A 57,671-nucleotide genomic window follows, 5' to 3' on the forward strand; every position below is an offset into this window, starting at 1 on the left:
CATAAGGGAGGTCATTCCAGTTGGTAAACCTTATTGCTGGTAGGTTGCTCCTCAGCAGAGCCTACTTCCTCTTCAGATTTACATTCCCAATTTAATACAATATTTGGATAAAAATCACCAACTATTTTTGGCATCATTACCTAATAGGCCTAAAATTAAAAAACCTCACTAAAATCAATTCTAGTGAGGTTTAATTAACAAGGATTTCTAATTACTATTAATTTCCAATAATGTAATAAACCCCAAAGGTTGGAGTAAATGAACTAAATGCAAACGAAATATCATTCGCGACATTAGTTGTTGTAGGATCATTAGTTTCATCTGTGAATGAAAATCTATTATAAGATATTAAGCTGAATTTAAGGTCAAAACCGATTTTTTCAGTTGGAGCATAAAAAATTCCTGGGCTTAGTCCTAAGCTAAACGTTCCATTGCTGCTGATGTCAGCTCTGTTATTTCCGTTTATCCCTGTAGAACTACCAAATCCGATACCTAATGAACCTTCACCATACAAAAACACCTTTTCTCCTAATTCAGCGTAATATCTAACTGCAGGAGTAATAGAGAAGTTAGTGTTTCTGGTGTAAATATCAGCACCTGGGTTGTTTCTAGAAGATGAAAATCCAAAAATACCTCCAAACGAAATATTGTCTGAGATAAAATAATGTACTGCAGGTTGCAATGATATTGTACTTCTATTGGTCGTTTCGCTAGACGAAATACCGAAGCCACCTCCTACAAATAGAGTTCCAGTTCCTATTTGAGAAAACCCTTGTTGAGCAACAATAAGAAAGGTTAAAATTAATAATTTACTTTTCATAATATTTTTAAGTTTAGTTGAACTACAATATTAACAGATATTCTTCAAAATTATATGTGTATGTAATTTTTTATTATAAACAATAAAAAAGCGCAGACCAATTCAATAGTCTGCGCTATAAAATAATTGATAGGTGGAAATAAGTTATCGGACATTAATTCCCAATCCTACCGAAAGAGTATTATATTTTTGAATTGTATAATCAACATTTAGAGCTAATACCCAAAGGATTTTTAAACGAGCACCTACCGTAAATCGGGGGCCACCACTTCCGTCAAAAGCAATGTTAATTGGATCAGTCACTTCATATGTAGTACCAGGCTCTCCTTCAAATTCATAAGTTCCTTTCATAGCGAAGTTGGAGTTTACAATATTAACTCCTAAGCCTGCATAGGGGGTAAAGAACAATAGTTTTTTGGAAATGATCGCTTGAATAGTTGTAGCACTTGCTCCGAATTTTGCAAACTGTCCTGCATTTTCATCAATTTGATAGGTTGAAGAAATTCTATTAAATCCTACTAAACCCGATAAGTCAAAGGGTAAGAGTTTCATTCCGGGAATCCACTGTTTGAAATCATGTTTCACACCAAAACCAAAAGATTGAAAACTTAAATCACCAACATTAATTTGTGGTGTATATCGAATTATTAAGTCAGTATTTTTTACAATTCCAATACCAAGTTGTACCGTTGGAGTAGGTACAGCTATTGGGCCAGGCAATTCTTTTAAACCAAATCCATCTGGAGCCTCTATGGTTTCTTCATATTGAACTGTTTGGCCAGCAGCAATCTCTCTCTCACCACTAATAACAAGTCCTTGGGATGTTTCACCTCCCGTAAATGTTGGCAGCATCGTATTTGATGGGTCTCTCAAAGTAATATTCTCATATTCACTTTGAATGAATTCGAACTGGCTTTCAGAATCAGGAATTATCGCAAAATTTGAAGTTACCGTTAAATCGAATCCGAATGTTTTATGAGGCTTTGCGGTATTGTACCAACCGTTTGCTAATCCATTACCTAAGGATGCTCCAAAAGGATTCATGTAATTTTTAAGGTACGTATTTGCATCTGATAATCCAGAATTCACTACTGCTTCAAAATCACTATTTTGACTTTTTGCATTTTCTAATCCTATTAAAAATAAAAATAATGTCGAACTAATTACTGTAAATATTCTTTTCATATTCTTTAGTTTTAGGGGTACGTGTATAAAAGTATTGAAATTTATTTGAAAAATTAAAATTAAGTTTACTGAAATAAACTGATGAACGTTTTTTTGTTAGTGTTTACAGAATAAAAGTTTTTCACATAATTTTGTCCACTTATACCAAACGTTTGTCTAAGTTCAGCATCATTTAGAAGTTTAATTATTGCTTCCTTCCATTCTTTATCTGTGTTCGCTTCAAAGCCTGCTTCACTTTCTTTCAATAATTTTTTATTCACCCCTACAGATGAAGCAACTATTGGTTTTTTAATCGCCATGTATTGCAATAATTTAAACCCGCATTTTCCTTTGCTCCAAATGTCATTCGTGAGAGGCATGATTCCAAAATCCATTTGGTTTAAATCTTCTATTTCAGATTCTTTATTCCATTTTAAAAAGCGCATATAATTGACATCAAAATTGGGCTTTTGGTTGGAAATTAATAAGAGCTCAAATTCGTATTCTTTTCTTAGTTGATCTAAAACTGGCATCAAAATCTTTAAATAGGGTAGGGTAGAATGAGTTCCTGTCCAGCCAATAACTATTTTATCAGAATTTGAAACCTTTATTTCTTTATGGTATTGCATATCAATAGTGGTGGGATTGATTACAACTTGCTTATTAAGGTTTTGTGCAAATTGAGCTAAATATTCATTTCCACAACTCACTTTATAGCTCCATTTACATATGCTTTTCACTTTAGATTTCCATTTGAACCTGGCTTTCAAACTTCCTTTTTCCGTAGGATCTTCCAGCCAAATGGCATCATCAAAATCATATATTATTCTTTTTCGCCAAATGGAGTGTATTGCCCATTCAAATAAAGGAGGGCCAATCGGTGCAGCTTCTCTATGAATAAAAATAAAACCATAAGGGGCTAGTTTAAATAACAGAAAAAAGCGATTAATGAATGATAGAATCAGCCAAAAGAGCTTTTTAATGCTATTACCAGGTTGGTATAAAATTTTCCAGGCCTTTAAGTTTAGGAAAGGAGCTAATTTAAATTCATATCCTTCTTTTTCTAAGATGGAAAGGTACTGTTCAAATCTGAATCGTTGACTTGGCGCTTCATCAAAAGGGTAGGGGCAAATAAAAAGGATTTTCTTTTTATTCATTTATTCTGGTATCCTGATTTCTCCATTTCCCATAGTCACGCATGAGCCACCTATCATCACGCCAGAAATTTTTCCGCTTTCTTGAATAATCCTCATTTTAACTTGACTTGGTCGACCCATTTCGTACCCTTGTTTTCCAATTGATAATTCACTCAAATCAGCCATATTATAATTGTGTAAATAGCATGCTAAAGGACCATGTGCACTGCCAGTTGCTGGGTCTTCAGGAACGCCAATATGAGGAGCAAACATTCGGCTATGCGATATATATTCTTGGTCTTCAGTTTCTAATGTGAAAGCCATTACTCCTGTTATAAAAATCTCATCCAGTATTTCACCAAATAGCTCACTATTTAATTTAAGCTTTTGAACTGATTCTAAACTTTTAACTGGAACTATCAGAAACGGATTTCCACAATTTACTATTCTGCAAGGAAAATCTTCTTCAATTTCATCTTCTTCAATTGAAAGAAGGGAAGCCACTAATTTTTTATCTTTAAAAGTTTGCTCAAATTTAGGGAGTGGTTGCTCCATTAGTATTTTGGAAATCTCCCCTTCTTGATTTTCGTAATGTACATTGATATTTCCAATGTTTTGTTCTAATAGTAATTCTCCGTCCTTTTTTGGCTTAATCCCTTTTTCTTTCAAAAGGTAATAAGCTGTTCCAACCGTAGGATGACCTGCTGTAGGTAATTCCATTCCTGGCGTGAAAATTCTCATTTTTACATCAGCATCATTACTCGCTTTATTTAAAAATACTGATTCTGATAGGTTTAATTCTTTGGCAATTTTTTGCATCTGTTCTGCAGTCAGTCCATCAGCATTATCAAAAATGGCTAGTGGATTTCCACCAAAAGGCTCAGAAGTAAAAACATCCATTAACTGGAATTTTATTGTATTTCCCATGCCCGAAAATAAGAAAAAAGATTGAAGAAATGTAAATGAGGTGAATTTAGAATGGTATTGAATTCAAAAAAAATGGCTCCACTTCTTTAAAAGAGGAGCCATTTTGTAAAGTTTATGATTTGATTTTATTTGTCATCATTTTTCTTCCCACCACTTGATTTTTTTCCTGAGCTTGTTCCTTTGTCATTTCCTGAAATAGACTCTCTCATATCTGTGTCTGCTTGAATATTTTGCATTCTGTAGTAATCCATAATTCCTAAATTACCATTTTTGAATGATTCAGCAATTGCCTGAGGAACTTGTGCTTCCGCTTCAATTACTTTAGCTCTAGCCTCTTGTGCTTTTGCTCTCATCTCTTGTTCTTCTGCAACAGCCATTGCTCTTCTTTCTTCAGCTTTTGCTTCCGCCACTTTCAAGTCGGCAGATGCTTGGTCAGTTTGAAGTTTTGCTCCAATGTTGGCTCCAACATCCACATCAGCAATATCAATGGAAAGGATTTCAAATGCAGTTCCTGCATCTAATCCTCTTTGCAATACTAATTTTGAAATCTTATCTGGATTTTCCAATACATTTTTATGTGATGCTGCTGAACCGATGGAAGTTACAATACCTTCACCAACCCTTGCTAAAATAGTGTCTTCTCCAGCACCACCTACTAATTGTTGGATGTTGGCTCTTACCGTTACTCTAGCGACTGCAATTAATTGAATTCCATCAGCAGCTACTGCAGCTACTTTAGGAGTGGTAATCACTTTTGGATTTACCGAAATCTGAACTGCTTCGAAAACATCCCTACCAGCCAAATCAATAGCTGTAGCTTGTTTAAAACCCAAAGTGATATTGGCTTTATCTGCCGAAATTAATGCTTTAATTACATTAGGTACATTACCACCAGCCAAATAGTGGGTTTCCAATTCATTGGTGGTGACTTCCAAACCTGCTTTCGTGGCTGTAATCATCGATTCCACAATAATTCTGGGTGGAACCTTTCTGATTCGCATAAAAACCAGCTCGAACAAGCCTACTTTTACACCTGAGAAAATGGCGGTAATCCACAGGTTGATTGGTACAAAATACAGGAATACGAAAAATAAGACTATTCCTGCTATTACAATAAAAATTATCGATGTATCCATATTATTTAATTGGTTCTACAAATATTTTTTTAGAATCTATTCTAGTTATTTTGACTTCTTGTCCTACACCTATCCATTCTCCTTTGCTTCTGACCTCGTAAATCTTGCCAAAAATTTCGGCTTTTCCAATAGGTTTTAAATCAGAAACTGTTTTTCCTTTTTCGCCTACTTGAAAAGTGAAAATATCGTCATCATTTACCTTACTTTGAATACTGGATTTCAGAGAAAATCTATCCCATGAATTTGATTTAAAGCTGTAAATTACTCCAATAATAGTTACGGCAACGGTTCCAGCTGTAGTCCAATAACCTGCTATATTTCCGTAATCATCAAAAACCATAAAAATGCCAACAATAGTTAATAAAAGACCAATAACACCCACAAAAGTAGTTCCTGGTACAAAAATTAGCTCTGCAATAATGAGCAATAAGCCCACGAGTATAAGAAATATAATACCTACCATAAATTGAAATTTAGACTAAAAATAGTTAAAATCAGTAAGCTTTTGCAAAAAGGACTCTTTTATTTGACGGTTTGCCAGAATAAATACATTTGCCGTTTTCCTCCTTTGCATCTAAAGGAATGCATCGAATAGTTGCCTTGGTTTCCTCTTTGATTTTTTCTTCTGTTTCTGCAGTACCGTCCCAGTGAGCACTTATAAATCCACCTGTTTTCTCAAGCTGAGCTTTGAAATCTTCATAATTATCCACTTTGAAGGTGTTTTCTGTTCTGAAATCTTTAGCTTTTTTATAAATATTATCTTGAATTAATTCCAGCGTATCTTCAATTACCGTTTCAATGCTCTCAATATTCACAGTTTGCTTTTCCTTTGTATCTCTTCTCGCCAATTCCACGGTACCGTTTTCCAAATCTCTTGGACCAATAGCAATCCTCAATGGAACACCTTTCAATTCCCATTCCGCAAATTTGAAACCTGGTTTATGAGTATCCCTGTCATCAAATTTGACTGTTATCTTTTTCTTTTTTAAAGATTTTTTAAGATTTTCTGCTACTTCTGCAATTTTGCTTTGTTCTTCATCCGTTTTATAAATTGGAACAATCACTACTTGAATAGGTGCTAATCGTGGAGGTAATACCAATCCTTCATCATCAGAATGAGCCATAACCAAAGCGCCCATCAATCTGGTACTTACTCCCCATGAAGTACCCCAAACGAATTCCTGTTTCCCTTCTTTGGTAGCAAATTTCACATCAAATGCTTTTGCGAAGTTCTGACCTAAAAAATGAGAAGTACCTGCTTGCAATGCTTTTCCATCTTGCATTAAACCTTCAATGCAGTAGGTTTCTAATGCTCCTGCAAATCTCTCGCTTTCTGATTTAAGCCCTTTTATAACAGGTAAAGCCATAAATTCTTCGGCAAATTCAGCATAAACGTTAATCATTCGTTCGGTTTCTTCTTTGGCTTCTTGCTTGGTTGCGTGAGCGGTATGACCTTCTTGCCATAAGAATTCCGCTGTTCTTAAGAATAAACGGGTTCTCATTTCCCATCTGACTACATTGGCCCACTGATTGACCAATAAAGGAAGGTCACGGTAAGATTGCACCCAATTTTTATAAGTATTCCAAATAATTGTTTCCGATGTGGGTCTTACAATAAGTTCTTCTTCCAATTTTGCATCAGGGTCCACCACTATTCCTTTGCCGTTTTCATCGTTTTTTAAACGGTAATGCGTAACTACTGCACATTCTTTAGCAAAACCTTCGACATGGTCAGCCTCTTTACTTAAATAAGATTTTGGGATGAATAATGGGAAATAAGCGTTCTGATGTCCTGTTTCTTTAAACATATCATCTAATTCCCTTTGCATTTTCTCCCATATGGAATAACCATAGGGTTTAATAATCATACAACCTCTAACTGCAGAGTTTTCAGCTAAATCTGCTTTCTTTACTAATTCGTTGTACCATAGTGAGTAATCTTCACTTCTTTTTGGTAATACTTTTGCCATTTTATAAATTTTGGTATGAATTTTGTATCTTTATTTACAGATTATTATTCTAATAAATAATGAAATCAATTTACAATAATAATCGTTGTAAAATTAGAAACTATAAATAAGGTAGCCATGAAAAGTTTAAGCTTTATATTATTATCAAGCATTTTTCTTTTACCAAGTGTTGGATTTTCTCAATCTGATATTCAGGTAGAGAAAGATGATTTATACTTTACTTCAAATGATAGAGAAGTATTGAATAAGAAAATTGCTCTTGAAGAAAAGAGGAGAGCTGAGGAATTGAAAAACGCTGGATATTCATATAATGAATTTGAGAATTCTAATAATTTCGATGATTTTCAGAAAAATGAAAACAAACAAAACGCTCAGTTGAATCAAGCACCCCCTAAGTTAGAAGAGGATTCTGACGAAGGATGGTATTATGATGAAAATGCTGCACAAAGAGGATTGGATCCGAGAACTGGAAATCAGAATGGACAGACACAGATATTTAACTACTATGGTGGTATAAATCCTATGATGTACGGAGGAATGAATCCAATGTATTATGGCGGAATTGATCCTTGGATGTATAGAGGATTTAATGACCCATTTTTATATCGTCCTAGATTTAACGTAGGATTTGGGTTTAATTCTTGGGCAGGTTCTTACTGGTCCATTGGATATGGGAGTGGATTTTACGATCCGTTTTTTGACCCTTATTGGGGAGGTTCATGGGCATATAGAAATGCATGGAGAAGTCCATTTATAGGTTCAAGTTACGCTTGGGGTTTTAACAATGGATATAGAAATGGCTTTTATGACGGATATTATTCTGGATTATATCACAATAATTTTTACGGAAATGAGAGTTATAGAAGAGTAAGATCATATTCCAACAGCCCTAGGATTAGTAGATCTAGTACAAATGCGAGAATTGCAAGTAGTAATTCAAGAAATTCAAATTATAATGTAAGTAGAAATGTTGGAACTGTAAGAAGTAGAAATGCGGTAGCAACATTCGCTGATAATAGGTCATCCAGAACAGCAAGTGTCTCTAATAGAGCTAATAGTAGCAGAACTGCTAGAGTTAGTAATGACAACAACTCCATTTACAGTAGGTCTTCAAGAACTGCGCAGTATGCTCGTGCAGCTTCTGATAATAATGTTAGAAGAGCCTCATATGATGGAAGTCGTTCTAGTTCTGTAGCGAATACTTCTTCAAGATTAAATAGAACAAATTCTACTGACTTAAACAGTGGTAGGTATTATAATAGTGCAAGAACGAATAGGTCTAGTTATTCATCTGGTAGAAGCTCTAGCGACAATAGAAGCGCAACATTTGGAACTAGTTCTAGTAGAAGTGGCTCATATGGAAGGTCTTCAAATTCAAGCAGAAGTAATTCTTATTTTGGCAATTCATCTAGCACCAGTAGAAGCTCCTCTTATGGCAGGTCATCTTCAGGCTCAAGAAGTAGTTCTGTAGGAAGATCATCTTCTTCAAGCAGTAGGTCTTCAGGAGGCACCAGAAGTAGTGGTTCTTCAAGAAGTAGCGGCTCCTCGAGGGGCGGTAGAGGTGGAAATTAAAATTAAAAGCACCTAGTTTAGGTGCTTTTTTTCTGTTCAAAACTTTATTTTTAATTACTTAAGATTAGTAAACTTAAGTCAATTAGTCAGTACTATTAACTTATAACCAATGAAAAAGCTTATATATTTCTTTACAATAATAGGTGCATTTTACTCATTCAATTCATTCTCTCAAGTACCACTTTATACTGCCGATGCGGTCAGATTTAGTCAAACAGATGGGGGTGGAACCGCAAGATTTGTTGGTTTAGGTGGAGCCAACGTCTCTTTAGGAGGAGATATTAGTAGCATTTCTGGTAATCCTGCTGGTTTGGGTTTTTATAATCGCTCGACATGGGCTATATCTCCAGTGTTGAGGATTGGTGAGTTTAGTGCTCAGTATGAGGGTGAGAATTCTCGCAATATGGGAGGAAACTTTCAGATCCCAAATATGGGAATGGTATTTCATAATCGTTTTGAAGAATATGCTGGCTCAAAATGGATATCTGGAACTTTTGGAGTGGCTATCAATCAAAAGCAGAGTTTTTATAATAATATTAATTATAGTGGTACTATAGATCTTAATGCAGATGGTTTTCCATATGATTTCGTAGAGTACATGGCATCTCCATTTTTAATTACGGATGACCAAGGTAATGTTTTCAATAAGCGATATGCAACTGAAGAAGAAATTGAACCTGATTTTTTATCTAACCCTTACAGTAATTTAGCAAGTTTCGTTGGACTTTTAAATATTATTGAAATTGTTGATGAAAATGATAATGTAATTGGATACGAAGTAGATAGATATGATATTAACCAATTATCTCCTGCCCGTCAGCAAGAAAATATTACAACATATAGTGGTTTAACCACTTTGGATTTATCTTATGGTGCTAACTATAATGATGTTTTATTCTTAGGAGCTGCTTTGAATATTAATTTCTTGAATTATCGTCAAGAAAGACAATTTAGAGAAACACCGAATAATGGAATTTTAAATTATATGGAATTGAATGAAGAAACCACCATTTCAGGTGCTGGAGCAGCATTTACCTTCGGAGCGATTTATAAACCTATCAACATATTAAATATTGGTTTTTCATATACTAGCCCAACTTTTATTTCAATTACAGAAACTCAGGAAATTGATATGACTGCAATTTTTCTAGATGGGTCTGGTGGCAATGAAGGTTTAATAAATGAAGTGGATCCTTACAGTATTATGATTCCTCAGAAAGTCTCGGTAGGTGCTACTGCATTTTTATCGAAATATGGCTTCTTAACCGCTGATTTAGAATATGTTGATTATGCTTCTACTCGATATAGTAGTTCAAATGGTGCTTTCGGAGGAGAAATCCCAGATGTTGGAGGAGATTTAGAAAGCACATTTAATTTGAAAGTGGGAGCTGAAGGGAGATGGAATATTTTGAGAGCAAGAGTTGGCTATACTTATTTTGATAATCCATATAACTTAAATTTGGGTACAAATTCAAGTAATTTTAATCAAGACCGACAGTCAATTTCAGGAGGAATTGGGATAATGAGAAAAAATGGGTTCTTCGCTGATGTAACATATAAACTAAGTAGTTTTAATAATCCAGATTTCACAGCCTATCCGGGAAGTGATATTATTAAATCTCAATCGAATATTTCAAGTTTGAGACTAACAATTGGAAAAAGCTTTTAATCTAAGCTTTTTCCATGTTCTTTATTGAAAATTCATCGCAGTTTTGAAGTTGATATTTAGCCTGTGCGTAATATTTTATTCTTTTATTATTTAATTCCTCCAAAGTAATTAAAACTTCATTTTGATTTTTACAATGGCTAAACATAGGTCGCTTATTTCCTTTTGGCTTCCATAATCTTCTAACAATTGTTTCGATAGGAGGATTTAAATGAATTGTTTGTCCTAAATTATTCATCAAATCCATATTATTATTAAAGCAAGGTGTTCCTCCACCTGTAGATAGCATTAAAGCTTTATAGTTGTCAACTAATTTAGTCAGGTAAAATGTTTCCAAATTTCGGAAATATTCTTCTCCTTCTTTTTTGAAAATATCTTTTATGCTTTCCCCTTCATTATTTTCGATAATTTCATCTAAATCAAAGTAGGGTGATTTAGTCTTTTCTGACCAAATTTTACCCCAGTGACTTTTACCACTGCCAGGTAGGCCAACCAAAAAATAACGCATTAATTTAGTTTTTCTGTAATATTATAAGGCTCAGGAACATCATTATAATGCCATTTACCCTTCACTGTACCATTTTCCACTAAAACGAGCCCAGGATTTGACCGAATTATAGTTTTTAAAACAGTGGCATCTGCATAATAAAAATCAGTTTTTATACCTCTTTCAGCTTTTATTCTTAATACTTCCTCAGCAGATGATGAAGTCAAAATTATCGGTTTTATATCTGGGTTGAGCCTGGTGAGTAACTCATTTATATCTATTAATCCGATTGTGTTTGCATTTGAAATATCATAAGCCACAATCCATAGCTTTTTCCCCGTCAAAACTGTTTGAGTTTTATCTCCAGATTCGTTCCAAGTTGCAAAATCAGTGATTTTTGGCGTTGAGGCATCAGGGTTGGTTATTTCATGACCTACTAATTTGTATCCCTCATCTTCTGGCTTGTATTCATATGTTTTAATTTCTTTGCCATCTTTTTCGAAAGTGTATTGAAATTTTGGGTTTTCCTTCGCTTTCATGGCTTCAGGAATGTTAGTGCCTATTTTGTAAGCTCTAAAATCAATAAATGGCAAATGTCTTATAGAATAAATACAAAGTAGAAGACTTATGGCAGTTGTGCATATTACAATTACATTTTTCGGACCAAAGGTACTTTCTTTTATTTTTTTGATATTTAGGTAAAGAAAACCTATCAATATTACTAAAATGATATCTTTAGTAAATGATTGCCAAGGAGTCAACGTAATAGCGTCACCAAAACATCCACAATCGGTAACTTTATTGAAATAAGCAGTATAGAAAGTTAGGAATGTGAAAAACACAATCATAATACTAAGAAGATTCAAAGTGTATCTTACTCTCCACCTTATAATTAAAGCCACTCCTAAAGTCACTTCCAATACATTAAGAATAATTCCGATTACTAAGGCATAGGGCTCAAATACGGAGAAAAAAGGAGCAATGTCACCAGCGAATACAGAGAAATATTCTTCTAACTTGATGGCAGTTCCTACTGGGTCTACTACTTTCACTAAACCACTAAAAATGAATAATCCGCCAACGATGTAACGGACGATATCTATAATTATCTTCATATTAAATTTTTATAGGTTCACTAATTTAATTTCAATATATTCTTGTTATCTATCAAATTTTACTGAAATCCTTCAGTTAGTTTATTTTAGGCATCTTTTAGTTTAATCAAACAAAAAACAGCATAATTAATCATATCTTGATAATTTGCTTTTATTGGCTCAGATATGATGGTTTTACCTAGGTTATCCTCTATTTGTTTCACTCTATACAATTTCATTAAAATAATATCCGTAATAGAGCTTACCCGCATATCTCGCCAAGCTTCACCGTAATCATGATTTTTGTTTAATAATAATTGTAAAGTATCTTCTGCAACTTCTTCATATTTTGGCATTAAATCTTTTCCAGCAATTTCAAGTGGAGCATTTGATGGAAGCGATTCCTGTATTATAGCTATAATTGAATAATTAATGATTCCAATAAATTCATTTTTAATATCTTCCTCAACTTTTTGAGCTCCTTTTTCTTGTATTGATCTAATTCGTTGAGCTTTTATGAATAATTGATCAGTAATGGAAGGTAATCTCAAGATTCTCCAAGCTGTACCATAATCTTTCGTTTTCTTTTCGAAAACATCTTTACACAGCGCAATAACTTGCTTATATTCGCTTTCGGTTTGCGTCATGAACTGTAGGTTTTTATAAAAATTCTAGTTATTAATATATTTGGAAGCGAAAGATAAAGCATTTTCACTTAAAAAAACACTTCTCTTGAAAGGGAACTTGATAGACTTATCTATTCCTAAAGTAATGGGGATTATTAATGCTACTCCAGACTCTTTTTATGATGGAGGAAAAAACATTGACATAGAAAAGGCTGTGCTGGGGGTAGAAAAAATGCTGGAGCAAAATGCGGACTTCATCGATATTGGAGGATATTCAACAAAACCCAATGCTAAAGAGGTTTCAATTGATGAAGAAAGACGAAGAGTAATACCGCTAATCAAAACTTTAATCCGAAAATTTCCGGAAATCGTAATTTCTATAGATACTTTTAGATCTGAAATTGCATATGAAGCCATCGAAGAGGGTGCATCTATTATTAATGATGTTTCTGGAGGAATTTTGGACGAGAAAATGTTCGAAACGGTTGCAAAGCTTAAGGTGCCTTATATTTTAATGCATATGCGTGGAACTCCAACAAGCATGCAAGGTTTAACACAATATGAGCACCTGATTAAGGATGTTATTTTTGAACTTAGTAGGAAAGTTGAAAGGTTGCGATCACTACAGGTGAATGATATTATTATTGATCCTGGATTTGGATTTGCAAAAACCTTGGAGCAGAATTATGAATTGCTTAATAATTTATCCTATTTTGAAGAATTGGAGTGTCCATTGTTAATAGGTATCTCAAGAAAATCCATGATTTATAAAATTTTAGGCAGTGACGCAGCAAATGCACTAAATGGAACAACGGCATTAAATATGGCTGCATTGTTGAGGGGAGCTAATATTTTGAGAGTTCATGATGTAAAAGAAGCAGTAGATACTGTTAAATTGTTTAACCAACTGAAAAATTGATTTTAGGTTTTAACATAGGATTTTTAGAAGTTAGTATAGTAGATATACTAGATATTGGACTTGTTAGTTTTTTACTATTTCAAGTGTATAATCTGATGCGTGGTAGTGTTGCCGTACGGATTTTTGTAGGTTTTTTGTCCCTATACTTAATTTATTTGGTGGTTCGAGCCGCTGAAATGGAATTGCTTTCAGCCATTTTAGGTCAATTTATGGGGGTTGGAGTGATAGCTGTACTTATATTATTTCAACAAGAAATCCGTAAATTTTTATTGCTTTTAGGGAAAACTACTTCCTTTAATTCTGACAATGGATTTTTATCCAACTTGCCTTGGAAAAAGCGCAACAAAAGTGATGAATTTAACATTACTCCTCTAATTGAAGCATCAAAATCATTAGGCGGTACAAATACAGGAGCATTAATTGTCTTGTCAAAAGGATCAGAATTAAAGTTTTATTCTGAATCAGGTGATTTAATTGATGCTATTGTTTCAAAAAGGTTATTGATCTCAATTTTTAATAAAACTAGCCCTTTGCATGACGGAGCGGTAATCATTCATAGAGGTCGAATTACAGCTGCTAGATGCGTTTTACCAGTAACGGAGAAAGATGTGCCTGCCCAATTTGGATTACGTCATAAAGCTGCCATCGGAATGTCAGAAGCAACAGATACCATCATTTTAATTGTTTCAGAAGAAACTGGACAATTATCTGTTGCAAGAAATGGCACCATCTTCCATAATTTATCTAATCAAGAAATTCGATCTAAAATAAATGATTACTTGACTGAGGATAAAAAGAAGAAACCAAAGGATGGTAGAAAAGAAGCTACAGAACAGGAAACTGTTAAATAAAATCAGTTAAGATTTTTTTTTCAAATTTATTTATTGAATTAAATATTTGGTAATCAATTGGTTAAGAGTATTTTACTAAATAATTAAAAATCTTTTTTATATCAGGGGTTACTTTTTTCTGAGTTGTAGTATATACTATTACAAACACAAATTTTATTCATACACCTGTTTAACACGAAAAGCCTTCTTTGAAAAAAGAAGGTTTTTCTTTTTTATACCCTCCTGCTTTTTCATATTTACAATATGGAATTCATAAAAGTAAACACACAATATAAAAAGCATATTGCACTCATTAATTTAAACAGACCCAAGGAACTGAATGCCTTGAATTTGCAATTAATGTCTGAATTAAAAAGTACGCTACAAACGCTGGATGAAGATGAAGATGTTAGAGTTATCATTTTAACAGGAAATGAAAAAGCATTTGCTGCAGGAGCAGATATCAAACAAATGGCTGGAAAAACTGCAATTGACATGCTCAACGTGGATCAGTTTAGCACCTGGGACCAAATCAAGAAAACGAAGAAGCCGCTAATTGCAGCAGTTTCCGGTTTTGCTTTGGGTGGTGGTTGCGAACTGGCCATGACTTGTGACATGATTGTAGCGTCTGAATCTGCTAAATTTGGTCAGCCAGAAATTAAAATAGGAGTGATGCCGGGTGCAGGTGGAACTCAAAGATTAACCAGAGCAATTGGTAAAGCAAAAGCAATGGAATTGGTTTTGACAGGTAATTTTATAAGTGCTGAAGAAGCTTTACATTATGGATTGGTTAATAAAGTGGTTCCAACAGAAATGTATCTGGAAGCAGCAGCTGAATTAGCAGAACAAATAGCTCAAATGTCACCAGTTGCAGCTAAGCTTGCCAAAGAATCTGTAAATAGAGCTTTTGAAACGCACCTTGATGAAGGCTTACATTTCGAACGAAAAAATTTCTACTTAACTTTTGCTTCAGAAGATCAAAAAGAAGGAATGAAAGCATTTGTGGAGAAAAGAAAACCAGAGTTTACCGGTAAGTAGTCTCTATGCGTTATAATTTCTACCCTGGTCCATCTAAAATTTACCCACAAGTTGCTGGGTATTTTGAGCAAGCTATGGAATCAGGAATTTTAGAACGAAATCACAGATCGAGTGCATTTCAGGATTTATTTTCTGAGACAAGAACGCTACTAAAATCTAAATTAAATATCCCTTTAAACTACGCGATTGCAATGGTTTCCTCAGCAACAGAATGCTGGGAAATCATTGCGCAATCTTTCATAGAACGTAAATCTTATCATTTTTTTAATGGTGCTTTTGGTGAGAAATGGTGGAGTTATACCCAAAAAATCCGTCTTCAATCAGAAGCAATATCATTTGGTATAGATGAATTACCAAAACTTCCAACAATTGTAAAGAATGCAGAATTATTAGCATTCACGCACAACGAGACTTCAAACGGCACTTCAATTGATGAAAATTTCCAAAAAGAGGTTCGTACACAATTCCCCAACAGTCTTATATCGTATGATGCCACATCTTCCATGGCTGGTTATGAATTTGATTGGGATTTGGGAGATATCTGGTATGCTTCTGTGCAAAAATGTTTTGGGCTTCCTGCGGGGATGGCTTTGATGGTGGTGAGTCCAAAAGCAATAGAGCGAGCTGTAGAAATTAATGAAAGCAATCATTACAATTCCTTCCATTTTATATTACAAAATGTCCGGAATAATCAAACGCATTATACCCCAAACGTAGCCAATATCTATTTGCTGAACCGATTGATGCAAAGCGTTGAAAATATATCCGCTATTCATCGAAATCTGAAAGAAAGGAAAGCTCTATTTTTTGCTCAACTTGAGAAATTACAAAATTTAAGTTCATTAGTACATTCCACAAAATTTCAGTCCGATACGGTATTTTGTCTTGCGGGAGAGCAAGAATTTATTCAGAAACTTAAACGAGAAGCAGAGAGGGAAGGAATCATCTTAGGGAACGGATATGGTCAATGGAAAGAAAATACAATTCGGATAGCTAATTTCCCTGCTATTCCTAATCAACACTATATAGATTTAATTAAATTCCTAAGTCATTTCTGAAAAAGAGATTGAAAGCTGATTTTCTTATTGTACTTTTGCGCAAATTTTAACGATATGCTTAATTTTAAAGAAATAATTTCTGTTTCGCTCATCTTATTTTCAGTAATTGATATTTTAGGTTCTGTACCTATTGTGATTGATTTGAGAAAGAAACTCGGTCATGTACAATCAGGAAAAGCAACCATAGTTGCAGGTATAATTATGATTGTATTCCTGTTTTTAGGAGAATCCATTTTAAAACTTTTTGGAATAGATGTAGCCTCTTTTGCCATTGCAGGTGCGATAGTAATGTTTTTAATTGGGATGGAAATGGTGTTGGGGATTGTCTTATTTAAACATGAAGAAGCTTCTGCTAGCAGTGCTTCTATTATGCCGATAGCTTTTCCACTTATTGCAGGTGCTGGAACCATGACTACTTTAATTTCTTTAAAAGCCGAATATCAAACATGGAATATAATTATTGGAGTAGTCATTAATCTTATTTTGGTTTTTATAGTCCTTAAAACCTGCGGTTGGTTGGAGAGAAAAATAGGGCAGGCAGGATTTAGTATATTGCGAAAAGTATTTGGAATTATTTTATTGGCGATTTCTATCAAACTATTTAAAAATTTCTTTTAAACGCTATTTAATGCAGATAAATGGATTTTGATGGTTTTGATACGTTTGTTGTAAAATTCCAACCTTAAATTTTTGTGTAACTTAATTCTAAAATCAACTAATGATTACCATTTATACAGACGGCTCAGCATTAGGAAACCCTGGTCCTGGTGGCTACGGAATAGTGTTGCGATTTGGAGATAAAGTGAAAGAAATTTCTGGCGGATTTCGTAATACTACAAATAATCGAATGGAGTTATTGGCCATTGTAGAGGCATTAAAAAGCTTGAAAACCAAAAAATATCCTATTCATATTTATAGTGATTCAAAATATGTAATAGATTCTATCACCAAAGGTTGGCTTTCCGGTTGGGTAAAAAAAGGCTTTAAAGGCAAGAAAAATGTAGACCTATGGAAACAATATTTACAGGTGTCGAAAGGTTATGACTTAAATTTTCATTGGGTAAAAGGCCATGCAGGGAATCCTGATAATGAACGATGTGATAGACTTGCGGTAGCTAAAGCTGAAAATGGTCCGCACCTAATTGATGAGGGATTCGAAAATAGGACATCGGATTCTGATTTATTTCGTTAAAAAACTGAGTCACTAAAAATTAAAATTCATGAAAAGATTAAAGTTATTCATTTTACTATTTGGATTAGTAGGTATCTCTTCAGCTTTTAGTCAAGATTACAAATCAGCTATAGGTGTAAGAGGTGGATTCCCGACAGCTATTACAGGGAAACATTTTATTAATAAAACAGATGCCTTGGAAGGTCTTTTGTCTGGATATGGTGGAGGTTTTGAATTTACAGGACTTTACGAAAAACATGCTAATGCATTTGATATTCCCTATTTGAATTGGTACTACGGAGCTGGTTTTCACATAGGATTCTTTGATGACACTATAAATCGTCCAAACTATTATCTTGAAAACAGAGGAACTGGTTTTACGGTTGGTGCAGACGGTATTTTAGGATTAGAATATACTTTGACAGAAATCCCATTTGTAATAGGAATCGATTTTAAACCTGCCATAGACTTAGCACCTGAACCTAGATTATTTTATGGTGGTGGTGTATCTTTTAGGTTTTACTTTTAGAAAATAGAAATTGTCTGTTTTTAGATTTAAACAGTTTTCAGTAGAGCAGAAGCAAAGTCCTGCTAAAATCACCACAGATGCTACAGTTTTTGCCTCTGCTCTACAAGTTTCACCTTCAGCTCGCCATGCTTTGGAAATTGGAACGGGCACTGGTGTTCTTTCCTTAATGCTTGCCCAACGATTCCCAGATATTAAAATTGATGCTTTAGAAATTAATCCAGAAGCATACAAGGAAGCAAATTATAATTTTAATAATTCCAAGTGGAAGCACAGATTAACAGTAGATTTGAAGGATTTCAACCACTTTGTTTCTGAAAAAAAGTATGATTTGATTTTCTCAAATCCACCATTTTTTCAAAATAATCTACAATCTGAACTAAATCACGGAAGAAATATTGCCTATCATACCAATACACTTTCTTTTGAAGCGCTAGCTAAAGGAATTGAAATGAATTTAGTGAGTGATGGTGAGGCGCAAATAATGCTTCCCGTTTATGAAATGTCATTATTGGAAAATGAGATGAAGAAGCTAGGATTTAATACGGTTAAAAACACTGAATTAAGACATCAAATCGATAGTAAAGTAATACGGCTTTTTTATGGGTTTGAAAAGGGAGAAGTTAACAGGGAAACAAAAATTGAAAAGATATATATAAGGGATGAAAATAATGATTTCCATCCCTCTTACATAAATTTAATGAAAGATTTCTTGACAATATTTTAGTTTTTAAAATAGAACCTGTCAGTCTTTTTAATCTTCCAGTAATGCATATTTTAAAAAAATAAATCAGTCCTTAAGTTCTTCAGTATTTTCATTAAAATGTATTCCAAGGCTATTCAGTTCCTTTAAAATAGGCTCATAAATTTCTTTTTTGATTGGGATTTGAACTCCTCGCAATTTGATCGTATCATTTAGAATGTTTTTAACCGCGATACCTAAAGGCCACCCCACAGTTTTAGACATTGCTGTTTCCATTTGGTCATCTCCTTTGGAAACAATTGAAGAATCTAATCTATACTTTTTATCACCTAGTTCATATTCAAATTGATGTTGCATGACAATCATATCTTTATCTCCCAAATCTAGACTCATTTTTTCTTCCATAATGGCTTGCATTACTTCAGCTGGGCTTCCTTTAGTGATTGGAACCTTTTTATCTTCAAAAATTCCAAGCCATTCTATTTTTTTGAATGTCTCAGAATCTCTTTTGATTTTGAGATTGAAACATAATTTATCCTCAACTGCTTCAGTTTTATTATAAGGTAAAAAAGCATTAATAAAATCTCTTTTACTCATGTTGGACAAGCCTTCCATTTTATAGGAGTCATCAGTTACGCCTAGTTGTACAAAAACGTTCCAAGCATCACAAAAACCCGCTTTTCTGAAAGTTCCTCTAATTAAAGTAGGGATTTCTTCAATACCGTAAATGCTTCTGTATTGTAAAGAATTTCGATTCGGATATCCTTCAAAATCTCCCAATCCATTCACTTCAATGGTTTCATATCTGGTGAATAATTTATGGTATGGAATGTATTTGTATTTCCCATTTCTGATGAATTGAGCCGTTCCTTGTCCTGCCAATACTACATTTCTTGGATTCCAGGTGAATTTATAATGCCAAGGATTATTATCGCTTTCTGGTGCAACCAATCCACCCGTATAAGATTTAAAGGAAGTCAGTTTACCCCCTTTTTCTCGGATATTGTCCATAGCTTCCATTGCGGTCATATGGTCAATTCCAGGGTCTAATCCACATTCCATCAGAATGATTATGTTTTTACTTTTGGCTATATCTGACAAATCTTCTACATCAGGACTATTATAAGAGGCCGTGACCATATGTTTACCTAAATCCACACAGGCGGATGCTACTTTTGGATGAAATCGAGCGGGAAGCATCGAAATAACTAAATCAGCTTTTGCGATTTCATCTTTAGTTTGAATTTCATTTAAAATGTCAAATTGGACGAAAGAGGTGTTAGGGTGATTTCCAGCTTTATCTTGAGCAAGTCTAAGATCAAAATCTCCTATTTTAATATGCCAATTTTCTGCTTCAGCATGGTTTTTAAGATAGGTTATAAGTGAGCTAGCTGACCTTCCTGCGCCTAATAATAAAATATTTTGCATGTTTTTTTAAGTTTCCAGTTTGGACAAAGTTATAAATATCAATTCCGTAAAAAACTGAGAGATAAAAAAATTAGTCGAAAAACATGAAATGTCTAACAATTTATAAGAACAGGTCTTTATTATTGCAGTTATAATTTATTAATCTTAATATTAAAGACAATTAAAAAATCTTCAATTCTTTCTTTAACTAGGCTGATGGATTTTAGAAACTTTTAGATAAAACATACATGCAGCATGTTTTTCCATTTGATTTTTATTAATTGAAAGATTAAAATGATTTTAAGTAGAATTGATGCATAACCCACATGAATAGACAGGATATAGAAATATCGGATTTGAGGCGCATAACGGAATTGGTAAAGGAGCAATATAAATATGACTTTACGAATTATGCGATGTCCTCTTTTCGAAGAAGGATACTTCGAATTATGGAGCTCTATAAATTCGGGTCTGCTGATTTATTAATCAAAAGGTTAAAAGATGATAAGTCTTTTTTTGATGAATTTATAGCAGAAATCACTGTGAATGTAACAGAAATGTTTCGTGACCCTCCGTTTTGGCGAGAGTTACGAGACAACGTCATTCCAAATATTTTATTAAATCATAATACCATCAGTATATGGCATGCTGGATGTTCTTCTGGAGAGGAAGTATTTTCAATGACGATTTTACTCAAAGAAATGGGCATTCTGGACAAAGCCAAAATAATTGCGACTGATATTGATAAAGTCATTTTAGATAAAGCCAAGAAAGGGCATTACTCCATGAAAAATATGGAGCTAAATGAGAAGAACTACATCCGATTTGAGGGTAAGAATAATTTTAAGGACTACTTTAAAGAGGAAAATGGAAAAGCAGTAATGGATAAAGGGCTGGTTCAGAATGTGTCATTTCGTGAGCATGACCTGGTTCAAGGAGTAGTCTTCAACAAATTTGATTTAATCTTGTGCAGAAACGTGATGATTTACTTCAATCAAAACCTACAAAATGAGGTATTAAAGAAACATCACGAAAGCCTCTTCAAATATGGATATTTGGTAATTGGGTCGAAAGAATCTTTAATATGGTGCGAAATTGCCAATAAATTCATCGTAGTAAATAATGAGGAAAAAATTTACAAAAAAATTAAAGACTGAGGTCTGTACAAAATAGTACTCAATGGCTCGATTTAATCTTGATAATAAATATAAAGCGATAGTAATCGGAGGATCTGCAGGAAGTTTCCAGGGAATAACACAAATTCTTTCTTCTATTCCAGCCGATTTCAGCTTACCTATTATCCTTTGTTTGCATAGACTAAAACACGTTCGAAATGGGTTTGTGGAGGCATTGTCTATAAAGAGTATTAAGCCAGTTGTAGAGCCCTTTGATAAAGAAAATATTAAAAGGGGGAAAGTTTATCTTGCTCCAGCAAACTATCACTTATCTATTGAGTTAGGCAACTCTATTGCACTTTCAACTGAGGAAATGTTTAATAACTCAAGACCATCAATTGATATTACTTTAGAAACAGCAGCTTATAATTATCGGGATAAATTAATTGGTATTTTATTATCTGGAGCCAATAAAGATGGTGCACTCGGGATGAAGCGAATAAAAGATAGAAAAGGGTTGACAATTATCCAAGATCCAGAAGAATGTATGATAGATACTATGCCAACAGCAGCAAGAAATATAACAGAGATTGACTACACTTTAAAAGTACAAGAGATTGTTCAGTTCCTCAACGAATTGGATAAATTATACAAATGATTTTTAATTTATTGCCTGAAAAGCAATACAATTATATATATTTGATGATGTTTGCATTATGATGTAAATGTTCTTTTTAAAATAAAAGCGATTGAAAATTGGAATGAAAATGTTAATTAAATTTGCTTACATTTTGTAGGCTAAGTCAATACTGATTGAGCACATTTATTCCACGGAAGTATTCATTTATGAAAGCACTATACAAAAATTTAGCACTTATCACTTCTTTGCTTTTTACCTTAAGTATCATAGGGTTAGCGTATTATCTTTTCATATTCCCTGAAAGAATTGCTAATGAAACACACCTCATTAGTCTTTCCGAAGTTTCTGAATTGAAACCAGTGTTGGATGAACTGTATATTTTTAGTGGGGTATCTATTCTTTTAGGGTTTGTTTCTATCTTATTACATCTTTTTAATAGAAATAATGAGGATGAAAATAATGTCGTTTATATTGAAAAATTCAAAGAGAAAAAAGATTCTAGTGACTCACAAAACAAAAAAGAAGGGGATGCAAATATAGATGCTGAACTGACCGATATTAATACTAAGATTAAAAAGGAGTCTTCTAGTAAAGTCAAAGCTGAAAAATTGCTTTCATATCTAGCAAATCAGCTTGAGGCTAGCCAAGCGGCAATTTATGTAACAGAACGGGAAGATAATAAAAACATCATTTCATTATTTGCTTCATATGCCTTTGTATTACCTGAAAGCCAAACAATTTCATATGAATTTGGAGAAGGCTTAGCGGGACAAGTAGCCAAAGAAAAGAAACTAATAAATATCTCAGATATACCAAAAGGCTACATTAAAATATTATCAGGGCTAGGGGAGTCTGACCCAGCGCATCTATTACTATGCCCTATTATGAAGGATGAAAAAATATTAGGAGTAGCAGAGATTGCATCTTTTAAGGCTTTTAACAAATCTCATGAAGTTTTAGTGGAAAAATCATTGACATTGTTAGCTAATGATTTGGATAAAAAACAACAAAAAGAAACAGAGAATAAATAATTCATTTTTTCGTATCAAAGAATTCAATATGTTTAAAAACATAAAAATCGGGACTAAAATTACGGCAATTCTACTTTTTGTAGTATTGGTAAGTGTTATAACCGTAAGTTTTATTACCTATAACATGAATCGAGATTCAATTGAAAAGTTGAATTTTGATAAATTGATGTCGCATACCTCTAAAAAAGCAGATAAAATTGATGACCTGTTTCAAGGGATTCAGAATAATGCGAATCACATTTCCGGTCTATTATCCATTCAATCAGGTATTAGGAAATATCAAGCAGAAGATACTACCATCAATTTAGATAGCTTAAAAACTGCAACCTTATATATAATGGAAGCAGATTTAAGATCTTTTGTTGAGAACTATCCTATTGATGCAATTTTATTGACTAGTTTGAATGGAGAGATAATTTTTAATTCGAATAAAGCAATTGAAGACCTTGCAGTTGGAGAAAATCTAAAGGATATAGATGAGGATTTTTATAACTTATCTATTACCTCTGCGCATTTTAGTAAGCCTGAACAGTTTGGTGAAAGTGAATTAATGTTATTCGGCATGCCTCTTATTGATGACTACAATAGCTTATCAGGCTTACTAGTTTTAGTAAAGAACATGGAGTCTGTTTATGAAATTGTAAATTCAAATCCAACTGATTTCAAGTCTTTCGAAAGTATTTTAACTGCCCAAGAAGACAATAAAGCTTTATTTCTATCTTCACTCAAGCAAGTAGAAGATAGTTTAGCACCCGCATCTGTTACCATAAAGGAGAATTCATCTGTAGGCGTACAAAAGGCAGCATTAGGTGAAACAGGCTATGCTAAAGATGTAAATTATAATAATATAGAGGTTTTATCTGCTTGGAGTGCCATACCAACAGTAGGCTGGGGAATTGCATCAAATGTTAACGAATCAGAAGTAAAAGAGCAATTAGGTGGACTTGTTAAAAAGTTTATTTATACTGGCATGATTATTTTAATTCTGTCCCTAATTATTTCAATTATTTTCTCCAAAGTACTGTTGAATCCAATACTTTCATTAAAAGAGACATTGAAATTATTAGGGAAAGGAATTTTACCTAATAATGTCCCTAAAAAGTCAGACGATGAAATTGGTGAAATGGCTTTAATTCTTGATGGTTATGTATCATCTCTAAAGAATACAGCCAATTTTGCAAAACAAATAGGAGAGGGAGATTTCAAGGCTGATTTCAAGCCCATTTCTAATGAGGATACCTTAGGTAACTCTTTAATAAACATGAGGAATTCTATTCAGCAAGCTGAAAAAAGAGATAAAGAGCGAAATTGGATTGTAACTGGTGTTGCTGAAATAGGAGAAATTTTAAGAAGCAATGATGATTTAGAGCAGTTAGGTGATGAAATATTAATGTATGTCACCAAGAAAATTGATGCTATTCAAGGCGCATTTTATGTGCTGAATGATGATGATTCAGATAATTACTATTTGGAAATGAAATCAAGTTATGCATACAATAAAAAGAAATATTTAAAAGCACAATTTAAATTCGCTGAAGGATTAGTTGGACAATCTGCCATAGAGCAAGACACTTTATTAAGAACAGAAATTCCTTATGATTATGTGAGTGTAACCTCTGGATTATTAGGAGACCAAAGACCTAGTTCTATTTTGATTGTTCCATTAATTACAGATGAAAAAGTTTATGGAGTATTAGAATTTGCAGGTTTCCATAAGTTTGATTCAAGTCAGGTTAAATTTGTGGAAGAAATCAGCTTAATTATTGCCAGAACGGTCTTCAATATAAAAGTAAATGAGAGAACGCGTAAGCTTTTGGCAGAATCTCAAACGATGAGTCAGGAGCTGCAAGAACAGCAGGAGGTTTTAAGACAGAATGCAGAGGAGATGGAAGCAACTCAGGAAGAGTTGAAACGAACCAATCAGCGTTTAGAAGATCAGATAGAAGAAGTAAATCGTACCCAGAAACGTATGCAGTTATTACTAGAAAATGCTTCTGAGGTAATCACCATTTATGAGAAAGATGGGATAGTTCGATATATTTCTCCTTCAGTAGAAAAGATTTTAGGATACAGACAAGAAGATATCATAGATACTACTGAGCTGGATAAAGTGCATCCAGATTCTCGGGATGAAGTGCATAAGCAATTCTTGCATTTGGTAGATCATCCTGAAGAGTCGATTACCATGCAGCATCAATATTTGAATAGTAATAATGAATATGTGTGGGTTGAGGTTACGGGTTCAAACCAATTGGAAGATCCAGCAATTCAAGGAATTATCTTTAATACCAGAGATATTACAGAAAGAAGACGTGCCGAACAAGAGGAGCGCATGAGAAGTAAAATGCAAGCTTTATCTGAGAACTCTATCGATTTAATTACACGAATTGATAACGAAGGTAAGTTCTTTTATGTAAACCCAATGATTGAACGATATACGGGTAAACGACCTGATCAGGTAATTCAAAAAGGATTACATGAGGCAGATATTGAACCAAAAATTGTGCAGGCATGGGCTCAATTATTAGATAAAGTAAGAGAAAAGAATGAAAAGGTCACCGAAGAAGTAGATTTTCCTTCAGAAATGGGTGACCGCGTAATGCAGGTAAATGCTATTCCTGAATATGATGAAGAAAAAGTATTAGAATCTATTTTAGTAGTTTCTCATGATATCACGGATAGAAAGTTAATTGAACTAGAGATTGCGAGTAAGAATAAGAAAATTACCGAGTCAATTAATTATGCGAAACGTATTCAAGGTGCAATTCTTCCTAATAACCAAGTAATTAGACAGCAATTACCTGATTCATTTATTCTTTACAAAGCGAAAGATGTGGTGAGTGGTGATTTCCCATGGTATATTGAAGTGGATGATGCTATCTACATCGCTGCGGTTGATTGTACAGGTCATGGTGTGCCGGGTGCATTAATTTCATTAATAGGTTACTTCTTGCTGAATGATATTGTAAGGTCGCAGAAAATTAGTGATCCAGGTTTGATTTTAGATATGTTAGATGCCGGAGTTACCTCAACGCTCAGACAAGATCAGGATGACTCTACTACTAAGGACGGAATGGATATTGCTTTCTGTAAAATAGATAAGAAAAAGAATCAAATTGAATATTCAGGAGCTCATCGTCCATTGTATTATTTACATGCAAATGGAGAATTGGATGAGATTAAAGGTAATAAGTTTCCAATTGGAGGCGGTATATACCGAAATCAAACGAATTTCGATAATCATAAAATTAAGTACAAAGCGGGAGATTCAGTATTCTTCTGTTCAGATGGTTTCCCTGATCAATTTGGAGGACCACAAAACAGAAAATTTGGACCTAAGCGCTTAAGAGAGATAATAGTCGATAACCATGGTAAATCTATGGATGAAATGCATCTTATATTTGATGAAGCTTGGGAAACCTGGAAAGCAGATTACAAACAAACTGATGATGTTTTACTAATCGGGATTAGATTTTAACTGGGAAAAGTTTAATTATAAATAAAATTATTTAATTTAAGGCTTGAATTGAATTGGGCTATAATTTGAAACGGCTTATTAACCTAATAACAACATGAAGTATATTTACGACCTACATAAAACCATGCTGTCCAGAAACCTAATATTGGTTTATGAGGGGGAATTTACCCAAGAAATCACTAAATCAGTTTTAGCGATGGCAGAAAGAAACATGGATTCTATGGGTGAAGAGTCAAGCATAAAGCGAAAAGTATTTAACGTAATGGTTGAGTGCTTACAAAACATTGTTAAACATTCGGATGATTTTAATCCCCTTTCAGCTAAAAGAAATGCGGCAATTTTTATAATTGGAAAAGAGGACGATCGCTATATTGTAACTAGCGGGAATCCTGTAGATACTGAAGCTGCAGAAGCTTTGAAGAAAAGAATAGACGAAATTAATACACTTGATAAAGATGGTTTAAAGTCTATGTATAAAGACATTATTAAATCAAACAGTCTTTCTAACAAAGGTGGCGCAGGTCTGGGTTTTGTAGATATGGCAAGAAAATCAGGTCAAAAATTAGAGTATGATTTTGAAGAAATGGGTGAAGGATTTCACTTCTTTTCTTTAACCACTACTATTTTAAGATTTTAAAATCTAAATTTTAGTTTAACTTATAAATTTAAAACATAAAATTAAATATGGAAATCATTAACCTTGAAGGAACAGAGGATACCCCAAAAATATTATTAGATAAAGGAAATGGCATATTTGAAATTTCTGGACGTTCATTACCAGAAGACTCAGCCGAGTTTTATCAGCCAATATTAGATTGGATTTCTGCCTACGGTGAGGATCCCAATCCAAAAACTTTGTTTACGTTCAAATTAGAGTATTTTAACACGGCTTCATCTAAATTGATTCTTGATGTTTTGTCCTCATTAGAGGATATTGATGGGGTATCAATAGATTGGTATTTCCATGAAGATGATGAAGATATGGAAGAGGCTGGAGAGGAATTTTCTGAATTAGTTGAAATTCCATTTGAATTTAAAACTTATTAATCCTGTCATTTTTTTTAAGGTCATGTTTTTAGCTTGGCCTTTTATTTTACCTAAAAGCCATAACCTTCTTTTTATATGAGTGAAGAGATACTCAAAGCCTTAACTCAATTATTTGGAATTATAACCAAACAAGATGGAGGAGCCACAGAAAAAGAAAGAAATTTCGTTATTGGTTTCTTTCAGCAAGAGCTTGACCAAGATTCTATTAAAGAATACTTGGAGTTATATGACAAATTAGTTGGATGGGGAGAAGAGCCAGAGGAAGAAGAAGAGGATGGGAAAGCCAAGAAAAAGAAACTTACCTCTGTTAGGGATTCCGTAAGAACTCTTGCAATTTGTAAGAAAATCAATAAAACCCTTACTCAAAAGCAAAAAGTAGTAGTACTTATTAAGCTTTTGGAAATGGTATCAGCCGATAAAAACTTTACTCCACAAAGAATGGAGATTATCGATACCGTTTCTAATGTGTTTAATATTGTAAAAGACGAGTTTAAATTAATTGAGAGTTTTGTCATAAAGCAAGAATCTGATGAATTAGATAAATTCGATGATATTCTAATTGTAAATGACGAAACTTCACAAGAAGATAATTTGCACGTTCATGCAGATATCAAAGGGGAAATACTTTTCTTAAATGTCCGAAGTGTCGATATGTATTTTGTTAAATACACCGGACATGAAGAAATTAACTTAAATGGTTTTATTATGAAAACAGATAGTGTTTATCTGTTTTCTCATGGTAGTACAATTAAAACTCCCAAAGGAGCTGCTTTATATTATTCTGAATTAATCAGGAAATTCCTTTCTGATGGAGAGCAAGTAAATCTATCTTTCAATGCCGAAGATATAGTATTACAGTTTCCAAATGGTGAACTGGGATTACGAAACGTGAACGTTTTTGAGGGACCCGGAGAACTTGTTGGGATCATGGGAGCTTCTGGTGCTGGAAAAACAACCTTGCTGAATGTCCTTGCGGGTATTCAGGCGCCAACAGAAGGATCTATCAAAATTAATGGACTAGATTTACATCAGGATAATGAACAGCTACAAGGAGTGATTGGATATGTTTCTCAAGATGATTTATTGATTGAGGAATTAACAGTTTATCAAAACTTATACTATAACGCCAAGCTTTGTTTTGCGAAAATGACTGAGGAAGAAATTCATAAAAGAGTTATGGATACCTTAGAAAATTTAGGATTGGAGGCACGGAAAGATTTAAGAGTAGGAGGCGTATTAGACAAAACCATTTCCGGAGGACAACGAAAGCGATTAAATATTGCCTTAGAATTAATCAGGGAACCAGCCGTGATGTTTGTTGATGAACCAACTTCTGGCTTATCTTCCAGAGACTCTGAAAATGTTATTGATCTATTAAAAGAATTAACCTTAAAAGGGAAATTAATATTTGTAGTGATTCATCAGCCGTCATCGGACATCTATAAAATGTTCGATAAGATGATTATAATGGATACTGGAGGGTTCCAAATTTTTTATGGTCATCCAATTGAAGCGGTTACTTATTTTAAGAAAACGACCAATCAGGTTGATGCCGATAGAGGAGTTTGCCCGACTTGTGGTAATGTCAATCCAGAACAGATATTCAATATAATTGAAGCAAAAGTTGTTGATGAATATGGCCAATTAACCAATAAACGAAAAATAAATCCAAGTCAGTGGAGAGATTTTTATCATGAAAGTTTCGACCATAAGCGAGTTACGGATGAAGAAGAAGCACCTCCTTCCACCTTATCCATTCCTAATAAACTTAAGCAAACTGTAATATTTACAATCAGAGATACGCTTTCAAAGTTAAGTAATAAGCAATATTTATTGATTAATTTATTAGAAGCGCCTTTCTTAGCCTTACTTTTAGCTTTTATTATAAAGTATAAAAGTGCTCCTACTGGGAATGAATATTTATTTAGGTTCAATGATAATTTGCCAGCATTTTTATTAATGAGCATAATTGTAGCACTTTTTATGGGGCTAACAGTAAGTGCTGAGGAAATCATTAGAGATAGAAAAATACTTAAAAGGGAGTCTTTTCTTGACCTTAGTTGGAATAGTTATCTGCTTTCTAAAATCACAATTTTATTTACATTGTCGGCCATACAAACCTTGACTTATGTGATTATAGGAGTTTTGGTCTTGGAAATTAAGGATGCAACATTAAGTATGTGGGCTATTTTATTTACTACTTCATGTTTTGCTAATGTGCTGGGATTAAATGTGAGCTCTGCCTTTAAGTCTGCTGTTACAGTTTATATTTTAATACCGCTATTGCTTATTCCTCAAATGATTTTGAGTGGACTTTTATTTAGTTTTGATAAGTTAAATGATTTTATCAGCACTAAAGGCAAAGTACCAGTGGTAGCGGATTTAATGACTTCCAGATGGGCTTATGAAGCTTTAGCAGTTGATATGTTTAAGAATAACAGTTATCAGGAATATTTCTATGATATTGAATCAGTTGAAAAAACAGCAGATTTTAAATCCTCTTTTTTAACTAAAAAGATTAGGGAGAAATTAAGAGTTATTGAAAATAATTTAGAATCAAATGATCCTAAAGCACTAGAAGAAATTGAATATTCAACAACTATTATTTATAATGCATTAGAGAAGGAGCCATTCAAAGGTAGCTTAGAACATACCGATTTAAAAGAATTATTGAATCCAGAAACGATTAATCAAGAGAAAATCAATAGAATTTCTACTTATGTCGATCAGTTGAGAGATCATTATATTAATGAATTTAATCTTGCTGTAAAAAAGAAAGAAACATTACAGTTTCATTTAGAAAATGATTCATCTTATCAATTTAATTTAAATGATGCCAAAGATAAATATTTTAATGAAAGTCTGTCTGATTTAGTTCGAAACCTTACGGTAGAAGATCGGGTGATTGAATTTAAAGGTCAATTAATTCAACAAATTGACCCAGTATTTAACAAACCAGAGGTACCAGATAATCCATTGAATTATAGGACTCATTTTTTTGCACCAGAAAAGTATTTTGCAGGAACATATATTGATACATTTTATTTTAATATAATTGTAATATGGTTCATGTCCTTAATTTTATACATCACCTTGTATTTTGAACTATTTGGAAAACTCATTAGGGTTTTCGGTAATATTAAATTCGGCAAAAAGGAATCGTAAGTAATTAAGATTGTCTTTAATTTTCGAAAAAAACGAACAGATTAGAAATTGAAAAATTGAAGATTTAAAAAATGAGAATTTGTATTAACTAAGGGAATTTCTATTTTTGTTATGATAAAAAATATTTTTATGAAAAACATACTTTTGGGATTGAGCATTTTATTGACAGTCCTAGCCTGTGAATCAAAGAAAAAACCTTCAGCAGATGAAATTTCTGGTATTTTGGACTCGGTAAAGATCGAAGAACCTTCCATTTCTGAAGATGTAATTTCTGATATTATCCAGCAGATCCCTTCACCATTAGAGATTTCTACCCTATTGAAGGAATCTGAAACTAAATATGATAAGGGTTACTTAAATGACCCTGAAAAAATTTCTGATTATAATAGTAATTATAAAAAGGCTTTAGCTTTAGGTGTTTATGGTACAGATTTAGGCTATTCTAATATTTATGAGCAAAATCAGGATGCCTTATTTTATTTGAATTCTATTAAATCTTTGGCCGATGATTTAAGTATAGGTCAATTTTTTGATATTGGAACTATTAAGAGATTGGCGACTAATAGTAAAAACTTAGACTCTCTTCTTTTAATTACAACCAAGAATTTCAACAACATCAATAATTATTTGCAAGAACAGAACCGTTCAAATTTGAGTATTTTATTGTTGTCTGGGGGATGGCTTGAAGCACTTTATATTGTATCTAGAGTTTCAGAGAAAAATCCTGAAAATGAGAAATTAAAAGAGACCATTGCAGAACAAAAAATAATAATGGATAATGTAGTTTTATTGATGTCTTTCTATAAAGATAATGACCCTAATATCAGGCAGTTATCTGAAAGGTTTACTAAGCTTCAAGAAGAATTTAATAAAATTGAAATTAAGACCGTTTACCGTGAACCTACCTATGAAGTAGTGGATGGCATGCTTGTTGTTAAGGATAATAGTACAAGTGAAATTATTATGGATGATGAAATTATCAATACCATAAGACAACAGGTTTACGAAATAAGAGAGAACATTATTAACTAAGAATTTATATGAAAAAGCTAATCTTCGCATTAGGAATATTATTTTTTACAACATCTGTTCAGCAGGCTTTTGCTCAATGTAATACTGAGAAACATGTGGAGGCATGTATTCCTAAACTATCTTCTGGCTTTACTTTCTTGAAAAGTTATAATATTGATGGTCAAGGTGGTGCCAAACAAAAAGTAGAATATTCCTATGTTTTCACCAAAGGAGCTACTTATCAAATAATGATTTGCAATGATGGACAGTCTACGGATGGAATTGTATTGACTTTATATGATTCAAATAGAAATACAGTGGCTTCCACTATGTATGAAGGATCAACTTTATCAAGTATTGCCTTTCCATGCCAAGTGACGGGTATTTATTATATTACGTTTACATTCGAGGGTAGCACTAACTATTGTGGAGGTAGTGTATTAGGATTTAAGCGCTAAGAACTAATTTTCTTATTTACATATAATTTATAAAGCAGGTTTTACCTGCTTTTTTTGTTCCCTATTTTTATCAGGTTTTACTTTTGTCTATGCGAAATACAATAAAGATTCAACATAGTGCTATTTATCATCAGAGTGCGGCTATTTCATCATCTACCAAAGAAATTTGGTTTGTATTACATGGATACGGTCAACTCCCTCAATATTTTATACGAAAATTTAAGGAAATTGCTAATAATGAAAGAGTAATTATTGCACCAGGTGGGCTTTCTCGTTTTTATCTGGACGGCTTCGCAGGTAGAGTAGGAAGTACTTGGATGACTAAGGAGGAACGATTGATTGATATTGAAAACTATATCATTTATCTAAATTCGGTAGCTAATGAAGTGCTTAGCGAGGCAACTTCACATATTAGGGTTACTTTGCTAGGTTTTTCTCAGGGTTCTGCAACTGTATGCAGATGGGCTGAGAAACTGGATTTTGACTTTGAAAAGTTGATTCTTCATTCTGGTGCTTTTCCTCCAGATATTGACTTTACAGACTTAGGAAATAAATTAAGAGCTAAAAAAGTTTATATGCTCCGTGGTAATGAAGATGAATTTATTAATGAAGATAGAAAAAGGGAACAAAAGGAATTAATTGACAAAATTGGAGTGTTTGTACACCAATCTGAATTTAAGGGGAAACATGATATTGATATTAACAGTATAAAAGAAATTATTAAACGACAGTAGTTTTTTGGGCAGAAGATGGAGATTTAACTACTTTATACTTTTTAAACCAACTATTTACCTTCATTTGGATTACACCAAAAATTGCTTCTTTAAATATTTTTTTAGACATTTTTGAGACACCCTTACTTCGATCAGTAAATATAATAGGGACTTCTTCTATTCCAAATCCATGTTTCCAAGCTGTAAATTTCATTTCAATCTGGAATGCATATCCAATGAATTTGATCTTATCGAGATTAATTGTTTCCAGAACTGATCTATGGTAACAAATAAAACCTGCCGTAGCATCATAAACTGGTAGTCCTGTGATGAAGCGAACATATTTACTTGCCAAGTAGGACATTAATACTCTACCCATTGGCCAATTCACAACGTTTACCCCTGTTTTATACCGTGAACCTATAGTGAGTTGAACTTCTTCTTTTTTACAAGCTTTCAATAATTCAATTAAGTCAAGCGGATTATGGGAGAAATCTGCATCCATCTCGAATATATACTGATAACCATTTTTCAAGGCATATTTAAAACCCTCAATGTAGGCAGTGCCTAGTCCTAATTTTCCGGCTCTTTGGATGATATGTAATTGATCTTTGTAATCTTTTTGCAATGAATGAACAACCTCAGCGGTCCCATCAGGAGAATTATCATCAATTATAAGAATTTCGAATTTTTGGTTTAATAGAAGTATGGCACGAATTATATCTTCTATATTTTCGCGTTCATTGTAAGTGGGTATGATAACTAAATTATCTTTCATATATCCTAATCAACTTCAAAACTATAAAATCTTTTCAGATATTGCCGTTCAATTAAAAAAAGAATTTAATGAGAATACATAAATGTGTTTTTTTAGACAGGGATGGAGTTTTAAATCAAGAAAGAGGAGATTATACATTTGTAGAAGCGGATTTTAAGATAATAGATGGTGTAAAGGAAAGTCTTGAAATTTTAAAGAAATCAGGTTTTTTATTAATCGTCATTACAAACCAAGCAGGTATAGCGAAAGGCATTTACACTCGAGATGATGTAATGAAATGTCATCGATTATTACAAAGCAAAACAGGCGATTTAATAGATGATATATATTTTAGCCCAAATCATCCGATTACATCCGAATCTTTGCTTAGAAAGCCTAATAGTCTTATGCTTGAAAAAGCCATGGCAAAGTGGGATATCGATCCAAATAAATCCTTTATGATAGGTGACTCTGTTCGTGATATACAAGCAGCTGAAAAAGCTGGTGTAAAAGGGATATTCGTAGGTAATAAGTCTGACGAAAAAACAACTGCATTCAAAGCGCAAGACTTACGAGATGCAGTTGATAAATTTATAATTGGTTAACCTTACAGATTTTTCATCAAAAGCTGATACTACTAAGGAGATTACCTATTGCGAATACGAGAATATTTCAAAGAATTGTCAACATCTGACAAACTAGATTTAAATTCCGGTATAGTTAAATGGCGTAATATCCTTTAATTCTTTTTTGATATTATCAGATACCTCTAGACTATCAATGAAATCAGCAATTGTCTTTTGTGTAATTTTTTCATTTTTCCGTGTCAAAGCTTTTAATGCTTCATAAGGTGCTGGATAAGCTTCTCTTCTCAATACGGTCTGGATAGCTTCAGCCACAACAGCCCAATTTTCAGTTAAATCATGTTCAATAGCGGCTGGGTTTAGCTCAAGTTTACCAAGCCCTTTTTTCAATGATTCGAATGCTATTAAACCGTGCGCAAGGGGAACTCCTATATTTCTTAAAACTGTAGAATCTGTTAAATCCCTTTGCAATCTTGAGATAGGGAGTTTTGCTGATAAGTGCTCGAAAACTGCATTTGCGATACCCAGGTTTCCTTCGGCATTTTCGAAATCAATCGGATTTACTTTATGTGGCATGGCAGAAGATCCTACTTCATCTTTATTAATTTTTTGCTTAAAGTAATTCATACTCACATATTGCCAAATATCTTTACTCAAATCCATTAAAATAGTATTCAAGCGCTTGAAGGAATCGAACCGAGCAGCTAGATGATCATAATGCTCAATTTGAGTTGTAGGTTCAGAGCGTTTCAGTCCTAAGTATTTTTTACAGAAGTTATTACCAAATGCTCTCCAATCTATTGCAGGATAAGCAACATGATGTGCATTAAAATTACCTGTAGCGCCACCAAATTTAGCCGCAAAAGGGATGTTTTGTTCTAATAAGAGTTGTTCAGCTAATCTCACTTCAAAAACTGAAATTTCTTTGCCTAAACGAGTAGGAGATGCTGGTTGACCATGTGTTTTGGCCAACATAGGAACCGCTTTCCATTCATTTGCATAGTGCGCTAATATGTTTTTTAATTCTTTTAAAAGCGGTAAATAAACGTTTTCAGTTGCATCTTTTAGAAGAAGGGGAGTGGCAGTGTTATTAATGTCTTGAGATGTTAAACCAAAATGAATAAACTCCTTTTGAGCACCAATACCTAAATCATCAAATTTTTGCTTCAGGAAATATTCTACAGCTTTAACATCATGATTGGTGGTTTTTTCAATTTTTTTAATTGCCAAAGCATCTTCTTCACTGAAGTTTGATGCTAATTCTCGCATTTTAGGAAAAAGCGATGGATCAACTTCTTTTAGCTGTGGTAATGGTAATTCGCATAGTGCAATAAAATATTCCACTTCTACGTGCACTCTATATTTAATTAATGCCCACTCTGAGAAATAAGGAGCAAGCGATTGGGTTTTATTTCTGTAGCGTCCGTCAACAGGACTAATTGCACTTAAAGTAGTTAAATCCATGATCTGTAAAAATTTAAAGGTGCAAAGATAGGAAATTTAAGTTTTAGAGGATTGACTTCAGCTTTTCATTTTCCTAAACCATTTCCAATCTGCGTAAAATGTACCAAAAGGAATTAATGAAGCCGCTAATGAAAACAGGGTTAGTTTTAATTTCCAGTTTTTTTTGATTGCTAAAAAGACGACTAATCCGCAGTATACAATAAATAGAACACCATGAGCCATGCCTACATAATAATTAGGTTTTGGCATTTCTAACAGATATTTTAATGGCATTGTAATACCTAAAAGTAAATACGAAATACCTTCTAAAATGGCGATTACTCTTAAATTATTAATCATTATGTGACTTTTATTATTGATTTACAAAGAAACTACTGCCACTTTTCTAAACCAATATTTTTCAAGTAATAAATCTGAAATTGATTAGGTGACTGAATTTTTATTTAACATTTTTGTGCATTAATTAACAAATTTACTTCAATGGAATTTAAAGGAAAAGTTATTGATATTCTGCCAGAAGAGAAAGGCCAGGGTAAAAATGGAGAATGGAGAAAACAGTCATATATTTTTGAAACGCTGGAGCAATATCCTAAGAAAGTTTGTGCAGAGGTTTGGGGTGATAAAATAGACGGTTTTAATATTCAAAAAGGTGAGGAGTTAAATGCTAAAATCAATATTGATAGCAGAGAGTATAATGGAAAATGGTATACAAATGTGAAAATTTGGGCTGTAGATAGAGCATCGGATGGAAATCTTGGTGGAGTGCCAAATGCTCAACAAGACTCCAGCTATCCTTCTAATTCGGGAAGTGCTGGCGGACCACAAGAAACACCACCGCCAAGTGAAGATGATGAACTACCTTTTTAAATTGTAAGTTTAGAAAGCAATAATATATAAGTTAATCTGTCAGGTTTTACTCTTTTGTAACCTGATGGATTAAAATTTTTATTTAATACCCTTTCTCAGTATTTACCAACAACTTACTGTCCTCTCCTGATTTTAAGGCCTCATATGCTAATTTAAAGCTTTGTTTTACATCTTCTAATAAAGTAATTCCAGATATGTGTGGGGTAACAATGCACTTTGGGTGTTCCCATAATTGGGAATCTTGTGATAATGGTTCTTCTTTAAATACATCCAAAACTGCTAGACGAATATATTTTTGGTCCAAAGCTTGAACTAAATCTTCTTCATTTACTGAATTTCCTCTACCAATATTTACGAAAAGTGCATTTTCCAATTTGGAGAAGAAATCTTTGTTAAATAAATTTTCTGTGCTTTTTGTGGCTGGAAGCGTATTAATGATGATAGAATTTGCCTCTAGGTTGGCTAAATCTAATTTCTCGAAAGAAATACATACGTCAAAGAATTCTTTATTTTTACCACTAGTGTTTATACCTACTATGTTTTTGACCATAGGTTGGAGCACTTGCGCAATGTCTGTACTGATATTTCCTGTTCCAAAGAAAATCACACTTTGTTTTGACAATGATTTTGGAACCACCTGATCCCATGTCTTACTTCTTTGATTGATTTTAAAAAGTTCGGTTTTGTTCAAATCCTGCAAAATGTAAGTCAAGCAATATTCGGACATCCTTTGACCCATTTTGCCTTTGGTTTTTGTTAACACGCAATCTTCAGGAAGGTTTAACTTCATAAAACTGTCAACTCCAGCTCCAAATGAATGAATCCATTTTAGATGACTAATATCCATTTTGGATAAAAAATTGAAACCGGCTACATAATCGGTCTCAGGCAGCAATTTTTCGATCTCTTCTTTAGTATTGGCAAGCAAGCAATTTAATTCTGGATATTCCTTTTTAATAAAAGCTTGAAATCCTTCAGCTAAATTACCGTATGTCAAAATATTTTTATTTGGCATATGTTTGTTTTAAGCTTTTGAGACTAAATTTCTAAAATTCGAAGGAGGAACTAATTCAAACTTCAAATGTTCACCACTGATTGGATGTTTAAGTTCCATTAAATTAGCATGTAAAGCAACTCTTCCAAGAGGGTTTTTGCTAGCAGTATATTTTTTATCCCCCGTTACTGGATAGCCATAATGTGCCATTTGCACTCTAATTTGATTCTTGAAACCTGTTTCCAATTTGAATTCGAGCATGGAATATGCATTGGTTTGCTTTAATAATTTAAAGTGAGTAATGGCTTCCGTGGCATTTTCAGGTGTATTCACAATAAAAACCTGATTGTTCTTATTGCTTCTCAAATAGTTTCTCAAAGTGTGAGACTTTTCCTTAATTTTACCTTCAACAATAGCTATATATTTTCTATCAATCACATATTCTTCCCAGGAATTCTGAAGTAATTCTTGGATTTTTTGACTTTTCGCAAAAAGTAGGATGCCTGAAGCTTCTCTTTCTAATCGGTGAATGATGTAAACTTTAATGCGTGGATCGATTGCTTCCATATGCTCTTTCAATATTTGGACAGCATTTTTCTTCTTTTCTTTAAGGGAAGCAACAGATAGAAGCCCAGCTTCCTTCTCTATTACTATCAAATCTTGATCCTCATAAAGTATATTCAGTTTCTGAAGTTTTACTTTTTTTGATGGTTTCGACCAATTAATCTGAATTTCATCTCCTTTTTTTAGTGGATGATTAAATTGTGTGATAACATCTCCATTGATTCGAATCTGCCCTCCGCTCATTACTTGTTTTAGTAATGGTTTTTTTTTGTTGGGATAGGTGGTTATAAGATGCTTCAATAATTCATCATCTTTTTGAATTATGTAGCTATTGAGTTCCTGGTTTACAGGGATTGATTTTTTGTCCATAATGTAAAATTCCGTATAAGAAATGACCTTTACAAATGAGAGGGGTCATTATCAACATAAAACCCTCTTAAATTTAGTTTAAGAGGGTTTTTATAATATTTTGCTCTGTTAAAATAATATTTAAGTATTTTAACCTTTAATTAATTCCAGTAAATAATCTTTCCCATCTAATTTTGCTGAAAAACGACTCATTAGGATCAATACTCATCCAAATGAAGAGTGCCTTACCTACTACGTGGTCTTTTGGTACAAATCCCCAATAACGACTATCCCATGAGTTGTGACGATTATCACCCATCATAAAGAAATAATCCTGAGAGAAAGTATATTCAGTTACTTCTTTCCCATCAATATATAATTTATCATCTTTTATTTGCACATCTTCTAAATGCTCATAATACCGAAGTATATCTCCATACATTAATAAATTTTCATGGTTTACAGAGATAGTTTGTCCTTCTTTCGGTACCTCAATTGGTCCATAAAAATCTTTATTCCAGCTGGTTTCTGGCGTTTTCGGGAAAGTAGCAGGATCCTCAATATTTGGCCCTGTACTTATAATTTGACCATTACTGTAGGTCGGTGAAAAGATAATCTCCTCTATAAAAGGAAGTTCTTTCATTTTTTCAATCTCTTCTGGCTCAGCATGAACTCGATAACCATAACCAGGCTCATACATTTTATCCCATATGTTGTAATCTTTAAAAACTCTATCACGGATTGTTTGATTGGTTTTTATAAAATAGCTGAATTGAATATCCTCTGGAACAAATGCTTTCTCATCATTTACGAAAAGTTCGGCATTTTTTATTTGAATTTTGTCACCAGGAATTCCAACACATCTTTTGATATAATATTCTCTTAAATCAATAGGATACTGAAGCTCTTCAGGATAATTGAAAACGACTGCATCATTTCTTTTAACTTCACTAAAACCAGGAAGTCTATATTGAGGTAGTTGTATCCAATCCAAATATGCTGGCACATCTTCGGTGCCATAAAATCTTCTATGGGTCAATGGAAGTTGTAACGGAGTCTTCGGGGTCCTAGGTCCATAATGCAATTTACTCACAAATAGATAGTCACCTACTAATAAAGTGCCTTCCATTGATGGAGTAGGGATTACAAAAGCCTCTAAAGTTGCCCATCTGATTAAAGTAGCTGCAATTACTGCAAAAACCAATGCATCTATCCATTCTCTAAGCTTAGATTTAGGTTTGGCTGGTTTTTTCTTTTTATTGAAAAATGGAATTTTCATTTTCTAAAGTTTTAAGAAGTCATCAATTTTAACTATTCCTTTTTGATCAGGAAGCCATTCGGCTACAAATACGGCACCTTGAACAAAACCATCTCTACTGTAAGCTTCATGTTCGATGCTAATTTGATCAACTTCTGATTTATATGTGATTTTATGTGTTCCCGGTATTTCGCCTATTCTTTCTGAAGTAATAGGAATTTCTCCTTCCTTGGTTTTGGCTTCATTTTTCCATGAGCTATAGTTGTCATGCTCATCAATAATGCCTTCCGCTAATGTGATGGCTGTTCCGCTAGGAGCATCTTTTTTGTGAGTATGATGAACTTCAATCATAGAAGGCTTATATTGACTTTGCGGATTCATCAGTTTAGCCAAAAATTTATTTAGTTTAAAGAATAAGTTTACACCTATGGAAAAATTCGAAGCATAAAGAAAAGTCCCATTATTTTCTTTACAAATTTTTTCTATTTCCGGCATTTTGTCTAACCAACCTGTGGTTCCTGATAAGATGGGTAAATTATGCTCTAGACAAAATTTAATATTTTCAAAAGCTGCATCCGGATGGGTGAATTCAATAGCAACATCAGCTTGTTCGGCCAGTGTGGGCATTAAAGTATCCTTAGCATCAACTGTTGCTACTAAGCTGTGACCTCTTTGGACGGCAAATTCTTCAATGGCTTTACCCATTTTTCCGTGACCAATTAAAAGTATTTTCATTTAAATCTAAAATTTAATGATAAGCCCGCCTGCATATTTTTATTTGGGCTACTTTGCAGACTTGGCTGTATGTTAATGCTTAAATCTTCATTAATGTCGAACTCTCTCAAATGGGCATCGACAGTTGCATCTACTATTTGTAAAATATAAAATAAACCAGATAGAATAATCCAATAATCTCTATCTCTTTTATAACTCTGAAGCTGTCTTTCGGTACGGTCTATATCAAATCCTAAATCAATGAAATCTTGAATTTCACCATTATTTGAATCATTACCATCTCTAAGGTTAAAGTTGATATTTCTAAAAAGAAGGTAATTCTGATGATTTTGTTTGATTTGGGATGCTGCAAAAGCACCTAGTGCATACACAATAGGTATTTTCCAATATTTCTCATTGTAAAACTGCCCCATGCCTGGAATAGCAGCAGAATACATAGCCGCTAATCTCGGTGAATGGATAGAATCTTCCATCTCAAAACTTTTAAATTCTCCTCTAATATTGTCCATCTGTATGAAAGTAGAATCTGTTTGTTCTATTTCCTGTCCATAAGAAATGGAAGCAAAAACTAAAAATGTGAGAAGGATTAGAATTTGACGCATCTTATAATTCGACTGAAAGGATATCTAAAATTCTGTTTAAATCATCTTTTGATAAAAATGGAATCTTAATTTCTCCTTTATTATTTTTATCGATTTTCATCCCAATTTTTGTACCAAAGTGTGAAGAAAGTTTACTTTGAACCTGTTTTGCTTCATATGGCATATCGGTTTTAGCTGGCTTCTCTTTTTCGGATGATTCTCCACTGGTCAATTCTCTAACCAATGCTTCCACTTTTCTTACCGATAAATCATCCTTTAGAATTCTTTTAAAAACATCGAGCTGCTTATCCACATCATCAATATTGATAATGGCACGAGCATGTCCCATGCTAATTCTTTTATCACGAATAGCTAATTGAATATCTGGTGGAAGCTTTAATAATCTTAAATAATTATTTACGGTAGTTCTATTTTTCCCAACTCGGTCGCCTAATTGCTCTTGCTTTAAATCACATTCAGTTAATAATCTTTGATAACTAAGCGCAATTTCAATTGAATTAAGATTTTCCCTCTGGATATTCTCAATCAATGCCATTTCCAGCATTTGCTGGTCATCAGCCATTCTGATGTATGCAGGAATGGATTTAAGGCCTGCTAACTTAGATGCTTGGGTTCTTCTTTCTCCTGAAATAAGCTGATAGCTGTCTTTGCTGAGCTTACGAACTGTAATGGGCTGAATTATACCTTGAACTTTGATAGATTCCGCTAATTCTTCTAAAGCTTGCTTATCAAAATCTGTTCGAGGTTGAAATGGATTCACCTCAATTTGTTCCAATGGAATTTCGTTTATAGAAGCTCCACTAGAGATATCGGTTATGTCTCTACCTTCTTTATTTGAAGATTTATTATCTGTGTTAGAGTCTTCTAAAAGAGCGCTTAAACCTCTTCCTAATGCTTTTCTCGGTTTCTTCGCCATCCGCTATTTTCCTAATCCGTTATTGTTAATAATTTCTTTTGCTAAATTTAAATAGCTTATTGCACCTTTGCTTTCTGCATCGTGTGCAATAGCTGGTAATCCAAAACTTGGAGATTCACTCAATTTAATATTTCTAGGAATCAAGGTTTCAAATACCATCTTGCTAAAGTGTTGTTTTACTTCATCCACCACCTGATTGGAAAGATTTAAACGCACGTCATACATGGTTAATAATATTCCCTCAATTTCCAAATCTTTATTCAAACGTGTCTGAATAATCTTAATTGTATTGAGCAATTTACCTAGCCCTTCCAATGCAAAATATTCGCATTGCACAGGTATGATTACTGAGTCAGCAGCCGTTAGGGCATTAATGGTAATTAATCCTAAAGAAGGAGAGCAATCAATGATAATAAAATCATATTTTTTTCGCACTTTTTTAAGTGCATCACGCATTCTTTCTTCACGGTTTTTGATGTTCACCATTTCAACTTCCGCACCTACTAAATTGATGTGAGAAGGTAAAATATGCAAGTAATCTAGGTCAGTTTCCACTATGATGTCTTGAGCATCAACCTCATCTACCATACATTCATAAATACTGCTTTCGATTTCTTTTGGGTTGTAACCTATTCCAGAAGTAGAATTGGCCTGTGGGTCGGCATCAACAATCAGTGTTTTAAACTCTAAAGCAGCCAAACTTGCTGCAAGATTTATAGCTGATGTAGTTTTACCTACTCCTCCTTTTTGATTAGCAATTGCAATTACTTTACCCATATTTATTAAATTTTAGCTTTAAAAGTTTCTCAGTAAGCTGACTTTAGTTTGGTTGATCTTGTTCAAAATATCGAAGAACCGAGCCTCTATCTATTTCAGTTACCAAATTTTTTAGCGAACCACAAAGATAAAATTTTATATGAGAAATTGAATGGATTTTTAATTTGCTTTAATACGATTTATATAAAATCTACATCTACATTAAGCGGGTATTTCATCAGATATTGTACGGCTTCTTCCATAGTAAGTCCTTCAAATAGCACTCTATGGAGTATTTCGGTTATAGGTGCTCTAACGTTGAAACTTTCTGAAATTTTTTTGGCAATCATAATAGTATTTACACCTTCTGCAACTTCCTGCATGTCAGCTAATATATTTTCTATGGTTTCACCTTCTGCCAATCTTCTTCCTACCGTGAAATTTCTACTTAAAGTGGAGTGGGAGGTAGCCATCAAATCGCCTATTCCAGCTAATCCTATAAAAGAACGAACATCTCCGCCTAATGCTTTACCTAAATAAATCATCTCTGCCATTCCTCTGCTAATCAACAACGATCGAGCATTTTCACCAAGTCCTAAACCTGTTAAGGCACCAGAAGCGATGGCAATAATATTTTTTAATACGCCACAAAGTTCAATTCCTATTAAATCAGGATTTCCATAAACTTGAAACCTATCACTTCGGAGCAATTGCTGTCCAATTTGGATAACTTCATTGAAAGGGCTGGCTACAACTGTTGCAGCTGGAAGTCCTTGGGCAATCTCTTTTGCTAAATTAGGGCCTGCAAGACAACCAATCCTTACCACCACGCTTTCATCCATAATAACCTCGCTCATGGTCTTGATATGATGCCTTTCAAGCAATTGCATATCTGCTAAGCTTTTTCCATTTGGTAGATTTAGGTTTAAGCCCTTTGTTCCATGTATTAGAATGTGATATGGATAAAGATACGGTGAAAGACTTTTCATCATTTCCCGAAAATTTGCTGATGGAACAACTGGGAAAATGATATCACAAGTATTAGCTAATTGTTCTAAATCATCAATCGCTTTTACATTTTTATGAATTGGATAGCTGTTCCATTCTCTTTTTTTGTTTATGTTCTCTAGTGCTTCAGGATTTCTGGCATAAAGAAGCACTTCCGAATTTTCAGCCAAAAGATTAGCTACTGAAAGTCCGAAACTACCCGCACCAACAACACCTATTGGCTTATCAAATGTGTTTTTCGAGCCCATATCCGTCTAATCTGTTTCTGTAAAAATATAGAAGATTCATATCCATGGTGGTTATATCACCTTCTTTTGTTTTAATCAATGGTCTTTTAGAATGATACATTCCTAAATTTAACAAGCCATGTTCAATGATATTATTAATGTTATCATCCATGTGTTCTGCCTGAGACATTCTACCTTCCTTAATCCTTTCCTCAATTTTATTTTTTATTCTCTGACAGGTAGTTTTGAATTCGCTAAAATTGATGATTAAGTCTTCTTCTGGTAATCGTAATAATGAGAATAAGTCCAGTTTTTTATTTTTCTTATTAATCATTTCAAAAGCAACGAAAGCAATTAAATGGCTGGAAAAAACCCTTGCGATTTTGCTGTATTGCTCCACAATTTTTTTAGAAAGCATCCGTGTGTATTCTGCTTCCCGTTGTTTGTTTACCGTAATTTTATCTTGGAAAACAAAATAATCCTTTGGTTCAATCTGCCTTCCTGTTGAATCGAAACTTCTTCCTTCTGCATCCACCTTGTTTCCTAGAATATCCATAGGTTCGCCAATGGAAACAGATATATCCGAGCCCTTTGTAAAGAATTTAAAGAGGAAAGTGACGATTTTATAAGAGGAAGAAAATTCATCATTTTCTACATAGTAGCGCTCTTGACCACGCTTTTCTAAATATTGGCGTATGAGGCTGGGCGCCTCTAGCACAAAGTGATAATTCAAACTTGCAGGAACTATAAATATTTTTTCAGACTCATGTCCATGTTCTTGGTAATTAGATCTTTGCGCTTCTATTGCAGTTCCTAATAGCCCTAATTTCAATTCTTTTTCCACTTTTCCATCTCTTGAGCGAGTACCCCCAGGAAAAAACAAACTTTGACATCCTTTTTTCAAAGCTAAAGCGGAATAGGATTTAAGGGTTTCCAGGTAAATCATATTCTTTTTCCGCCTATCTACTTTGTAGGCACCTAAGCTGTTCATGAAATAAGATATAACGCTGATATTGAAAAGGTTGAGCCCAGCACCATAAATAACTGGTGGCAAACCTAAGGTATAAATAACCCATCCAATCAAGATAGAATCAAGGTTGCTAGAATGGGTAGGTACCATTACCACCGTTCCTATTTTTGCTAATGCACGTAGTTTTTCAACCTCTCCATTAATTTGGATTTTATCATCTAGTGTGAGCTGATTACTCCAAAATCCACCTAATTTTTTTACCCGAGCAGCATTAAGTAACCTGTTAAATCCAAAAGTGATGACTCCCCGTGCAAATCGGTAGTGACTGGTGTTGAAATTCCCTGCAATTTCTTCAGCATAGCGCTCAATTATGCTAAGAAGAATTTTATTGGCTTTCTCTTCATCCTTAGCTTTTTGCTGGGAAATTTCCAATAATTCATCTTTTACTTTTCCCCAGAATTGATGTTCATCATCTGGGTCTACTTTCCAAGGAGTTTGTCTGATTCTAGCTTTTTCCTTGTATAGGGTAGTTTCTAATTCTTCTATTAAGGCCGTTTTATTTCTAGTATTACTTTTAATACGCCTATAAGCTTCTTCCACTACTTCTTTGAGAAATTCTTTTCTATTACGGCTTAATTGTACCACAGGCCATTCGCGTGGTCCTGGTAAAATTGGTTCGTATTTACGTTTGCTTCTGTAGCGCTTGAGCTTCATTTCAATTTATGATAAGGCTTGTTTTAAATCTTGAATTAAATCCTCTAAATCTTCCACTCCAACGCTTAATCGAATTAGTGAGTCGGAAAGTCCTATTTTATCGCGCTCGGCTTTTGGAATGCTGGCATGAGTCATAGTGGCCGGATGACCACTTAAGGATTCAACTCCGCCTAAAGATTCTGCTAAAGTGAATAATTCAAATTTCCTTAATATTTCAGTAGCTGCTGCTTTCGTATTTTCTTTTAAGGAGAAGGAAATCATTCCACCAAAATCATGCATTTGCCTGCTTGCAATTTCATGGTTAGGATGTGATTTAAAACCTGGCCATAATACTTTATCTACTTTTGGGTGTGTCTTTAAAAAATTTGCTACGCCTGAACCATTCTCGCAATGTCTTTGCATTCTGAGATGCAATGTTTTGATTCCTCTTAAAACTAAGAAACAGTCTTGCGGTCCTGGGACAGCCCCACTTGCCTTTTGAATAAATGCTAATTTCTCAGATAGATCTTTATTGTTTGTAGCTAATGCACCCATGATTACATCTGAATGTCCGGCTATGTACTTTGTTAAGGAATGCATCACCAAGTCAGCACCTAAATCCAATGGATTTTGTAAATAAGGAGTAGAAAAGGTGTTATCTACACAAAGTAGCACTTTATGTTTTTTTGCGATATCGGCAGCAGCTTTAATGTCGATGATATTCATCATGGGGTTAGTTGGGGTTTCCACCCAAATCAATTTGGTTTTTTCTGTCATATGCTTTTCGATATTCGAAGCCGTAGACATATCAATAAAATGAAAATGAATACCAAAATCCTGAAAAATCTTAGTGAAGATTCTGTAGGAACCTCCGTAAAGGTCGTTTGTGCTGATTACTTCATCTCCTGGTTTTAATGTTTTAATAACTGCATCTATAGCAGCTAATCCTGAAGCAAAGCAGTGACCATATTCAGCATTTTCTAAAGCTGCAATGCTGTTTTCCAACGCTTTACGGGTAGGGTTTTGAGAGCGGCTATATTCATATCCTTTGTGCTCTCCCGGTGCTGATTGAACGTATGTTGAGGTCTGATAAATAGGAGTCATAATGGCCCCAGTTGCTGAGTCGGGCTCAACACCAGCATGTATGGCTTTGGTGCCAAATCTGTATTTATTAGACTTACTCATAAGTATCTATTTTTAATTGATGCTTTAAAATTAGAATTTATTTTGGATTTGAAGGTGGGAAAAAGTTTTTCAACTTTTCAGTCACCTGGTTCTTTTCCTGGTATTCTGGAGATAACGAGGGCTGCCCAGGGAAGTTTTCCATATGCAAAGTTTGCGTAGGGAAAGCGAAATTGATTCCTAATTGTCTGGCTAATTTCATTATACTCAGTAAAATTTCTTCTTTATATTTTAATTCTTCACCCCAAGTCGGCACATCAAAGAAAATATAAAACATGATGTCTAAAGAATAGGCAGACATATTGTTGAAATAGATATTGTAGAATTCTTTCCAAGTTTTTGGATGCTCCTCCACTATATTTTTTAATCCTTCCGTGAAAGCTTCTATGAGGTGAGGAGGGGTATCATAGGTTATGGTAATCGTGGTAGAAAATCTTCTGTACTTCCTCAAGCCATGATTATCTACGGCCATATCGGCTAACTTGCCATTAGGTACGGTAATCAATGAATTTCGAAAAGTCCTGACTCTCGTAGAACGAAAGCCAACTTCTTCAACCGTTCCATCAATATCGCCTGCAGTCACCCAATCTCCAATTTGGAAGGGCTTGTCAAACAGAATCATTAATGAACCGAAGAAGTTTTTGATAGTATCTTGTGCCGCTAATGCAAATGCCAAACCACCAATGGAGATACCAGCAAGAAGAGCTGTAATATCGAACCTTAAATTGTTGAGGATGTAAAGGAAACCGATTATGATGACGAATATTTTCAATATCCTTTTGACAATTGGGACAATCTGGTCGTCCATGGTGGTTTCCGTTTGAGCTGCTTTTTTAAGCATATACTCACCCAAAATATCCACTAATTTATAAGCCATCATAGTGCCAAAAAGTGGTAATAATGCACTAAGTAATAATATAAAATAATGATTGAAAGTAATAGGTAATTGCAGAACAGGAATTAGAATAATTACTATAGCAACGATAATTAATAAACTAAAGGGTTTTGCGACTGGCATGATATAATTGGGCGCAATATTCCCGTATCCTTTATTTTTTAGTAATTGGTAGATTACTAAATCAAAAAACCAACTCAGTATTTTATGGATTAAAACACAGATTACAATCAGAATCAATATGCTGATATATTGCCAAGCATGTAGCCCTAAAAACTTTTGAGTGCCCATTTTGGGCAAAATGTTCATTAATTTATCTGTTCCAAAAGGATAAACTTGTTGGTGTAATTCTGGCGTTTTATTGATGGTTTTTTTGCTGAAATACCATTTTCCATCGCTTTTTACAAGATATATTTGAGGGAATTCAAATTCTGCTAAATAGTATCTTTGCTTATCGGTTGAATCAGCATAGTTCGGGTTTTCAGGAATTTCGTCAATATCTATTAATATACCTGCACCATCTAAAACTTGCTTTAGTTGCGTAATGATTAGTTTGGCATCTTTTCCTTTGATGTATTCAGGATTTAGCGTTTTTGCAGCAAGTTCAGGATGAAATTCATCTTCCTGTAAGTTTATTAAAAAAGTATTGACTGTGGCCTTTGGAGATGCCAGACTATTGGGTGGTAATGTGTTGACATCTTCTTTTTGGCTAAAAACACTATAGGTAAAAAATAGAAATAATATTAAAAAGTATCTCATTCTTAAATCTTAAATTTTAGAATACTGAAAGTGTTTTCATGGCACTTATACACATGAACTTCATTATCTTTATTGTAATAAATCATAGCAATTTCGTCTATGCTCTCTATCGGTTGTTGATTTATTAATTGACCTTCACTAGTGTAAAGATAAGTGAAAGCTTGTTTTTTATCCGTTACGGCAACGATTTCTTTATTTGGAGCCAGTTCGTAATACTGGATTTCCATTTCATCTTGATTGATATAATCCTTCTCGAACATCATTTCTCCGGTTGGTTTTAATAAACTCACTCTGCTTAAGTCTTGCCTGGCAAGGATGTAACTTCTTTCAGATGCATTCTTCACTATTTTAAACAATGTCTCTTTATTTGGCATATAAAGCTGTTGCTTTTCTTTAATCTGTCCTGTAAAGCTGATTTTAACTAAAGCTCCACCATTGGTAATAGTTACTAAATAACTGGTTTCGAAGCTGTTTCCAATTTCAAAGAACAAGTTGTTGGATAATCTATCATTTACATTAATTGGGAAGTTTGGCTTCATTTCTCCATTTCTGCTCATGACTTTTACAGTTCCATTTTCTTGAAGTACTACCATGAAATCCTTACTTCTAATTCTGATATGTTCAGGCATAGCGGCTATTTTATCTCGCATTTTTAATGGATCCCAATCTCCAAGCAAATCGCCATATTTGCTGGTCAAATATATATCGCCATTTTCTTTTGCAAGGAGCAAGCGGTAGGTTTTGCTTTTATCATAATCAATCACATTAAAATATTGATTTTCAATGTTTTCGTCACCATAAGATTTTGGAAAATACTCCAATGCAATTCCATTTCTATCCAAAAGATAAACTTTTTCAGTCGTGGCAAAGGCATATTGCAATTTGTTGTTTTGATAGTAATCCATTTGGAAAACATCACCAATGACTGGTGCTCCTAATGGTTCTGTCCAGATGATATCACCATTGGTTGAAATTAAATGAAGGTTGAAGGCTGAATCCTGCACTAAAGTTTCGAATAAGCCAGTGTTATGGTTTTTGACCACATAAGGCTTGCTGATGATTGGTACCTCTATTTCAACTTGCATCACCTCATCGAAATATTTCAATTCGTTATTTACTTTATTATCAGAATGCAAGATTTCTATATTGCTGTAATATCGATCATTTTCATGGCTAAATTGAATAGCCATCATATCAAAATTCTTAATTGGAAATTCGTTTTCTTTAAAATTATTTCTCCATTTATCATTCAAATTACTGAGAAGCATTGACCAAGCTTGCGGCAGGTTAATAAAGATATTCAAATTAGAATCTTGAAGGGTAGATTCTATAAACTGATTTTCTTTAATGGATTTACCCCAAGTATTTTCTGTTTCTATATCCAAGATTAACTCCTTTAATGATTGGATGTCATTGCTGATAATCATAACGTCATCAATAGAGGTAAAGAATGTATTTGAAAAGCCGCTAAAATTTTTGCCCAATAAGTAATAAGGAAAATCTTCAATTACCAATTCCCTTATTTCATTCTCTGCATAAAATTCGTAATATAAAGTATCTTGATTTAGTTGTGCTGCCTCTTCTGCCAACTTATTGAATTTATTCAAGCCTTCATTTTTATCATTCATTTTGATAAAAATGAGCTTTTTGTTTTCTGGTAAATTTTGATTGCTATTTAACACAACTTGGGCATTTTCACCGGCCATAAATTGGTAGAATTCCCTGAAATCAGTTTTGTACTGCTCAGCAATGAAGTTTCTTTTTTGTTCAAATTCGCTGTCCAGTTTATTCCAGAATCTAAATTTTTCATCCTGAAAAGCTTTTGCATCATCGAATCTCTCATGGAGGACAATAGCAGTTTTTGAAGGAAAATAATTTTCTAGGGTTACATCTCCCCCCTGTTGTTTGCTGTAAGTATTTAGATAACTAATTGAATCGTGAGGGAAGGTAAATCCATTCAGATATAAATCATCTCCATCCAAAAATAAATCCAAAAAGGCACCTTCAGAGAATTGAGATAGGATATTGAAAAGAGTTGATTGATTCGTATTTGTAAATGTTTTTACTATTTTATCAAGTCTATTGAAGTTGATGTAAATATTTCCTAAATCATCTTGAAAATTTGCGATTTTAAAGACTTCTTCAATGCTTTCTTTAAAATTGTCTTCATCTTTTTCCAAGTTTCTAATAACATCCTCCACTAGAACAGGGGAAAAGCTCCCTACGAAATTTCCTCTTAAGAGTACGTAGCTAAACCTTTTTTCAGAATTTTTACTTTTTAATTCGTAGATGGTGTTATTATTATAAACCCTTTCAGCTTTTTCGAAATCCTCAAATTTGGATTCAATTTTTTTGATAATTTCAATTTGCTCGGTGTTTTTCAAGGTCTGGTAGAATACAAAATCAAAATCATCATTAGCGATAATAGACATTCCTATCAGTAATTGATTGTTCCTGAAAACATCATCTAACATTCCGCTATTTCCTGACAAGCTGTCTAATGCTTTAAAATTTTCTTTTAAAGAAGAGAAATATTTAATGTTTTGAAGGTCCTGCCAAATTGGATTTTCTTGAATTCCATTCCAAGAGCTTACAAGGTTTTTATTTTCATAAACTAAAAAGGTGTTTTCGGGTACGAGGGACCAAGCATCTAAGCTTTTTTGTTTATCCCAATAGTAATAGATTCCGTATCCGCTTGCTAAAATTAATATGAACAGAAATAGTATGATGAAGATTCTTCTCAAAGGTATTTTGAATTTTTATGTTGCTATGCAAATATAGGATTATTAATAACTAAGGAGGCATTTTTACGGTAATTATATTGTAATGAATGAGTAGGCAATCTTATACTAAAATCACTTCAATCCCTTTAGCTTCTAAAGTATTGATAAATTGTTTAGAAGCACTTTTATTCGTAATGATTTGGTCTACATCATCTAAATCGCAAATTTTACCAAATCCCTTCTTGCCAAACTTGCTTGCATCAGCCAAAACGATCGTTTTCTGAACTGATTCAATCATTTTTGCATTCAAATGCGCTTCCATCATATTGGAAGTGGTGAACCCATGTTCTAAACTGATGCCATCCACGCTTAAGTACAATTTACTACAGGCAAAACTTTGCATCATTTCTTCCGCATAATGCCCTACCACGGAGGAACTACCTTTCCTTACGACTCCCCCAAGTTGTACGATTTCAATATCCTTACAGTCCAATAAAGCCATGGTAACATTCATGGCAGAAGTCAATACGGTTAGATTTGAATTTCTGGGAATAGCTTGAGCAAATGCCCCAACAGTGGTTCCTGAGCCAATAATAATGGCTTCATGCATTTTTAAGGATTTTACAGCAGCTTTAGCAATGGCTTGTTTTTCCTCAACATTCACCAATTCCTTTTCATCAACAGGTTTTTCGTTGACATAAGGCGAAACTAGAGTAGCACTCCCATGTGACCGGTAAAGCAAACCTTTATCCTCCAATAATTTTAAGTCTTTTCGGATGGTTACTTTAGTAACCTCCAGTGAATTACTTAATTCGCTCACACTAACAAAACCTTCTCGCTGAAGTTGGTCTAATATGAATTTATGTCTTTCTGCAATTGTCATATGATTCAAAAATATAATTAAAAGTCATGAAAAGAAACTAAAAGTAAATAAAAAGAAAGTAAAATTAACGATTATGCTTATTAAATATTTTTATATGTTTCTTTTAGTATTATATTTGAGCAAAACGAAACAAAATGGATAGAAAAGAAAACATAAAGCAAATTTCAGATACTGATAAAGTTTGGGATATTGCAGTGATAGGTGGAGGTTCTTCAGGGCTTGGTGTTGCTTTAGATGCTGTTTCCAGAGGATTGAGTGTTGCTTTGTTTGAAAAATCTGATTTTGCTAAAGGGACCAGTAGTAGAAGTACCAAGCTGGTGCACGGGGGAGTTCGGTATTTAGCGCAAGGAGATGTTTTCTTGGTTTTTGAAGCTTTAAAGGAAAGAGGAAGATTACTGAAAAATGCACCGCATCTGGCACATAATCAAGCTTTTGTAATTCCTATTTATACTTTTTTCGACCGATTGAAATATACAGTCGGTTTAAAAATGTATGACTGGATGGCGGGGAAATTAAGTTTAGGGAAATCCAGATTCATATCAAAAGCAAAAACCATCGAGCGTTTACCTACTATCAAGCAAGAAGGTTTGAAAGGGGGCGTGGTTTATCATGATGGTCAATTTGATGATGCCCGACTGGCTTTGAATATAGCACAGACCTGCGATGAAAAAGGTGTGGCTGTTTTGAATTACTTCAAAGTAAATGAGCTCAAAAAAGATGATAATGGAAAGATTACTGGGCTTTCAGTTAAGGATCAATTTTCAAAAAATAGTTATGATATTATAGCAAAAATGGTAGTGAATGCTACTGGTGTTTTTGCAGATAAAATTTTACAATTGGATAATCCTGGAGCTAAGAAAATGATTCGTCCAAGTCAGGGGATTCATTTGGTTTTAGACCGCTCATTCTTATCAGGAACTGACGCACTTATGATTCCTGAAACGAGCGATGGACGGGTTTTATTCGCAGTGCCTTGGCAAGATAAATTGGTTTTAGGAACTACTGATACCATGCGAAAGAAACCAAAATTGGAGCCTGCAGCATTACAAAAAGAAATTGATTTTGTATTAGCAACCGCTCAAGAGTACTTAACCAAAAAACCTCAGAGGAGTGATGTACTTTCTGTTTACGCTGGATTAAGACCACTCGCTGCACCACAAGATGAAAATGAAAAGACAAAGGAAATTTCCCGTAGTCATAAAGTCATTGTGTCTGATAGCAATTTGATAACGCTTACAGGTGGAAAGTGGACTACCTTCCGTAAAATGGGAGAGGACACGGTAGAGTATTTTACTCAAATAACGGGAGAAATGCTTCAAGAAAGTACCTCTGCAAATATTAAAATCCACGCTTATTCCAAAGAAGAGCCAATAGATTATTTAGGGATATACGGAGCTGACAGAAATGAAATTAAATCGTTGCAGAAAGAAAATCCTCAATGGAATGAAGCTTTGCACCCAAAATATCCATATACACAGGCAGAAGTAATTTTTGCATGTAGAAATGAAATGGCGATGAAGGTGGAGGATGTATTAGCCAGAAGAATGAGAATACTTTTCTTGGATGCCCAAGCAAGTATGGAAATGGCACCTAAAGTTGCAGAATTGATGGCAAAAGAAATGCTAAAAGATGAGGCCTGGATTGAAAAGCAATTGAAAGATTTTAATAAATTGGCAAAGCGATATTTGATTGAATCTTAGATGGGTTTATTAGTTAGTAGCTGGAAATATATTGATAAATTTTATATCGAAGTGGTTTTTGAATCTTTTGGAAAAAGAATTACGGGTTTCGTCAATAGGAACACCCCCCTTCGCCCCCCTCAAGGGGGGAGTCGCACGGAATGACATTTATTTTGTTATTTTTTCTTGGGTTAAAGAATTGATGAAAATTCTTGTTAATTGCTTAAATAAATCCGTGAAACTGTCCCCTTGAGGGGACTATAGGGGTGTAACTATAGGGAATTTCAATACATTTAAGTTAAAAAAAATTCCTTAACGAGTTTTTCGCTTTAGCGAAAAAACTTTTGTTTTCTTTTGAATCTTTTGTGGTTAAAAACGAATGATTGTTAATCTTTATCAACGCTAGCAAATTTCCACCACAAAAGAGACAATAGAACACAAAGGAAAATAACCAAGGTTATTTTTAGGACTGGTTTAAAAGAAGAGGCTTCATCTTAAATTGATAGTATAGAGAGGCTGGTATACCTTTGACTGAGAATTGAACTTTAAGAGAGATAACAAAAATTTCTCTTTGCGAAAACTTTGCGTCTCTGCGGCTTTGCGAGACATTTTTTGCGTCAAAGACGCCTGCGAACAAGTTTTGATATAGTAATTTGAGTAGATGAACACTATTATTTAATTAAATTTGAAAACTATGGAAAAACCTCAATATATTTTATCTCTCGACCAAGGAACCACCAGTTCACGAGCGATTTTATTTAATGAAAAAGCTGAAATAGTAGCAGTGGCCCAAAAGGAATTTGAACAGTTTTTTCCGCAATCAGGCTGGGTGGAACATGATGCTAATGAAATTTGGACTTCCCAAGCTTCTGTCGCCACTGAAACCATCACAAAAGCAAACATAACGCCTAATCAAATTGCTGGAATAGGTATAACCAATCAAAGAGAAACGACCATAGTTTGGGATAGAAAATCTGGAAAGCCTATCCATAAAGCTATTGTCTGGCAGGATAGACGAACTTCAAATTATTGCAATGAATTGAAAAAGAAAGGCTTATCCGATAAGCTCAATGATAAAACAGGCTTAATCATTGATGCCTATTTTTCTGCCACTAAGATTAAATGGATTTTGGATAATGTAGAAGGAGCAAGGGCAAAAGCTGAAAATGGAGAGTTGTGTTTCGGTACGGTAGACAGCTGGTTGGTTTATAAATTGACTTCAGGCAAACATCATTATACAGATATTACCAATGCCAGCCGAACCATGATTTTCAATATTCATGAGAAAAAATGGGATAAAGAATTGCTGGATTTATTTGAGATCCCTGAATCTATGTTGCCAGAAGTAAAGTCAAGCAGTGAAGTTTATTGCACTACCGCTGGCGATTTATTCTCGCACAAAATTCCAATTGCAGGAATCGCTGGTGACCAACAAGCTGCACTTTTCGGACAACTTTGCTCTGAAAAAGGAATGGCAAAAACTACCTATGGTACCGGTTGCTTTTTAGTGATGAACACAGGTGATGAACCCGTGAAATCCAAAAATAAATTATTGACTACCATTGCCTGGCAGATAGGAGATAAGGTACAATATGCTTTGGAAGGCAGTGTTTTCATAGGCGGAGCAGCCATTCAATGGTTAAGAGATGGATTAGAACTCTTCCGCAAAGCAAGTGAATCTGAAGCATTGGCCACTTCCTTGAAAGATAATGAAGGGGTTTATTTTGTCCCTGCTTTGACAGGATTAGGGGCGCCATACTGGAATCAGGATGCTAGGGGAGCATTTTTCGGAATCACGAGAGGAACTACTAAAGCCCATATGGCTCGCGCAGCATTAGAAGCCATAGCCTATCAAGTAAATGATGTATTAACAGCTATGGAAAAAGATGCTGGACATAAAACACAAGAAATGAGAGTAGACGGAGGAGCATCAGAAAATAATTTTCTCATGCAATTTCAATCTGATTTGGTGGATTGCACGATAACTCGACCAAAAATAACAGAGACAACTGCGGTTGGAGCTGCATTTTTAGCAGGTTTGGCAGTGGGCTATTGGAAAGATATAGATGCTTTGCAATCACTTTGGGAAGCTGAGCAATCCTATAATCCTGAAATGGATAAAGAGGAAGTGAAAAAATTATTGCATTTTTGGCACAAGGCTGTTGACCGCAGTCAGGATTGGTTAGAATCATAAGATCATATGAACTATTTTGTAGCAGAGTTTATAGGCACTTTTTTATTAATTTTAATTGGTTCGGGGGTTGTAGCCAATGTGGTTTTGCCCAAAACTAAAGGAGCGGGTTCTGGCTGGATGGTCATCACCACAGCCTGGGCTTTTGGAGTATTTATAGCAGTAGTAGTCGCTGGTCCTCACAGCGGTGCACATATCAATCCAGCTGTAAGTCTGGCCTTGGCCATAACTGGAGATTTCGCTTGGGATTTGTTATGGATTTATATTCCTGCGCAGATTTTGGGAGCAGCTTTTGGTTCTTTTTGTGCATGGCTGATTTATCAAAGACATTTTGAAGCTACTGATGATAAAGGTTTACTATTTGCGCCTTTTGCCACAGCTCCAGCCATTCGGGATGTAAAAACCAATTTTATTTCTGAGTTTATCGGGACATTTGTTCTCATTATAGTGATTCTATTTTCTACCCCACCGCAACTGATGGATATAAATGGCACGCCAATAGGTTTGGGGGATTTGGGAGCATTGCCCGTAGCTATTTTGGTATGGGGAATAGGCTTAGGATTGGGCGGAACAACAGGTTATGCCATAAATCCTGCTCGGGATTTAGGACCAAGAATAATGCATCAAATTTTACCCATCAAAGGCAAGGGAGAGAGCGATTGGGCATACAGTTGGATTCCAATTTTTGGGCCATTAAGCGGAGCAGCCTTTGCAGCTTTTATTTATATCGTATTGAATTAATTTAAATTCCTCCATGGAAAAGAAAATCACGCATTTCAAAACCTCAGATAATTTATCATTAGAAGTACAAAAATATATTCAATCAGATAATCCAAAGAAGATTATTTTGATAGTTCATGGACATGGAGAGCATGCTGGTAGATTTCAAAAAGTAGCTGAATATTTCAATGAAAAAGGAATCAATGTTTTTGCTTTGACTTTAAGAGGTCATGGAAATTCTGAAGGCAAGAAAGGACATGCATCTAGCATGGAGCAGCTTTTGACTGATATCGAATATTTTATCCGATTTGTTAGGGTAGATTATTTGAATGCTGATTTATATCTATATGGCCATAGTATGGGTGGAAATATAGTGCTGAATTATCTGGCGAAAGACCTGTCAAATGAAATTAAGGGAGGAATTGCCACTTCCCCTTGGATTAAATTGGCTTTTGCCCCACCTAAATGGAAAGTGAACCTAGGCAATTGGGTGGCAGATGTAATTCCAGGATTAATCCAGTCAACAGGACTAAAAGCAGAAGATATTTCAGGTATAAAAGAGGAGGTTGAGAAGTATAAAAACGACCCACTTGTTCACAGTAAAATTTCTGCAAAACTATTTACTTCCATTACAAAAGGAGGGGAATACCTAATACACAATATCCATAAATTTAAGCATCCCATTTTTTTAGCCCACGGACAGCAGGATAAAATCATTTCACATGATGCCACGGCTGATTTTGCCAAGGATAGCAACTTATTTACTTTCAAAAGCTATCCAAAATCAAAACACGAAATCCATCATGATGTGGATTTTAAGAATTTGATGGGGGATGTTTTGGAGTGGATGGATGATAATTAAATTCAATAGATTTTAAATCCTTTGCTAATGTGAAAAAGAGTAAATTTTCGCTTTAGCGAAAATCCTTTTGTTTTCCCTGCCTGCCGCAGGCAGGTTTTGTCTCTGTTCCCGATGAATACGGGACAA

At 34.0% G+C, this 57,671-nt stretch carries 54 protein-coding genes; 26 read left to right on the forward strand and 28 right to left on the reverse strand.

The window, feature by feature from the left end; translation table 11 throughout:
- Positions 1–11: 11 nt before the first annotated feature.
- The 8 genes from VFM92_RS09460 to proS form a co-directional block, all read right to left on the reverse strand.
- The gene (locus tag VFM92_RS09460; protein ID WP_325121132.1) at positions 12–137 is read right to left on the reverse strand and encodes a hypothetical protein; all 126 of its coding nucleotides are present in this window, start codon (positions 135–137) and stop codon (positions 12–14) included.
- An 80-nt stretch (positions 138–217) separates the two neighbouring features.
- On the reverse strand, positions 218–820 hold the full coding sequence (locus VFM92_RS09465; protein WP_325121971.1) for an outer membrane beta-barrel protein: 603 nt from the start codon (positions 818–820) through the stop codon (positions 218–220).
- A 144-nt stretch (positions 821–964) separates the two neighbouring features.
- Complete coding sequence (locus VFM92_RS09470; protein WP_325121972.1) at positions 965–2,005, reverse strand: DUF6588 family protein; 1,041 nt, start codon at positions 2,003–2,005, stop codon at positions 965–967.
- Positions 2,006–2,070: 65 nt separating this feature from the next.
- Complete coding sequence (locus VFM92_RS09475; RefSeq protein WP_325121973.1) at positions 2,071–3,141, reverse strand: glycosyltransferase; 1,071 nt, start codon at positions 3,139–3,141, stop codon at positions 2,071–2,073.
- A complete protein-coding gene (locus VFM92_RS09480) occupies positions 3,142–4,047 on the reverse strand; it encodes a PhzF family phenazine biosynthesis protein (protein WP_325121974.1) in 906 nt (301 codons plus the stop codon).
- 125 nt (positions 4,048–4,172) lie between these two features.
- Positions 4,173–5,183 carry a flotillin-like protein FloA gene (gene floA / locus VFM92_RS09485; RefSeq protein WP_325121975.1) on the reverse strand — a complete coding sequence of 337 codons (1,011 nt, stop codon included), beginning with the start codon at positions 5,181–5,183 and terminating at the stop codon, positions 4,173–4,175.
- Between the two features lies 1 nt (position 5,184).
- Positions 5,185–5,646: an NfeD family protein gene (locus VFM92_RS09490; RefSeq protein WP_325121976.1), complete on the reverse strand. Its 462-nt coding sequence runs from the start codon at positions 5,644–5,646 to the stop codon at positions 5,185–5,187.
- A gap of 31 nt (positions 5,647–5,677) precedes the next feature.
- Positions 5,678–7,153 (reverse strand): proline--tRNA ligase, encoded by a 1,476-nt coding sequence (proS, locus tag VFM92_RS09495; protein ID WP_325121977.1) that lies wholly within the window; start codon positions 7,151–7,153, stop codon positions 5,678–5,680.
- Positions 7,154–7,270: 117 nt separating this feature from the next.
- Between proS and VFM92_RS09500 the strand changes: the two genes are divergently transcribed.
- Both VFM92_RS09500 and VFM92_RS09505 read left to right on the forward strand, forming a co-directional pair.
- Positions 7,271–8,725 (forward strand): hypothetical protein, encoded by a 1,455-nt coding sequence (locus VFM92_RS09500; protein ID WP_325121978.1) that lies wholly within the window; start codon positions 7,271–7,273, stop codon positions 8,723–8,725.
- Between the two features lie 109 nt (positions 8,726–8,834).
- Positions 8,835–10,394 (forward strand): hypothetical protein, encoded by a 1,560-nt coding sequence (locus VFM92_RS09505; protein ID WP_325121979.1) that lies wholly within the window; start codon positions 8,835–8,837, stop codon positions 10,392–10,394.
- Between the two features lies 1 nt (position 10,395).
- Here VFM92_RS09505 and VFM92_RS09510 read toward each other — a convergent pair whose 3' ends face one another.
- The 3 genes from VFM92_RS09510 to VFM92_RS09520 form a co-directional block, all read right to left on the reverse strand.
- On the reverse strand, positions 10,396–10,899 hold the full coding sequence (locus VFM92_RS09510) for a shikimate kinase (protein ID WP_325121980.1): 504 nt from the start codon (positions 10,897–10,899) through the stop codon (positions 10,396–10,398).
- Positions 10,899–11,993 carry a BT_3928 family protein gene (locus VFM92_RS09515; protein ID WP_325121981.1) on the reverse strand — a complete coding sequence of 365 codons (1,095 nt, stop codon included), beginning with the start codon at positions 11,991–11,993 and terminating at the stop codon, positions 10,899–10,901. Before VFM92_RS09515 ends, VFM92_RS09510 begins: the two co-directional genes overlap by 1 nt.
- A gap of 86 nt (positions 11,994–12,079) precedes the next feature.
- Entirely contained in the window at positions 12,080–12,619 is a 540-nt protein-coding gene (locus VFM92_RS09520; protein WP_325121982.1) for a DUF1599 domain-containing protein, read from the reverse strand.
- A gap of 85 nt (positions 12,620–12,704) precedes the next feature.
- On the opposite strand from VFM92_RS09520, the gene folP reads away from it, so the two are divergent.
- The 8 genes from folP to VFM92_RS09560 all read left to right on the forward strand — a co-directional run bounded on the left by folP (position 12,705) and on the right by VFM92_RS09560 (position 18,867).
- On the forward strand, positions 12,705–13,517 hold the full coding sequence (folP, locus tag VFM92_RS09525; RefSeq protein ID WP_325121983.1) for a dihydropteroate synthase: 813 nt from the start codon (positions 12,705–12,707) through the stop codon (positions 13,515–13,517).
- The gene (gene cdaA, locus VFM92_RS09530; RefSeq protein WP_325121984.1) at positions 13,514–14,368 is read left to right on the forward strand and encodes a diadenylate cyclase CdaA; all 855 of its coding nucleotides are present in this window, start codon (positions 13,514–13,516) and stop codon (positions 14,366–14,368) included. Before folP ends, cdaA begins: the two co-directional genes overlap by 4 nt.
- Positions 14,369–14,611: 243 nt before the next feature.
- On the forward strand, positions 14,612–15,385 hold the full coding sequence (locus VFM92_RS09535) for an enoyl-CoA hydratase-related protein (RefSeq protein ID WP_325121985.1): 774 nt from the start codon (positions 14,612–14,614) through the stop codon (positions 15,383–15,385).
- A gap of 5 nt (positions 15,386–15,390) precedes the next feature.
- Positions 15,391–16,443, forward strand: a complete 1,053-nt coding sequence (locus VFM92_RS09540) for an aminotransferase class V-fold PLP-dependent enzyme (protein WP_325121986.1) — start codon at positions 15,391–15,393, stop codon at positions 16,441–16,443.
- A gap of 54 nt (positions 16,444–16,497) precedes the next feature.
- Positions 16,498–17,061 carry a MarC family protein gene (locus tag VFM92_RS09545; protein WP_325121987.1) on the forward strand — a complete coding sequence of 188 codons (564 nt, stop codon included), beginning with the start codon at positions 16,498–16,500 and terminating at the stop codon, positions 17,059–17,061.
- Between the two features lie 100 nt (positions 17,062–17,161).
- On the forward strand, positions 17,162–17,635 hold the full coding sequence (gene rnhA, locus VFM92_RS09550) for a ribonuclease HI (RefSeq protein ID WP_325121988.1): 474 nt from the start codon (positions 17,162–17,164) through the stop codon (positions 17,633–17,635).
- Between the two features lie 28 nt (positions 17,636–17,663).
- A complete protein-coding gene (locus VFM92_RS09555) occupies positions 17,664–18,143 on the forward strand; it encodes a hypothetical protein (RefSeq protein WP_325121989.1) in 480 nt (159 codons plus the stop codon).
- A 10-nt stretch (positions 18,144–18,153) separates the two neighbouring features.
- On the forward strand, positions 18,154–18,867 hold the full coding sequence (locus tag VFM92_RS09560; RefSeq protein WP_325121990.1) for a tRNA1(Val) (adenine(37)-N6)-methyltransferase: 714 nt from the start codon (positions 18,154–18,156) through the stop codon (positions 18,865–18,867).
- Positions 18,868–18,930: 63 nt separating this feature from the next.
- Here the strand turns inward: VFM92_RS09560 and VFM92_RS09565 are convergent, their stop codons facing one another.
- Positions 18,931–20,271, reverse strand: coding sequence for a saccharopine dehydrogenase family protein (locus VFM92_RS09565; protein ID WP_325121991.1), 1,341 nt, complete (start codon positions 20,269–20,271; stop codon positions 18,931–18,933).
- Between the two features lie 305 nt (positions 20,272–20,576).
- Here VFM92_RS09565 and VFM92_RS09570 point away from each other — a divergent pair, with 305 nt between their 5' ends.
- The 10 genes from VFM92_RS09570 to VFM92_RS09615 all read left to right on the forward strand — a co-directional run bounded on the left by VFM92_RS09570 (position 20,577) and on the right by VFM92_RS09615 (position 32,929).
- Positions 20,577–21,407, forward strand: coding sequence for a protein-glutamate O-methyltransferase CheR (locus VFM92_RS09570; RefSeq protein WP_325121992.1), 831 nt, complete (start codon positions 20,577–20,579; stop codon positions 21,405–21,407).
- A gap of 22 nt (positions 21,408–21,429) precedes the next feature.
- On the forward strand, positions 21,430–22,023 hold the full coding sequence (locus VFM92_RS09575) for a chemotaxis protein CheB (RefSeq protein WP_325121993.1): 594 nt from the start codon (positions 21,430–21,432) through the stop codon (positions 22,021–22,023).
- A 344-nt stretch (positions 22,024–22,367) separates the two neighbouring features.
- Positions 22,368–23,036 carry a GAF domain-containing protein gene (locus VFM92_RS09580; protein ID WP_325121994.1) on the forward strand — a complete coding sequence of 223 codons (669 nt, stop codon included), beginning with the start codon at positions 22,368–22,370 and terminating at the stop codon, positions 23,034–23,036.
- A gap of 28 nt (positions 23,037–23,064) precedes the next feature.
- Positions 23,065–26,514, forward strand: coding sequence for a PAS domain S-box protein (locus VFM92_RS09585; RefSeq protein WP_325121995.1), 3,450 nt, complete (start codon positions 23,065–23,067; stop codon positions 26,512–26,514).
- A 94-nt stretch (positions 26,515–26,608) separates the two neighbouring features.
- Positions 26,609–27,151 (forward strand): SiaB family protein kinase, encoded by a 543-nt coding sequence (locus VFM92_RS09590; protein WP_325121996.1) that lies wholly within the window; start codon positions 26,609–26,611, stop codon positions 27,149–27,151.
- A 47-nt stretch (positions 27,152–27,198) separates the two neighbouring features.
- Complete coding sequence (locus VFM92_RS09595; RefSeq protein WP_325121997.1) at positions 27,199–27,561, forward strand: DUF1987 domain-containing protein; 363 nt, start codon at positions 27,199–27,201, stop codon at positions 27,559–27,561.
- A gap of 75 nt (positions 27,562–27,636) precedes the next feature.
- Positions 27,637–30,726 (forward strand): ATP-binding cassette domain-containing protein, encoded by a 3,090-nt coding sequence (locus VFM92_RS09600; RefSeq protein ID WP_325121998.1) that lies wholly within the window; start codon positions 27,637–27,639, stop codon positions 30,724–30,726.
- Between the two features lie 129 nt (positions 30,727–30,855).
- Positions 30,856–31,758: a hypothetical protein gene (locus tag VFM92_RS09605; protein ID WP_325121999.1), complete on the forward strand. Its 903-nt coding sequence runs from the start codon at positions 30,856–30,858 to the stop codon at positions 31,756–31,758.
- 8 nt (positions 31,759–31,766) lie between these two features.
- A complete protein-coding gene (locus VFM92_RS09610; protein WP_325122000.1) occupies positions 31,767–32,195 on the forward strand; it encodes a hypothetical protein in 429 nt (142 codons plus the stop codon).
- 89 nt (positions 32,196–32,284) lie between these two features.
- On the forward strand, positions 32,285–32,929 hold the full coding sequence (locus tag VFM92_RS09615; protein ID WP_325122001.1) for a phospholipase: 645 nt from the start codon (positions 32,285–32,287) through the stop codon (positions 32,927–32,929).
- On the opposite strand, the gene VFM92_RS09620 is transcribed toward VFM92_RS09615, so the two are convergent.
- The gene (locus tag VFM92_RS09620) at positions 32,916–33,686 is read right to left on the reverse strand and encodes a polyprenol monophosphomannose synthase (RefSeq protein WP_325122002.1); all 771 of its coding nucleotides are present in this window, start codon (positions 33,684–33,686) and stop codon (positions 32,916–32,918) included. The genes VFM92_RS09615 and VFM92_RS09620 overlap by 14 nt on opposite strands.
- A gap of 68 nt (positions 33,687–33,754) precedes the next feature.
- Between VFM92_RS09620 and VFM92_RS09625 the strand changes: the two genes are divergently transcribed.
- The gene (locus VFM92_RS09625) at positions 33,755–34,270 is read left to right on the forward strand and encodes an HAD-IIIA family hydrolase (RefSeq protein ID WP_325122003.1); all 516 of its coding nucleotides are present in this window, start codon (positions 33,755–33,757) and stop codon (positions 34,268–34,270) included.
- Positions 34,271–34,369: 99 nt separating this feature from the next.
- Here the strand turns inward: VFM92_RS09625 and purB are convergent, their stop codons facing one another.
- Together purB and VFM92_RS09635 are read right to left on the reverse strand one after the other, a co-directional pair.
- Positions 34,370–35,713, reverse strand: coding sequence for an adenylosuccinate lyase (gene purB / locus VFM92_RS09630; RefSeq protein ID WP_325122004.1), 1,344 nt, complete (start codon positions 35,711–35,713; stop codon positions 34,370–34,372).
- 57 nt (positions 35,714–35,770) lie between these two features.
- On the reverse strand, positions 35,771–36,052 hold the full coding sequence (locus tag VFM92_RS09635) for a DUF3817 domain-containing protein (protein ID WP_325122005.1): 282 nt from the start codon (positions 36,050–36,052) through the stop codon (positions 35,771–35,773).
- Between the two features lie 141 nt (positions 36,053–36,193).
- Here VFM92_RS09635 and VFM92_RS09640 point away from each other — a divergent pair, with 141 nt between their 5' ends.
- A complete protein-coding gene (locus VFM92_RS09640) occupies positions 36,194–36,580 on the forward strand; it encodes a DUF3127 domain-containing protein (protein WP_325122006.1) in 387 nt (128 codons plus the stop codon).
- Positions 36,581–36,662: 82 nt separating this feature from the next.
- Here VFM92_RS09640 and VFM92_RS09645 read toward each other — a convergent pair whose 3' ends face one another.
- The 13 genes from VFM92_RS09645 to VFM92_RS09705 all read right to left on the reverse strand — a co-directional run bounded on the left by VFM92_RS09645 (position 36,663) and on the right by VFM92_RS09705 (position 52,093).
- Positions 36,663–37,595, reverse strand: a complete 933-nt coding sequence (locus VFM92_RS09645) for a D-2-hydroxyacid dehydrogenase (RefSeq protein WP_325122007.1) — start codon at positions 37,593–37,595, stop codon at positions 36,663–36,665.
- A gap of 9 nt (positions 37,596–37,604) precedes the next feature.
- Positions 37,605–38,507, reverse strand: a complete 903-nt coding sequence (locus VFM92_RS09650) for an RluA family pseudouridine synthase (protein WP_325122008.1) — start codon at positions 38,505–38,507, stop codon at positions 37,605–37,607.
- 136 nt (positions 38,508–38,643) lie between these two features.
- Positions 38,644–39,765: a signal peptidase I gene (gene lepB / locus VFM92_RS09655; RefSeq protein ID WP_325122009.1), complete on the reverse strand. Its 1,122-nt coding sequence runs from the start codon at positions 39,763–39,765 to the stop codon at positions 38,644–38,646.
- A 3-nt stretch (positions 39,766–39,768) separates the two neighbouring features.
- Positions 39,769–40,479, reverse strand: a complete 711-nt coding sequence (gene dapB, locus VFM92_RS09660) for a 4-hydroxy-tetrahydrodipicolinate reductase (RefSeq protein WP_325122010.1) — start codon at positions 40,477–40,479, stop codon at positions 39,769–39,771.
- Complete coding sequence (locus tag VFM92_RS09665) at positions 40,476–41,081, reverse strand: DUF5683 domain-containing protein (protein WP_325122011.1); 606 nt, start codon at positions 41,079–41,081, stop codon at positions 40,476–40,478. Before VFM92_RS09665 ends, dapB begins: the two co-directional genes overlap by 4 nt.
- A gap of 1 nt (position 41,082) precedes the next feature.
- Complete coding sequence (locus tag VFM92_RS09670) at positions 41,083–41,997, reverse strand: ParB/RepB/Spo0J family partition protein (protein ID WP_325122012.1); 915 nt, start codon at positions 41,995–41,997, stop codon at positions 41,083–41,085.
- A 3-nt stretch (positions 41,998–42,000) separates the two neighbouring features.
- The gene (locus tag VFM92_RS09675; protein ID WP_325122013.1) at positions 42,001–42,774 is read right to left on the reverse strand and encodes an AAA family ATPase; all 774 of its coding nucleotides are present in this window, start codon (positions 42,772–42,774) and stop codon (positions 42,001–42,003) included.
- Positions 42,775–42,953: 179 nt separating this feature from the next.
- A complete protein-coding gene (locus VFM92_RS09680; RefSeq protein WP_325122014.1) occupies positions 42,954–44,009 on the reverse strand; it encodes an NAD(P)H-dependent glycerol-3-phosphate dehydrogenase in 1,056 nt (351 codons plus the stop codon).
- Positions 43,987–45,672 (reverse strand): 1-acyl-sn-glycerol-3-phosphate acyltransferase, encoded by a 1,686-nt coding sequence (locus tag VFM92_RS09685; RefSeq protein ID WP_325122015.1) that lies wholly within the window; start codon positions 45,670–45,672, stop codon positions 43,987–43,989. Before VFM92_RS09685 ends, VFM92_RS09680 begins: the two co-directional genes overlap by 23 nt.
- A gap of 6 nt (positions 45,673–45,678) precedes the next feature.
- Entirely contained in the window at positions 45,679–46,836 is a 1,158-nt protein-coding gene (locus tag VFM92_RS09690) for a cystathionine gamma-synthase (protein ID WP_325122016.1), read from the reverse strand.
- Positions 46,837–46,873: 37 nt separating this feature from the next.
- A complete protein-coding gene (locus VFM92_RS09695) occupies positions 46,874–48,487 on the reverse strand; it encodes a mechanosensitive ion channel family protein (protein ID WP_325122017.1) in 1,614 nt (537 codons plus the stop codon).
- Positions 48,488–48,489: 2 nt separating this feature from the next.
- Positions 48,490–51,231, reverse strand: coding sequence for a hypothetical protein (locus VFM92_RS09700; RefSeq protein WP_325122018.1), 2,742 nt, complete (start codon positions 51,229–51,231; stop codon positions 48,490–48,492).
- Positions 51,232–51,331: 100 nt separating this feature from the next.
- Complete coding sequence (locus VFM92_RS09705; protein ID WP_325122019.1) at positions 51,332–52,093, reverse strand: DeoR/GlpR family DNA-binding transcription regulator; 762 nt, start codon at positions 52,091–52,093, stop codon at positions 51,332–51,334.
- 134 nt (positions 52,094–52,227) lie between these two features.
- On the opposite strand from VFM92_RS09705, the gene VFM92_RS09710 reads away from it, so the two are divergent.
- The 4 genes from VFM92_RS09710 to VFM92_RS09725 all read left to right on the forward strand — a co-directional run bounded on the left by VFM92_RS09710 (position 52,228) and on the right by VFM92_RS09725 (position 57,545).
- Entirely contained in the window at positions 52,228–53,793 is a 1,566-nt protein-coding gene (locus VFM92_RS09710; RefSeq protein ID WP_325122020.1) for a glycerol-3-phosphate dehydrogenase/oxidase, read from the forward strand.
- Positions 53,794–54,466: 673 nt separating this feature from the next.
- A complete protein-coding gene (gene glpK / locus VFM92_RS09715) occupies positions 54,467–55,966 on the forward strand; it encodes a glycerol kinase GlpK (RefSeq protein WP_325122021.1) in 1,500 nt (499 codons plus the stop codon).
- A 6-nt stretch (positions 55,967–55,972) separates the two neighbouring features.
- Positions 55,973–56,704 (forward strand): MIP/aquaporin family protein, encoded by a 732-nt coding sequence (locus VFM92_RS09720; RefSeq protein WP_325122022.1) that lies wholly within the window; start codon positions 55,973–55,975, stop codon positions 56,702–56,704.
- A gap of 13 nt (positions 56,705–56,717) precedes the next feature.
- Positions 56,718–57,545, forward strand: a complete 828-nt coding sequence (locus VFM92_RS09725; RefSeq protein WP_325122023.1) for a lysophospholipase — start codon at positions 56,718–56,720, stop codon at positions 57,543–57,545.
- Positions 57,546–57,671 lie beyond the last annotated feature (126 nt).

The sequence above is a fragment of the Marivirga sp. genome (assembly GCF_035704835.1).
In the GTDB taxonomy this organism is placed as follows: Bacteria; Bacteroidota; Bacteroidia; order Cytophagales; family Cyclobacteriaceae; genus Marivirga.

What these genes read in the sequence shown, in the direction of transcription:
- VFM92_RS09460 (WP_325121132.1), bottom strand. Translation starts at nt 137, where the DNA reads ATGATGCCAAAAATAGTTGGTGATTTTTATCCAAATATTGTATTAAAT.
- VFM92_RS09465 (WP_325121971.1), bottom strand. Translation starts at nt 820, where the DNA reads ATGAAAAGTAAATTATTAATTTTAACCTTTCTTATTGTTGCTCAACAA.
- VFM92_RS09470 (WP_325121972.1), bottom strand. Translation starts at nt 2,005, where the DNA reads ATGAAAAGAATATTTACAGTAATTAGTTCGACATTATTTTTATTTTTA.
- VFM92_RS09475 (WP_325121973.1), bottom strand. Translation starts at nt 3,141, where the DNA reads ATGAATAAAAAGAAAATCCTTTTTATTTGCCCCTACCCTTTTGATGAA.
- VFM92_RS09480 (WP_325121974.1), bottom strand. Translation starts at nt 4,047, where the DNA reads ATGGGAAATACAATAAAATTCCAGTTAATGGATGTTTTTACTTCTGAG.
- floA (WP_325121975.1), bottom strand. Translation starts at nt 5,183, where the DNA reads ATGGATACATCGATAATTTTTATTGTAATAGCAGGAATAGTCTTATTT.
- VFM92_RS09490 (WP_325121976.1), bottom strand. Translation starts at nt 5,646, where the DNA reads ATGGTAGGTATTATATTTCTTATACTCGTGGGCTTATTGCTCATTATT.
- proS (WP_325121977.1), bottom strand. Translation starts at nt 7,153, where the DNA reads ATGGCAAAAGTATTACCAAAAAGAAGTGAAGATTACTCACTATGGTAC.
- VFM92_RS09500 (WP_325121978.1), top strand. Translation starts at nt 7,271, where the DNA reads ATGAAAAGTTTAAGCTTTATATTATTATCAAGCATTTTTCTTTTACCA.
- VFM92_RS09505 (WP_325121979.1), top strand. Translation starts at nt 8,835, where the DNA reads ATGAAAAAGCTTATATATTTCTTTACAATAATAGGTGCATTTTACTCA.
- VFM92_RS09510 (WP_325121980.1), bottom strand. Translation starts at nt 10,899, where the DNA reads ATGCGTTATTTTTTGGTTGGCCTACCTGGCAGTGGTAAAAGTCACTGG.
- VFM92_RS09515 (WP_325121981.1), bottom strand. Translation starts at nt 11,993, where the DNA reads ATGAAGATAATTATAGATATCGTCCGTTACATCGTTGGCGGATTATTC.
- VFM92_RS09520 (WP_325121982.1), bottom strand. Translation starts at nt 12,619, where the DNA reads ATGACGCAAACCGAAAGCGAATATAAGCAAGTTATTGCGCTGTGTAAA.
- VFM92_RS09535 (WP_325121985.1), top strand. Translation starts at nt 14,612, where the DNA reads ATGGAATTCATAAAAGTAAACACACAATATAAAAAGCATATTGCACTC.
- VFM92_RS09540 (WP_325121986.1), top strand. Translation starts at nt 15,391, where the DNA reads ATGCGTTATAATTTCTACCCTGGTCCATCTAAAATTTACCCACAAGTT.
- VFM92_RS09545 (WP_325121987.1), top strand. Translation starts at nt 16,498, where the DNA reads ATGCTTAATTTTAAAGAAATAATTTCTGTTTCGCTCATCTTATTTTCA.
- rnhA (WP_325121988.1), top strand. Translation starts at nt 17,162, where the DNA reads ATGATTACCATTTATACAGACGGCTCAGCATTAGGAAACCCTGGTCCT.
- VFM92_RS09555 (WP_325121989.1), top strand. Translation starts at nt 17,664, where the DNA reads ATGAAAAGATTAAAGTTATTCATTTTACTATTTGGATTAGTAGGTATC.
- VFM92_RS09565 (WP_325121991.1), bottom strand. Translation starts at nt 20,271, where the DNA reads ATGCAAAATATTTTATTATTAGGCGCAGGAAGGTCAGCTAGCTCACTT.
- VFM92_RS09570 (WP_325121992.1), top strand. Translation starts at nt 20,577, where the DNA reads ATGAATAGACAGGATATAGAAATATCGGATTTGAGGCGCATAACGGAA.
- VFM92_RS09575 (WP_325121993.1), top strand. Translation starts at nt 21,430, where the DNA reads ATGGCTCGATTTAATCTTGATAATAAATATAAAGCGATAGTAATCGGA.
- VFM92_RS09585 (WP_325121995.1), top strand. Translation starts at nt 23,065, where the DNA reads ATGTTTAAAAACATAAAAATCGGGACTAAAATTACGGCAATTCTACTT.
- VFM92_RS09590 (WP_325121996.1), top strand. Translation starts at nt 26,609, where the DNA reads ATGAAGTATATTTACGACCTACATAAAACCATGCTGTCCAGAAACCTA.
- VFM92_RS09595 (WP_325121997.1), top strand. Translation starts at nt 27,199, where the DNA reads ATGGAAATCATTAACCTTGAAGGAACAGAGGATACCCCAAAAATATTA.
- VFM92_RS09600 (WP_325121998.1), top strand. Translation starts at nt 27,637, where the DNA reads ATGAGTGAAGAGATACTCAAAGCCTTAACTCAATTATTTGGAATTATA.
- VFM92_RS09605 (WP_325121999.1), top strand. Translation starts at nt 30,856, where the DNA reads ATGAAAAACATACTTTTGGGATTGAGCATTTTATTGACAGTCCTAGCC.
- VFM92_RS09610 (WP_325122000.1), top strand. Translation starts at nt 31,767, where the DNA reads ATGAAAAAGCTAATCTTCGCATTAGGAATATTATTTTTTACAACATCT.
- VFM92_RS09615 (WP_325122001.1), top strand. Translation starts at nt 32,285, where the DNA reads ATGCGAAATACAATAAAGATTCAACATAGTGCTATTTATCATCAGAGT.
- VFM92_RS09620 (WP_325122002.1), bottom strand. Translation starts at nt 33,686, where the DNA reads ATGAAAGATAATTTAGTTATCATACCCACTTACAATGAACGCGAAAAT.
- VFM92_RS09625 (WP_325122003.1), top strand. Translation starts at nt 33,755, where the DNA reads ATGAGAATACATAAATGTGTTTTTTTAGACAGGGATGGAGTTTTAAAT.
- purB (WP_325122004.1), bottom strand. Translation starts at nt 35,713, where the DNA reads ATGGATTTAACTACTTTAAGTGCAATTAGTCCTGTTGACGGACGCTAC.
- VFM92_RS09635 (WP_325122005.1), bottom strand. Translation starts at nt 36,052, where the DNA reads ATGATTAATAATTTAAGAGTAATCGCCATTTTAGAAGGTATTTCGTAT.
- VFM92_RS09640 (WP_325122006.1), top strand. Translation starts at nt 36,194, where the DNA reads ATGGAATTTAAAGGAAAAGTTATTGATATTCTGCCAGAAGAGAAAGGC.
- VFM92_RS09645 (WP_325122007.1), bottom strand. Translation starts at nt 37,595, where the DNA reads ATGCCAAATAAAAATATTTTGACATACGGTAATTTAGCTGAAGGATTT.
- VFM92_RS09650 (WP_325122008.1), bottom strand. Translation starts at nt 38,507, where the DNA reads ATGGACAAAAAATCAATCCCTGTAAACCAGGAACTCAATAGCTACATA.
- lepB (WP_325122009.1), bottom strand. Translation starts at nt 39,765, where the DNA reads ATGAAAATTCCATTTTTCAATAAAAAGAAAAAACCAGCCAAACCTAAA.
- dapB (WP_325122010.1), bottom strand. Translation starts at nt 40,479, where the DNA reads ATGAAAATACTTTTAATTGGTCACGGAAAAATGGGTAAAGCCATTGAA.
- VFM92_RS09665 (WP_325122011.1), bottom strand. Translation starts at nt 41,081, where the DNA reads ATGCGTCAAATTCTAATCCTTCTCACATTTTTAGTTTTTGCTTCCATT.
- VFM92_RS09670 (WP_325122012.1), bottom strand. Translation starts at nt 41,997, where the DNA reads ATGGCGAAGAAACCGAGAAAAGCATTAGGAAGAGGTTTAAGCGCTCTT.
- VFM92_RS09675 (WP_325122013.1), bottom strand. Translation starts at nt 42,774, where the DNA reads ATGGGTAAAGTAATTGCAATTGCTAATCAAAAAGGAGGAGTAGGTAAA.
- VFM92_RS09680 (WP_325122014.1), bottom strand. Translation starts at nt 44,009, where the DNA reads ATGGGCTCGAAAAACACATTTGATAAGCCAATAGGTGTTGTTGGTGCG.
- VFM92_RS09685 (WP_325122015.1), bottom strand. Translation starts at nt 45,672, where the DNA reads ATGAAGCTCAAGCGCTACAGAAGCAAACGTAAATACGAACCAATTTTA.
- VFM92_RS09690 (WP_325122016.1), bottom strand. Translation starts at nt 46,836, where the DNA reads ATGAGTAAGTCTAATAAATACAGATTTGGCACCAAAGCCATACATGCT.
- VFM92_RS09695 (WP_325122017.1), bottom strand. Translation starts at nt 48,487, where the DNA reads ATGAGATACTTTTTAATATTATTTCTATTTTTTACCTATAGTGTTTTT.
- VFM92_RS09705 (WP_325122019.1), bottom strand. Translation starts at nt 52,093, where the DNA reads ATGACAATTGCAGAAAGACATAAATTCATATTAGACCAACTTCAGCGA.
- VFM92_RS09710 (WP_325122020.1), top strand. Translation starts at nt 52,228, where the DNA reads ATGGATAGAAAAGAAAACATAAAGCAAATTTCAGATACTGATAAAGTT.
- glpK (WP_325122021.1), top strand. Translation starts at nt 54,467, where the DNA reads ATGGAAAAACCTCAATATATTTTATCTCTCGACCAAGGAACCACCAGT.
- VFM92_RS09720 (WP_325122022.1), top strand. Translation starts at nt 55,973, where the DNA reads ATGAACTATTTTGTAGCAGAGTTTATAGGCACTTTTTTATTAATTTTA.
- VFM92_RS09725 (WP_325122023.1), top strand. Translation starts at nt 56,718, where the DNA reads ATGGAAAAGAAAATCACGCATTTCAAAACCTCAGATAATTTATCATTA.